The sequence below is a fragment of the Lysinibacillus sp. NPDC097287 genome, from assembly GCF_044761695.1.
GTDB lineage: Bacteria > Bacillota > Bacilli > Bacillales_A > Planococcaceae > Lysinibacillus.
Genome location: NZ_JBIWCX010000005.1, coordinates 173,015 through 230,685, shown reverse-complemented (window position 1 = coordinate 230,685; position 57,671 = coordinate 173,015). Strand labels below are relative to the sequence as shown.

The window sequence follows — 57,671 nt, the reverse complement described above, 5'->3', positions numbered from 1 at the left end:
AATGGTATGGGTCAATATTGTGGGTATGTTATTAATGGCGAAGCCCGCAATGATTGCGTTAAAAGACTATGAAGCACAACGAAAAGAAGGGAAGGACCCAACATTCCATCCTGAAAAACTAGGCATTAAAGGTGCAGAATTTTGGATAGAGTACAATAAAGAGAATAATAATAAGTAATAAATATGAAGCCGATGCTATTTAAAGCATCGGCTTTTATAGATTCGGAAAGCTAGGAATTAGGGTGTGGGTTTACTAAACTCTAATAATTTCTCTTTTTCATAAATCATATACAACTTCTTCATGTCGTGTAATTATAGTAGCGTCTAGAGTATCAAAAAGTAATAGTTACTAGATTGCCAATGAATACAATACAGACATTTTACCATTGTATTGGGATGGATCATTTTCTGCAAAAGCCAATTACTAAACATTGTTTGTTATAAGATATATAAAACATCAGAAAGGGGTCCGTTTTATTCCATTAGTATATAATAATGGTAATGGTTGTTATTTAATTGAAGAATGAAATGGGTGGTAATGATGTGTTTGAAAGTGAGTGGATATAAAGGGGGAGCGGAGTGATGTTAATATTATCAACGTTTATTATGCTGATGGCTATCGGTTTGCTTATTAACGGTATTCTTACGTTAATTTATAAAAATAAAGAAAAGGTAGATAAAGGATTTACATTTGCATATGCTAAATTAAGTTATAGAAGAAAGTTGATTCGAACATTATGGTCTCTACTTATAATGATTCCTGTACTTCTAATGCTGAATTTATCTGTTGGTTTGCATTCTTATGAGAAACAATCAATTTTCCTATTTTTAGTGTTTCTTTTCCTTATACAACTGGCTTATAACTATTATAAGTGGAAAAAGAATGAGGATTATTAAAGAAATGTCTTTAACCTAAGGGGGAAGTTTATTGAAGAATAGCTTATTAGCATTATCGATATTTTCTTTAGCGGTAAGTATTGTTGTTAGTAGTTGGCTTATATCTAATAGTTTAACAAATGAACCAAAGGAGTTAGTGGTCTATCCTGAGCTTCTTACACAAGAGCAAGCAGCAGATTATCTTGGACTAACAATTAGTGAACTTATAAAGTTAGGGCCAATTTCAGCTGGGGCATGGACAACAAGTAATATTCCTTACATTAAAATAGGTAACAAGTATTATTATTCGAAGGAAGCAATCAATAATTGGCTAAAGGAAGAGCAGGCAATAACTGTTCCATAATTTATCTGGTAGTCACATTCAATTAGGTGTGGCTTTTTTGTATGAAATGTTATAAAAACAGGTGGATAATTATAATGGGAATACGAGGGGAATTGAATGGTGGAAACCAATATGTACAATTGTTGCGTAAAGCTTGTTATCGAGTGATGTAAATGTCTTAGATAAACTTATTTATGATGATCTTATCTTTGTAAATCATTTTGGACAACTATTAACCAAAGAGGCTGACATTGAAGCGCTCGTTTTGGCGTGAAAAATTTCACGGACAGTCAAATCTTAGAGCAAAAAGTAATACTTTTAGATCGTTCAGCTGTAACCATAACTAAAGCTTCATTTAAAGAGGACAGTAGGTGTTGAGGTAATTGAAGATGAAATGGTCTATACACGTATTTGGCAAATAGATGTAGCTTGTCCAATATTTATATGGTATCTATCAAAGAAGAAACAGACGGTCAAGAAGGTGAGCAAAAGGTTAAGGAAATTGTATTTGCTAAAAAATCAGGACTGAAAGAATTTTTGCAAAAAGAAGGGTATAGTAAGGAATCGCAAAATTTATATGTAAAAATTAGTGAAGAATCAATAATAGTTGCCGAAATTGAAAAAGTGAAAATCTAATCATTTTGAAGGAGTCACGTTAGACAGGCGCGTGGCTTTTTGTGTTATAAGGATAGAAACTGTAAGTAAAATCGGAGGGAATTGAAATAAAGTGATGTCTTGGCGTCACTAGATTTTTAAATTTTGAAGGATATCAAAGAGATGTAGACATAGAAAAAATATGGGTCTCATCTCATAAGAAGAGACCCATTAAAAGTTAACAAATATTTTTTCGAATAGCGTCAATCTTTCTACAATCTATAATGAGTGGACTATTAGATGTTCCTGCTTCAAGGAAGAATGCACAGCAATTTTTCGGATCAAAGTTTAAAAAACTAAGAGCAGTAAATACGCCACCACTCGATAAGAATGCATCGATTAAAGTACCCGGTTCTAGTTTCTTTAATTGATTACAAATGCAACCTTGACAGTTGTTGCCTTCTTTATGATTACAATTCTTTTCCTTATGACAGCAAGGTTTTTGCTCTTCACGATGGCATTTCTCTACTTTGTGGAAACATATTTCGATTGGGTAGTATTCATCGTCTTTTTTAGACCACTGGGCATCACCATCACTGCATTTATAGGCTTCAGTACATTTATCATAATCCCAATTCATATGTTTTAAATATTGTTTATCTTCCATTTCCAACTTCCCTTCTAGATAGTTAATCTAAAGCCAGCGCTAGCCTTACTCTAATAAACTATGATTTGTAAGTGGAATGTGATTGGCAATTTGTCCAGTAAATAATTTAAAAAACATACTTTCTTGAAAAATTATTTTTGTATGAATACCCAAAATACAATGGGGACATATGATAAATGAAATATTACAGAATGGTGAAATAGACTTTTGCCTTAAGAACAAAGCGGTATTACTATAATTAGCCCTTTGAAAAAAGGAATAGCGCTCAGTTGGAAATTGATTTCATAAAGAGTAAACGGATATTTCTATGAAGTAAAGTCCTTGGATATTGTGGGATTGTTAACTAAATTGTACGATAAGTGCTCAATAGCACAACAAAAAAGCTGGAGCGTTTGTAAACGCTCCAGCTTAGATAAATGTTCGCTAATGTAAAAAAATGGGCATATAGCTAAAGAACTCCATGCTTTTGAGAGCCAAAAACAAGAGGGGATAGCTTGCAACGTGTAGGGGTTTTTTTAATTGCTATCCCATGTTCATTATATGCAAGAGTATAGTTGGAGGTGATGATAGGTACTTGAGTTACGAGCCACGAGTACTTACAGTGAACGTCATTAAAAGCTTACAATGGCTGGGAGAAAAGGGATAACAAGCACAACGACTACATATCATTATATAAGGGCTATTAGCAGCACATATGTATCCCATGAGCTTTGGACGAAACCAGTCAACAAAGAGGCTTAAGAACGTACATCTTGCCGTTCTTTTTATTCAAGAAAGGGGCTAAAGCTATATGATAGAAGGATATCATTTTTTAAGAGTTGCTTCGAGTGAGAATGTGAAATTCTCCGTTATAATACCTGCTCATAATGAAGAAAATTACATTGGAAAATGCCTAGATTCAATTCGAAAGGCAGCACAACCTTTTAAAAATCAGGTGGAAGTCATTGTCGTACTAAATCGTTGTACGGATAGGACAGAGGAAATTGCACAATCATACAATTGCGTAACATTAAACAATAATGATAAGAATCTATCAAAAATTAGGAATGCAGGAGCTGAGATTGCTAGAGGCGAAATCATCATAACAATAGATGCTGATACTCGAATGACAGAACATTTTCTATCTACTGTGGAACAGCAACTTGCTTCGAATAAATACATTGGTGGCGGTGTGAATGGGCAATTTGAAAGAATGTCACTAGGTATACTAGTTTCTACGTTATTGTTGATAGTTCCCTTGCTTTTTAAGTACGGGTTTATTTCTGTAGGGATTTTTTGGTGCTATAAAAAAGACTTCTTGGCAATTAAAGGTTTTAATGAAAATATGCTCATGGCAGAGGATGCTGATTTTGCAAAACGTTTGAAAGAATGGGGCAAGAAAAACGGAAAAAAATACGGTTTAATCAAAAATGGCATGATCACCTCATGTAGAAGGTTTGATCAGCATGGTGACTGGGCTTTACTAAAACGTCCGCAACTGATTTTAGCCTATGTAAAAGGAACTGACAAAAAATCTGCAGATGAAACCTATTATGAAAATCAAGGTAGGTAATTGAACGATTCAGCAACCTGAAATCAGCGAATGATAAGATGCATTGAAGAGAACCTAAAAGCAAAAATACAGAATGTCACATTCAATCGAATGTGGCTTTTATTATGTATAAATAGCAGTGTGCTAAGAAATTTAGAGAACATTAATGTTAATAAATGAAGAAAGTATAGTAAAATTAAATAATAAACATATTTTGGATAAAAAAGAATTTTGAGGAGTGATTTTATGATCATAGGATTGCATCATGTTCAGATAACGATTCCAAAGGGAGCAGAAGAGGAAAGTAAAAACTTTTATTGCAATGTTTTAGGTCTGCCAGAAATTGAAAAACCGGAATCCCTTAAAGGGCGAGGCGGTTTTTGGATGCAAGTTGGTAATAGAGAAGTTCATATAGGAACAGAAGATGACTTTGATAGGTTAAAAACCAAAGCACATATTGCTTACGAGGTAGAAGATATATCATATTGGAAAAGAATTTTAGAACAAAATAATATAAAGCTATTGGATTCGGTTCCAATCCCAAACTTTAAACGTTTTGAATTTAGGGATCCATTTGGAAATAGGGTAGAGATGATTCAAAAGATTTAATGTTTCAGTTCTAATTTTCTCTGTAACCGAAGGCTTTAATCGAATAAGATAAGGAACTTCTAGTCACATTGGAGTTCCTTTTTTATATACAAGGGAGACGATAAAATGAAAAAACGCGCATTTTTAGGACTGATTTTTCTAATAATAATGTTAATGGGATGTACTTCTAATGAATCACTAGAGCCAGAGTATGAGGGGAGAAGCTTACATATTGCTGTTATAGGAGAGATACCCAAGGTAAGAGAAGATAATATTAATTTTGAAGATGTTAATTTTGATAATTGGACTATTAACAATTATGATTCGATTTTTATTTCTGAAGCAAAGCTTTCTGAAGCTGCAAAACAAGAAAATGTATAAAAGTATAAAGAAAGTAAAGTTCCAATATTCTTTTTAGGTACGAAGGCAAGTCATATACCATTTATTGAACTAGCAAATCCAATTAGTTATGAAGAGCATGTAGAAAGAATAAATGAAGTAGAAAACCCAGTTTCAGGAATTTTATATTTAGGGGAAGAGAGAGGCTATCAGACATGGAGCGTTAGTTATCCAGTGAAAGGTAGCAAATTACAATCAACTAATAAAGATAGCGTTTACTCGACGGTCTTTAAAATAATTGGCAATGAACTGTAAGCGTATTTTTGTTTGATATGTTCTAATACAAAGAAAAAACACCCTAGAAGGATGTTTTATTAATATAACGGTTGTTGACTATGGCAAGGTGGGAATCCATTAACATCATGGATCATGTGAAAGTCATACTGTTTCAAGGCAAATTGGCTTTGATACAAATACTCTAGTACAAGAAGTTTTCCACCAGATATACCGCACAAAATTCCAGAAGTACCTTGACCGTTTGATAAAGAAATCCCAACAGGTTGACCGATTAAATAACCAACTTTATGTTGCCAGGGCATTATAGTCACTCCTTTTTCGTACATTATATGTTCAAGGAGAAGTTAGGTGCCTGTACGGTGCAAGATGAAGAAGAATCAACAAAACACACAGTATCATATAGTTTAAAAGAAGTTATTACGCCAATTAATAACATTGTAGAACAGTTTAGCTTCTCTTCCCATTTTGTTGGAAGAGTTCATTTTCGGTAACAAACAGTTCTGAAACATGTCATCACAATACTTTGATCTACCGTATTTTGAATAGCATTCGTCATGTAGTTTGCAACAAGAATCAACTGGGTTAGTTGGTCGACCAGGACCAGAACATCCCGGACCACAGTACCGATAACCAGGATAACAAAAACCACCTCGTCTTCTATGTCTGTTCATCATTTCACCACTTTTCTAAGATGTTCTCGATACTATAAAATATGTGATTTTCTTTTTGAAGAAAAGGATAATAAACCAAAATGTTAAAGAAAAGCCGCAGCGTTTGTAGACGTTGCGGCTTCGAAGGTTACCTATCATGTGTTTACACAGAAAATGTGGAGTAACAAAAAAGGGGTTTTCCAATGATTTCTAAAATGGATGGCGGAACAGTTTAAATAATCTCATCGTAAAATTCAACTCACATTATGACACGTATAAATTACGCCAAATTGGATAATTTATAAATTGGAGGTGTTAATTATGACAAAAGAAAAGCGAAAAAAAACTGAATTAGATCGCGAAGAATTTGGATCAGATTTAAGCCCGGACGATTTAGATATGCGTAAAGACAATGATCAAACGAAAGAACAAATTAATAACTCAACTGAAGAAAATAAGCACAACGAAAATAATCGCTAAAAACAGTGAAGTATAAATTTCCTAAACCACAATCTTCGGATTGTGGTTTTTTACTGGACAAAAAAGGAAGACTTGTTCTATCAATCAGAGACATTTCTTTTAAATAATTGTTTGGAAGAGATTGTATGTAGTTGTAAATATATTAAGTAATTGAATAATACGAGAAAAAGGGTCACTTCTAATCAAAGTGACCCAAACCAACAAACTAGGAGGTATGAGGATAAATTAGCTTTTCGCTACTATTACAATAGGTATTAGCTTACGAAAGAGGTTTCGGAGAATATTTGATTGGGGAAAACTTTAACCATGATGAAGAGTTTTATCCATTAATAGGTAATATGAATAGAAGTTAAAGCGTAATTTTTCATACTTAGATATTGGGCATGTTAATTAAATTAATACATGAAAGTAGCACCGACAATAACTAGAAGAATGAATAGAACAACAATTAGAACGAATGTTGAACCGTTGCCATAGTTATTTCCTCCACAGTAACTGTTATAATTGCACATGTTTCCAGAGTATCCCATAAAAACACCTCCCTTCTTCATTATTCTATTCATCAAAGGGGAGATGGGGCGGGACAAAAGGAATATAAAACAGGTCTTTGTGGCTAAATGTCCAAAGTATATACGATGCAACTAAAAGATAAAATATAGTTACTGAACAGTATGAAGAAAGGGGAGATTAACTTGGAAAGAAATAAAACAGTAGTGAAAAATGGGATCGGTTTTGGAGCGGTATTAGCAATTACAATTTCATGGAGCGTGAATCATTCAATATTGTGGGCGATCATTCATGGATGTTTAAGTTGGCTTTATGTTATTTATTTCGCTTTAACAAGGTAAACTATTCGAATTAAAGTGCTTCAAAGTTTTCGTTATACTATACATCTAGTTTAGGTTAATTTTTATTTCACATGTAAAATTGAAATTTCTTCATATCGCTTCCATTACTATTTTTATGATATTTACTTTATTTTAGATTGATTTTGTTTATTTATACACATAAAAAATGGCTTTTAATAAAAAGTATTTTTTTGATTAACAAACAAATAATAAAGAGCAAATACTTTATGTGTGGGAAGTGGAAATTTGAAAAAGTACTTTCTTTTTTTAGTACCTGTATGTGTTTTGGTTATCTCCATGTTTTATGTAAACGAACGTTCATTCGCAGATAAAGGGAGGAAATATTACGAAGAAGCAGGCCAGATTTTGTGGGAAATTAAAACGAATGAGAAAATAATTGCTATAACTTTTGATGATGGTCCCCACAAAAAACACACACCAGAGGTTTTAGATTTATTGGAGAAATATAATGCTAAAGCAACATTTTTTGTAGTCGGTGAACATGCAGATAAGAATCCAGAAATTGCTTTAAGAATGTACGAAGAAGGTCATGAATTAGCCATTCACACCTATACACATCCCCTGAGAACAAGTGTGCCAAATTTAATGAAAGAAATAAAACAAACACATGAAACCATTTATGGTATTACGGGGTTTTCGCCAACTTTATTCCGACCTGTTGAAGGTCAGTACACTGATGCGATGATAGATGCAATTGTAAAAGAAGGTTATAAAGTAGTGATGTGGTCTTGGCATTTAGATACGATGGATTGGAAAAGTCCTGGTGCTTCTAAAATTGTAGATACTGTGCTAAAGAATGTTAAAGAAGGGAGTGTAGTCCTGTTTCATGACGGAGGTGGAAATCGTCAACAAACCATAAAAGCCTTGGAAAAAATACTCCCAGAACTTGAAAAGCAAGGATATAAATTTCTTACTATCTCTGAACTCCTAGAGGTTCAAAAAGCTAATAATAAAAAATCAGAAAAATAATTGAAATCAATGGTAAAAAAAGCTGTAGCATCATCATGTGCTACAGCTTTAATACTGTCATTTTACGGTTTGTCAGTAACAGTATTATACCACATCACAACCTTAGGAAGGCAACCTCACATGAGCAACAAGGGCAAAAGAGGAAGGGCAATTTATTACAGTGGTTTGAGATGACATTACCGAAAGAAACGGTAGGTGCAAGTAATATGGTATTTGCGGAAGGGTATAGATGAATGCAACTGCTTGAAAGGATAGAGAAATCGAGGTATTACACTGACTTATAAATGGTGATAGGATGAGAGTGATTGGGAAGTACATAAAATAATATAAATCACAAGAAATTGATACCTCTTATAATTTTAGTGTGGAGTGAGACAAATAAATGAACATATGCAGCTTATGATTGATTGGATTGAAGACAATTTTAAAAATGAATTTCATTAGATGAACTATCTAATTATATGGGATATTCCCCATACTATTGTTCTTTTAAATTTCACGAAATAACAGGTATAAGTGTTAGGCAATATATTCTTCGCAAGAAGCATATAGTAGAAATTTTAAAACAGTTTTTGGTATAAACTCAAGAATGTTTCAACCTAACAAGTTATTAGTTAAACTCACAATTAATAAAGGCGGGGAATGCTGTAGAATGAATGTTGCTAGAAAAATTGAGGTTGAACAGTTACAAAGAGTGAAGAGTGAGCTATTTGACAAAGACGTACTAAATATGTTGAATGGTCAGGTTATGTATGAAGAGTTTAAAGAGAATAAACTCATGGGAGATTCTGATTATTCGCCATTCAATGAAGCGATGTGTGTAAACGCGACTACTAATCAAGTTTTTGATAAAGAGTTTATAAAAAAAAGAGCATTTGGACATCATGAGTCAGTAGAAAATTATATCAAAAAGGTTATTGATCCATTAGAAAATCTTTTTAATAAAGAGTATAGATGTATCGTTTTATGGTTTGGTGAAGATATGTTTTGTCAAATGAATCTGCTTACCATAATGTCATATCTAGAACAGTCCGGATATGAAGGAAAAGTGTTCTTAAATAGCTTCAGAGAGGACGAATTTAAAGTAAGTCAAACTGAACTTACACTAGGTAACTATTCTTCTATATACAAAGAAGTATTGATAAATCATGAAAAACCAGCAATTGAATTACTACCAGTAATGTATCAGGCAATTGACATATATTTAGATATGCTAAAAGAAAATAATGCAGTAGTAAAATACATTTCCCAAAATAAAGATTTACCAATGGCGGAATTAATGAATAGGTTATTTGATCTTTTCCCAACAGTAGGCTATGGAGATTTACAATATATAGAGCTTATTAATAAAGTTAGATGAAAGTCAGTCTGCCTGAAATTGAACTACCCCCAAATTGTTAGTAAGTGTCTAACAATTTGGCACAGTCCCGCAGCATGTCCTATCAATCTATGGTGATAGGCTAGATGTTTCAATTCAGTATTTCTGGATGATTGAAAATAGTAAGGCAGTTAATATAGCAAAGGTATGGGATTCGACAGCAGACTATAAAAAACGGTTTAACTGACGGTTAAATTTTTATTGAGAGATCAGAGCTGATAGTACGTAATGATTTGATATTTATCTGTGAATTGATGACGAACTATTCACATAACTATCGTGATAGATTGTCTAACGAAGAGCTAAATCGCATCTGCGATGTAAAGAGGTATGGATAGTGGTGCAGTTGTTGAACATCGCTTATGTATCAATTTTGAAATGGCTTTAGATTTTTAACTTTGATTGAAGCTACTTCACCGCAATCTTTGCAAAAAGTAATGATTAACGGAGAGGAAGAAAATATTTTTCAATGGGGTCTTATATTAGCATAGCCCTCAAGTTTTCCTTTTGTAAAAGAGTTTCCAGCACAAGCTTTCCAGGTTAATTTTTGCTTTTCCATAATCATCACCTCAGAGGTGTTTTAAGACTTTATCAGAAGAGGATGCAGACGCAATTGTTCTATCAGTGGATGTAAGCGACTGCATTTGAGAGTGATGAGAGTATTCATACAGAGAGATAATTTCCGTCATTTTCTACGAGGGCGCTGTCTATTCACTTGATGTTTAAGTTTTTCTAATTCAGTGGTTAAATAGCGGATCTGTTTCTGCATGTTTTTATTATCTTTCATACTATTTTCTTTTTCATTTTGTTCTTGTTGTTCTGCCTCTAATGCAAGTATTGCGGAAATAGCGGATATTGTATCACCGATTATGGAAAATACTTCACCAACGACGGCTAACTCAGCGGCCTGGATTGATAATTCGTTTTGATCACCTTGACCCACCCTTTTATTATTTTTATTCAAACTAAATCACCTCAGTAAGCAATGTCATATCCAATTTATTTTTGTTGTAAGTATTTTTTGACTAAACCTAATTCTTCAAAATACTAAATGCTTGTGTGAATTTTTAAGAAAAAATCAAAGGAGACTCTATCGATTGAACATGAGTATATAAAAAAAATGAATTCGTAAAAATCTAATGATACTGACAATCAAATTATTCTTCACAAGTACGCTAACAAATGAGTGTAATTCCTCTTGTAGAACTGCTACTTCCCCAAAGTTAAGGTATATCAAGTGATTTAAATGTTCTGCCAGCTGAAAGTGCACTACGGGCAGGATGAACTTGAATAGTAACATTAAGATCAAGTTCTACTGAATAAACTTCATTTTTCATCGTAACGTTACCTTAAGCAATCTGAGCGTATTGTGTACAAATTTCTTGAAAGCTTAGCAAAAGGTCACCTGTTTTTTTGCAGTTTCGTATTCATAATTACTCATTTCATGATTTTTTTCATTCCTTCTAATTCGGAAATTAAATGATCTATCTGCTTTTGTATGCTTTCTGAATGTTTAGATTGGTCATTCAAGCTCTGAGGGCTTTGATTGTTTACATCTTCTAATGCATCAAATGCGAGCTCTAATGCAAGTTCAAGTAAATCTTCTCCCAGTGTAAAGATGGATGCACCAATATTTTTAATTTTAGAAGTAGAACTTTCGTGTGATTCAGATGGTCGATTTAATTTGTTATTATCATTATTCATGCTCTTCTCCTCCTTAATTCGATAAAAAGCAAAATTGTATTAATAGCATCATATGCAGTAGATGTCGAAAAAGAGAATAAAAGGAATGTTTTCTAAAATAAATCTTTTTAACAATAGAAAGTTAAGAACGCGAAAATGCGAAGATACAGAGCAATAATCAAGATGAAGTAAACATTTGAACAAAAATGTGCAGTAAGTGAGTTTTGAATTAAATATGTATATGCGGAAAGAAACTTTAAAAAGGGTAAGTCGGTGGAAAGTGACCCTAAAAAAATAGAGGGAAGGTGCAAGCTACTATAATTTATTGACTATCATAGCTAGCGCCGACAATAATTAGAAGAATGAACAGTACAACGATTAGAGCAAATGCTGAACCAATGTTACGATCGCGACGGTCATAATATCCATAGTTTTACATGGAAAACGTATTTTGAGATAATAAAAAAATAAGATTTGAACGAATCCATTTGTTTTCCAATATATAGAAAATGTGAATGAAAGGATAACAAATAAAAATGCAGTAACAATGGGTGAATAAGGAGTGAATTACGAGACATTCTATATCATCCAATTTATGTTAATGAAGTTGCTCTTTCAGGTTAACATAAGTCGGGTATTGAACCCATTTTATTACTGAATACTTTGAGGATTTATCGAAAGAAAATGTGTAGATGTAGTAAAACAACATTATTTAAGGGCTATAGCAAAACTATAGCCCACTTATTTTAACGCATATTATCAAGAATTGATGATCGACTGTCCTGCATTTTCTTCAAAAAGTTTGTCATTGAATCAAATGCTTCATTACGTTTATTACTCAAACTTTGGAGGCGAAGCATGTCCATTTGTTGTGAGTTGCTCAGTGTATCACTTTGGCTTTGTAATTCTTGAGTTTGTGCTCTTAGTTCATCTTTTATAGCATCATCATTTGTAGCTGAAATATCTGCATTTAATTTGCTTAGCTGTTCATTTAAGATTGCTATTTGTTCATTTTTCTTTTGAACATCAGCTATTTGCGATTGAAATTGACTTTCTAATTGATTTGTTCTTTGTTGTTGAACCATTTGTAATGCTGTTTCAATGTCCATTGAACCAAGATCAACGCCACCTACGCCTCCTATCCCTTGAACTGAAGAGGCAGATGCTTGTCCTGCTCCAGCTAATAATAGACCAACTGCTAATGTACTGCCGATTAATACTTTTTTCACAATAAAACCTCCTAGAAATATTTGTTTAAGGAATTAGCAAAATACCATTTAAAAACTCCTCAAATCAAAGATTAAACAACGAAGGTTAAATTTAGGTTAAAAAATCAAAAAAATTTTCAATTAATATTTTTGGCAAGCAGCTGTTAATACCTCATCAAATAATATTAATGAAAGAGAACAAACAAAATGATCTAAAGTGCGAAGGGGAAGGAATTGCTAGGTTCGTTATGGCATTTAGAAGATTTCTATAAAGAAGCGAGAGAAATCAATAGCTTGCTGAACGGATTGAAGAAGTGGGTCACTTCCTATCTTAAGTGACCCAAACCAATGAACTAAGAGGTACATGCAATGATAGCTAGCAAAAGAGGATATGGTAACTATTTGATTTTGGGAACATTTATGACAATAAAGAGGGCTGTAGCCTAATCCGTTAATAGACAATCTGAATAGAAGCTAAACCCTAATTTTTTCTACTTGAAAAATAAGACTTTTAACAGCCTTTATGCATGAAAGTAGCACCGATAATAATTAGAAGAATGAAAAGAACTACGAGTAGAGCAAATCCTGCACCACCGCGATTGCCATAGCCTTCTTCTCCGCCGTAGTTATTACAATTACCACCATTTCCTGAGTATCCCATGAAAACACCCCCTTTTTCTTTATTCTATTCATCAATAGGAAGGAGGATAGGGCAAAAGTATATGAACAGGTTTATGTTGTTGTAATGTCCAAAGAATTTATGGTACATCCCAGATATAAATACCAAGAGTGCAACAGAATCAAGGAGGTATCAATAGTTTTTAGAAGGAAAAATATTTTTAACTATTGTTGAGCAGATTCCGGCACAAATGAAAGGAACAAAGATTCAGCTGAAGAAAGGGCAGGCTGAAGTGCGCAAACTTGTACAAAGTGATAAACCTGAAAAAAACTTAAATTACTTGATACAATATTAAATTGGTGTTGTTTTTCTTTTGGCTTTAACAAGAAAAAAGTATAATGAAGTGTTTTTTTTCTTATAAAGGAAGTGTTGTTCTGTAACCGCCGTTACTGCTGGATGAACTATGCTTGCTTTTGAGCGTGGAAATATAATGATTCAATAATAGTTAGATGCTAAGATTAAATTGTTATACGAAAGGAGAGGGAACGAATGGGGATATTTTTATTAATTATGGGATTATTCATTGTAGTGGGGGTTATAAGTACTTTACAAAAGGAATCACGCCATAATGATAGCTCATCAAGAAACCATTCTAACAGCGCGAGTACTAATACAACTGATATAATGACAACAGGTGCAATATTTTCTTTACAAGATACAGTTAATCACGATTGTTCGGACAATACTTCTAGTCATAGTGATTCGTCTGGTGGTTCATCGTGCGATTAAAAGTTTAAGCCGTTTCCATCTGGAGACGGTTTTTTGTTTTGAAAAAAAATGAAGGGATAGCTTGCAACACGTGAGGTTGTATTTGCGTAATTTACTATCCCGGATTTTATTATATGCATGAATGGGGTGAAGCTATTGGACGTAGTAGTGACGATACCAAAGAGTGAAAATAAAAATGAGAAAAAGAGAAGCAGCTATTTTCGAACAAACTGGCTTCGAGCAGTTCTTTCAAGTGGTTAGAAGATCAAAATGACAGAACTTAGATGTATCGAAGAAAAGGAGACTGCTGCATGTGAAGCGGTTGTCTTATTTTTATAGACGATTTACGACAGTAACAATAAGGGCAAATCAGATGTTTTCAAGGATTTAGGTAAAGGTGATGAGAAGGATTTAGGTATCAAAAACTTGTACTTTCGAGGTTGATTTGCTCTACTACCTACAAGCTGTCAGTGGTTGAAAATGAAAGGTGATAGAAGTAATAGGGGCTCCTATATCTTAAAAAATTGAGAATGACAATGAAGTTACAGACACTATCACTTTCTTTATGGGGGCTAACTATTATGCAAACGTTGTTGCCGACTACCGTTGGATTTACTTGTTTGTTTATTGGCGTAAATAAACAAACAAGGTAGGTGTCGCAGTAAGTAAAGTGTGAACTAAATATGTATACGAGGAAAGAAACTATAAAAAGAGTCACTCGGAGAAAAGTGACCCTGAACCAAAAAAAATAGAGGGGAGGTGCCAGGCTATTATTATTTATTGACCATCATAGCTAGCAATAGATGTTTTTGTTAATACGATTTATGCATGAAAGTAGCACCAATAATAATTAGAAGAATGAATAGAACAACGAGTAGAGCGAACGCTGAACCACCGCGATTGCAACTACGATTGCAATTGTCATAGTTATTGCCATATCCTTCGCCGTAATTATTATAACAGTTCATATTTCCTGAGTATCCCACGAAAACACCACCTTTCCATAATCTATAATATGTATGGTTGTAGAAAGGAGAGGTGTTATTCATCTAATTCATAGTTTCTTTTGTTTAGAAATTTTAAAAAATATTAAACTACTTTTGCATAGTGAATTTAAATAGAAAAAGATTTAAATAGAAAAAGATTTAAATAGAAAAAGTTTAAAAACAGGTATAAGCCAAGAACATAAAGGTAGGTGCTGCACATGTACGAATGGTTGTAGGATTATCGTAAACTAGAGGAACAAATAGCTTACCGTGAATTTAACCTTAGAATAACCAAACGTGAATTAAGACGATGAGAAAATAAAGTGTGGACATAAAACAATCGTTTTAGCTAATGCCACAGGGAAAAAATCAGACACTGGTGGTTATGAAGTAGACTTTCTTGTTAGATGTTGTGAGTGTGAAACAGAGTTCTTTCGCACAAGCGAGTACAAAAAGGAATTAATAAATATTTCAAAGCACTAGAAAGGTTTTGTTCATAAAAAAAGATGGGTTATCCCATCTAAAATACTACTTATCTAACTTGTCAGATATACTTCTAAGAATTTGCAACTTTTCTTGCTGTATTTTAAGGAATTTAAGTAGAAACCAAATTACAAATACACATGGAACTATGTAGAAGAAAAGTAAGGTTAAGATAGGTAAAAGAGCTAAAAACATTTCCATTAATGTAATACTCCTTCCTTTTTTTGATAAGTATAACCCATTAATAAGAGAAAAGTAATTATGAATTTTAAAATCTTTTGACGGTCAACATGGAGTTTTAGCGACCTTTAACCGAACCAAATGTTATTTATTTACATAGTTTTACTATCCCATACCCAATCTACAAACGCATATACAACTACAAACTTTAAGGAATATAAAAGATTTTCAAGCCAGGATATATGCCCATTTTTGAAATAATCCCAAACAAATGTAAATAAGAACATTCCTACGAAGAAAAAAATATATATGTGCTTTCTAATGAATAAAATTATGATTACCTCAACGTGTAATTTATGTAAACTATAGCATTATCACACAAAAAGTTGTTAATAACTCGAATGAAAGTACTTTACTGAACAATATAGGGAAAAGGGCCACTTCTAATCCGAAGTGACCCAAAGTAATAGACAAAGAGGGGTAGGGTAAATTAACTTTCCACTACTATCAAGATGGGGTGATAGCTAGCGAAAGAGGGTTTGGAGCCTATTTGATTTAGGAAATGTCTATGACAATGGTGAAGGATTTAATCCATTAATAGACAATCTGAACAGATGCTAAAGCTAAATTTTTCCATTCTTAAAAATTAGAAATATTAATAACCTTTATGCATGAAAGTAGCGCCGACAATAATTAGGAGAATGAATAAAACAACGATTAGAGCGAATGCTGAACCACTGCGATTGCGGTTGCAGTTGCCATAGTCTTCGCCGTAATTATTATAACAACCCATATTTCCAGAGTATCCCATGAGAACACCTCCTTTCTACAATCTATAATATGTATAGTTGTGGAAAGGAGAGGTGTTATTCATCTAATCAATAGTTTTTTGTTTAGAGATTTTAAGAATAATTAATCTACTTTTGTATGGTGAATTGCCTTAGAAAAAGATTTAAATATAAAAAAGTTGAAAAACAGGTATACGCCAAGAGTATAAAGATAGGTGTTGCATATGTACGAATGGTTGAAGGAATATCAAAAATTAGAATTCGAAATTAATCGACTCGATAATAATCTAGAGAGAAAAAAGAGTTAAGTATTGGATATCTTGGAACCTGAAGAAATTTAACTGTGCATGCTCGAAATTGCTTGAAAGAATAGCAAGAAAATCACTTCAATTAGCACTAGTCAAATTCACTTTCAAATTAAACCAAAACAATTTAATAGTAGCCTTTACGGAAAATACCGGAGGCACTGACAGACAGGTAAAGCACCTGTTTTGTTGGTGCCTCTTTTTCTATCCCATAAAAAAGTGAAGCGTGCATTTGTATGTCATGCATGAGAATGTAGCAAAAGTGGCAACAATAGTGAATGAGCTAGGATTCCGTAATGGTGATCGTAAAGTTAGTGGAATGGATGAGCTGCATGAAATGGCCGAGAAGTTATTCAAGCAAAATCGAAAAATGGTAAAGGGGCGAGTGTAAGTGGAAAATATGAAAAATTATGCGGATCTAGTCCGTTTAATTGATGTTGTGAAGGCTGAGATAGAGATGTTGGAGAAGGATCATAAGTTTTGGTTTGGAAAGAGTGAGCACTTGTCGGTTGGGTCAGAGGGGAGTCGTCGTTATGGATTGGATGTTTCAACTGAGCGCAGCGATCGACTGGATAAGCGTATTAACCAGTTACAGGAGAAACTTGCGTATTATGTGGTGATTGAAGAAGAGATTCGTGTGAATATTGAAAAGCTTGAAGGACTGCCTTATAAGATTGCCAAGTTACGGTTCATTGATGGCCATTCATATAATGAGATTGCTGATATTCTTGGCTATTCATATAGTGATATTCGAAGTGAGGTATGCCAAAACAATACAACTGGGACCAACGAGGGTACAAAGCATGTAGACAATCTGTGATATGGTAATACTATGCAAGACCTGAATAATTCCATCCTCTTTGAAAAGGCACTCAGTTTATTCACAGGGTGTCTTTTGTTGTGTCAATAACATGTTGGTTACAATAATTCCTAACTAAAATGTGATTAGTGTGGCTTTTTATTATGCAAATTAGAAGAGATATATTAATGTTTTAATATAAAAGTTCCTATTATTGGATGAGTTTATTATGTGAATTAGTAGAGGTGAGTACTACATGGGGATAGCAGAAGTATTAACAATTATATTCGTAGTATTAAAGCTAACAGGAGTGGTTGCGTGGTCGTGGTGGTTAGTATTATTACCATCGATTATCTCCTTTAGTATTTACGCTTTGTTAATTGTTATAAAGGTAGTAATGGTTATTATTGCCGTGGTAGCGGTAAAAAAACGTGAGTAGGTGTTATTGAGTCACATCTAATCGGGTATGATTTTATAGTTAAGGATTAACTTTTTCAACAAAAGGCTACTCAAATACGAGTGGTCTTTTGTAATGCTAGAGACTTTAAATAAATTTCTAAAGCATATGTTACTATAATAGTTAAAATATGTTAATTATAGGTAATTAAGGGGGATATTATTATGTATTTAGAGTACACATTTACAGACTTTCCTAAATGGAAAACGGAACGATTCATTATACGTAAAGCTGTAGAACAAGATTGTCGTGATATTTTTGAGCTTTATTCAGATGAAAGAGTGGTTAAATATATGCCTTTCACGCCATTTACTTCTTTAGAAGATGCAATCAATGAGTTGAATTGGTATGACAAAATTTTCAAAGACCAGACTGGTTTAAGATGGGTAATTGAAGAAGCGGAGTCCAAAAAAGTCATTGGAACATGTGGGTTTTTAAATTATGAAAGAGCTCATAATCGTATAGAAATCGGATATGATTTAAATCCAAGATATTGGGGGAAGGGCGTTATGAAAGAGGCATTAAATTGTATCATTCACTTTGCCTTTGTGACGATGAACATCAATAAAATCGAAGCGAAAGTCGAACCAGAAAACAAATCATCAATTAAATTATTAGAAAAATTAAATTTTTATAAAGAGGGTATTTTAAGACAACATGAATTTGAGAATGGGAAATATGTTGATCTTGCTATCTTCTCGAAATTAAAAAGTGAATATGAGTAAAGCTTTAAAAACATAGGCTGTTTTCTAAATGATTGTTGTTCTTCAACAGAGGTTAGTTCGATAAATAAAATATTATGAAGATCCTTATTTAAAGCTGAGATGATATTGAATTTAAAGGAGGAAACGTATGGAGAAGATCGCAAATAAATACAGGGATATATATAATAATCCAGTAGACACAAAATATGTTCGTGTATATAAAGATTTGGATGATTATGTGAATAAGAAAATGGCAACATACAATGAGTATTTTGCAAAAAGTAACGATACGGATATATTTTTATACCTAGCTTTAATAGATAATCCATATTTATTAGGATTGTCTATAGCTTTTCAAAATAATGATTACGAGTTATTGAATAATTCAATTTATCATTACAGCAAGCATAGGTTATTAGATATTACATCCGGTGGGTATGATCATTGTTGGTATTTTTGGAATTGTTTAGATGGTATGGCTTGTAATTATATAGAAATTATTGAAAAATGTTACCCGGTAGAATTGGGATTATGCAATAATGGTTACCCTTTTTATGTTGTTGCAAGTAATTTGTTAATGTCGTTATGGTATAAAAATCAGCAATGGATGGAAATTGCATATCCTGCAGGAGAAAAATTTTTAAGTCAAAAGAAAGGTTTGTGGGAAAAAGCAATCGTTGCCTATCTATTGGCTTTATCGAATAATGATATGGATAAAGCCACTGAAGAATTGAGTAACGTATGTAAATATTCGACAAGGCTTGACCGACCTAAATTATATAAATGTCTCTGCACAGAAGCACATGGGTTATACCAGATAGCAAGATACATATTGTCAGAAGATGATTTCAATCGAATTGGCATACCTGATAATAATAATTTTTGTAAGGGGCTGATCTCGTGGCAGAGGGAACATGAATATCCGGAAAAGGGGAAGTCTATCTTAAATTATCCGGATAAACTTGATGTGATGAATCATATTTTAGAACTACCGTTACCAGAATGCATTTTATTAAATAGTAGTAAAAAGAAAACAGTAGATGTAGAACAAATGAAAAAGAACTTGATTGCGGAGTTTGTGACTGTTAAATATTAGAATTGAGAAGAATATAGTGAGGTTTGTTGCCGTTTTACTAAAAACCCCTCAAAAAAGCACTCAGACGAATCGAGGCTCACGATATTCATGCAACGTCTGCGTTAATTGCGTTAAAAAATGTTCTTCAATATGGCTGTAAGGCATCTAAGCACTCGATTGAAAATGCTTAGATGCCTTTTTCGTCTCATTTTAAATGAGGGAAAATACATGTTTTGTGACATCAATTTTAAAAAACTAGTATACCAAGAAAAACTAAGTTCCTTCAATTCTTTTTAAAACTTCGCTAGAGCGAGGAAGTTTTCACCGATTAAAAAAATTAATAAAAGGAAAGCGAGTCATCACAAAATATTTTTCTCCATGGCTCGCTTCTTTATTTAAAAAAGACCCGGATCCACTACTATTAAAGTAATCACAGTTAGCAAAATAATGTCAGGCTGATAATGTTTACCGAGATATACGTTTTTGAGGCTAAGAAATATTATATTTATTGCATTTATAGTAAAAGGTCGAACGGCTAATGCCTAGTAGCTTGGCTGCCTTAGATTTATTGCCGTTTGCGGATTTGATGGCCTGTACAATAACACGGCGCTCTGTTTCACCAATATGGTCCTTATGCAGTGAAGAATCACCTCGATCAAGTGGCCGAATAATTGGGCTAATCATAATATGCTCTTGGGTGATTATTGTGTGAGGTGACAAGTAGATAGCACGCTCTAAAATATTTTCTAGCTCCCGAATATTGCCGACAAAATCATAGTGCAATAATACCTGTAGTGCATGCTGGTCGATGCTATAGGATGGTAACTGATGCTTAATCGAAATTTTGTGTAGTAATGCCTCGACAAGAAGGGGTATATCTTCTTTTCGTTCGCGTAGTGGTGGAATGTGTAATGGAATCACGTGAATACGATAGTACAGGTCCTCGCGAAAACTGCCTTCTTGAATGAGCGTCGGCAAGTGCTTATTTGTTGCTGCAATAATTCGTACATCCGCCTTTTTCACTTTTGTATCGCCAAGGCGTTCATATTCTCGCTCTTGCAATACACGTAATAGCTTGACCTGAGTGGATAAGGGCATATCACCAATTTCATCTAGAAATAATGTTCCGCCTTCCGCAAGTTCGAACTTTCCAGGCTTGCCACCACGCTTTGCTCCCGTGAAGGCCCCGTCCGAATAGCCAAAAAGCTCGGATTCAATGAGCTGTTCAGGAATAGCTGCACAGTTAATTTTAATAAATGCACCACTTCGTCCAGACGCTTGATGAATGCCGTTTGCGAATAATTCCTTACCTGTACCACTTTCCCCCGTAATTAAAATAGTCGACAAAGATTTGGCCACATGAAAGGCTTGTTGCTTGAGTTGAATAAGCTGCAGGTCATTTGTAACAATTAAATTGAAATAATCATCATGCTTAACTGCCTTCACAAGCTCACCACGATAAAAGGATAGCTCATCTTCTAATTGATCGATTTGTCCAAGTAATTCTTTCCAAACATGTAGTTGCTGAAATACAAATTTATAAAGCATACCAACAAGCTGTCCTTCTTGTTGAATCGCGATACCTGAGACAATTCCTCGGTGTTTTTTTAATGTCAGTACCATGCCATTAAAGGCGTTTGGAAATGGTGGTAGCATAGGGAAAATACCATGAATAGATTCATCAAGTACCTGCTTTTCGTTTCGTTCAATCAGCTGTAAAAGTGAATCATTAATGCGTGTAATTTGTCCGTGGCCATTTGTTATGACCACGCCATCATACGATGCGTCTAAAGCGTTTTGTAGCACAAGCTCCATCTTCTTTGTCGTCTCTAATTCGGATGCGATTTTTTCTAATTTTGTTAAGTCCTTTAGCACGATAATAACACCAGTTGTTACATTCAACACATTCATTGGAAGAATGGATGCTAGACAAGAAAAATGATAGATGAGCATCTTTTGCTCCACCATTTCTTTGGTATGTAGCACATGTTGAATTAAAGGAAGAAAATCGGGGAAATAGGTTGTTAATAATTCGTTCACTTCTAATTTTTCAGTATGAAAAGTTTCCTTGCATGATTTATTGATAAAGGTAATCTGCATATGCTCATTTACGGTAATCACCGCGTCATGTAAGTAATTTAAAATATTGCGTTGCTGTTGTGTATGGGAATCTAACTCATGAATAAAGCCTGTAATGATTTCGTTTTTAGAAATAACACCAGTTACTTGCTTTTGTTCATTAATGACGACAACATTACTTAGCTTTTGTGTACGCAAGGCATGACGTCCGCCATAGAGCAGGTCGTTTTCGTTAATCGTAAAAACATCTTCAATAATTGCTTCTTTAATTACTTGTTGGAGGGAATTTGTCTGCAATAACAGGCGATATAAGGAATATTTGGTGACAATACCGATGAACTGCTCATGTTGAAAAACAATTGCAAGATCTTGTTTTTTTTCTTCAAAAAGTTGTATCACTTCCTTGATGGTTGCTGTTGGAGTAACGCGAATAAATGACGTTGACATAAACTCGTGAATAAACAAAAAATCGCCTCCTCAAAAAGGTGTATAAACTGTTTGGACAAGTGTCTTAAAATTAAAACAACTTTACTAGAAATTGTACGTTAAGTAGAAAATTATTACAAATAATAGATTGTTTTTGTTTTTCTTGTAGATGCTAGAATTCCTTATTTAAACCTAAGGAGGGAATCTATAATTCATAAAAACTTTTAAATTGATGCAGAGTAAAGACCGTAAATTATAATTATTTTTCATTTTGGCACGCAAATTGCTTATATAAAAAGGTGAGAAGGAGGGGAAAGATTATGCGTGAGGACTTTCAAGTTTTTCAAGAACACAAACAACGAATAGTAAAGGGTGGTCAAACAAAACGACATGAGGCTAATGAGGCACAGGGTAAATTATTTGTACGGCATCGTTTAGCAAAGCTTTTTGATGAGGGCACGATTATTGAGGATAATATTTTTGCTGAAGCTTTAGATCCATCACTACCATGTGATGCGACGATAACTGGTATCGGTAAGATTGATGGAAGACCTGTCTGTTTTATTGCCGCAGATTCGACCGTGAAAGCAGGTTCATGGGGCGCAAAATCCGTTGAAAAAAACATTCGTTTACAGGAAAAGGCAATGGCTTTAAAGTATCCGATTTTGTACTTAATTGACTCAGCTGGGGGACGTATTACCGACCAGCTGGACGTATTTCCAGGGCGACGTCATGGAGGACGTATTTTCTATAATCAAATTCAATTATCAGGTGTTGTGCCGCAAATTACGATTTTATTTGGTCCATCCCCAGCTGGAGCTGCGTATGTACCAGCGTTTTCAGATTTAGTCATTATGATTGAAGGGCAATCGAGTGCATATTTAGGTTCACCACGAATGGCTGAAATGGCCATTGGTGAAAAAGTTTCCATGGAGGATATGGGTGGTGCCGCCATGCACTGTTCGATAAGTGGCTTAGGGGATGTACTTGTGCAATCTGAGCAAGAGGCCATTGAGTCGTGTAAAGCATATTTGCAGTTGATGCCGACGAATTGGGAGGAGAAGACACCGACAGCTGAGGCTAGGCCACCAATAGAAGGAAGAAGTATTGAAGAAATTATTCCATTAAGTCAAAATACAGCCTTTGATATGTATGAACTCATTGATCAGTTAATAGATGAGGGTTCATGGTTTGAATATAAAAAGCTATTTGCAAAGGAGCTAATTACCGGATTAGCGCGTATGAAAGGCAGTGTTGTCGGGATTATTGCGAATCAGCCAAAAGTGAAAGGTGGAACATTATTTATCGATTCGCCAGACAAAGCAGCTCGCTTTATTATGATTTGCAATGCTTATAATATTCCACTTTTATATGTTGCTGATGTACCGGGGTATATGATTGGCTCGAAAGTTGAACAGGGTGGCATCATTCGTCACGGTGCGAAAATGATTTCGGCATTATCCGAGGCAACGGTACCGATTATTTCGCTGATTGCGCGAAAATGCTACGGTGCAGGTTTATATGCGATGGCAGGTCCAGCGTTTGGTGCAGATGTTGTCCTAGCATTGCCGAGCGCGCAAATTGCCATTATGGGACCAGAGGCTGCTGTTAATGCCGTTTATGCAGGCAAAATTGCCGAGCTTCCAGAGGAGGAAAGAACAGAATTTATTAGCCAAAAGCGTCAGCAATATAGGGAGAATATTGATATTTATAAATTAGCATCACAAATGATTATTGATGATGTAATTGGTTTTGATGAGGTACGCGAGCAGGTAACAGCGCGCTTTGCGTATTATGAGACAAAGCATACGTACACATTGCCAAAACGTAATGCCGTGAAACCTGTATAGGAGGTGGGGTAATGATATATGAAAAAATAGCTTGGCAAGAAGATGACGCGATTGTAACGATTACACTCAATGATCCAAAGTCACATAATGCGCTATCCACGCAATTAACAGAAGAGCTTGTACATGCATTTGAGACAGCAAATGAACTTTCACATATTGCGGCGATTATTATTACCGGCGCTGGCAAGAGCTTTTGTGCAGGTGGCGATTTAGCAGAGTTTCAGTCTTTTTTAGAAATGGATGTGCCAACGTTGTATGAGGATGGCTTACAAAGTACAAGGCTCTTTCAACTACGAGATGTGATGAAGAAGCCTATTATTGGAGCTATTAATGGAGCAGCACTTGGTGGTGGCACTGGTATTGCGGCGCTTTGTCATATCGCTATTGGTAGTGAACACGCTAAGCTTGGCCTAACAGAACTTAAGCTAGGGCTTGTGCCATATGTAATTTTACCGCTAGTACGCCGAGCTGTTGGTGAACGTCAAATGATGGAGTTAATGCTAAGTGCTCGCGTCTTATCTGCCGAGGAGGCACTTCGCTACGGGTTATTGCACGAAGTCGTTCCAGCAGAAGAGCTACAGCAACGGGCTCTAGATTGGGCGAAAAAGTTAGCTAGCTATAGTCCACTTGCTGTGAAAATGGCATTAACAGCATTTGAAAAAACAGCACAAATGGACGTAGGTGATGCGATGACTTATTTAGCGACTATGCGTCTAGTTAGTTTCAAGAGTGCTGATTTAAAAGAAGGTGCTCAGGCATTTTTACAGAAGCGGCAACCAAGTTGGACAGGAAAATAAAAGAAGTAAACGATGAAGAAAAAGCTAGAAAGCATCGTCTTATCTAGAATCGAATAAAAGAGGGTGAAGCAATGAAAAAAATACGAATCGGTGCAGCACAAGGCTTCTATGGTGATACAATCGAGCCTGCTGTTTTAACAGCAAAATATGGTGACGTACAATATCTATGTTTTGATTGTTTAGCCGAGCTGACTATGGCTATTTTAGCAAAGGACTATGCTAAAAATCCATCGCATGGGTATACAAAAGATTTGACAAATTCGATAACGCAACTTTTACCGTTCGTGAAGGAAAAAGGAATCAAGCTTTTAACAAATGCAGGGGGCATTAATCCAATTGCTGCAAAAGATGAGGTTATGCGGATTGCCAAGGAACTCGGAATGGACGGCTTAAAGGTTGCTGTTGTGACGGGAGATAATGTACTTGAGAATTTGCCGAATTGGTATGAGCAAGGTATGGATTTATCCCATGCAGATACGAAGGAGCCTTTCGAATTAGAAGATAAAAACTGGCTCTTTGCAAATGCCTATTTAGGTGTTTGGCCAATTGTAGAGGCCTTACAGGAAGGGGCGCAAATTGTTATTACCGGTCGCACAACTGACCCTGCTCAGTTTTTAGCACCACTTATTTATGAATTTGGTTGGACGAAGGACGAATGGGATAAGCTAGCGTCTGGCATTATGATGGGACATCTACTTGAATGCTCAGCGCAATCGACGGGAGGCAATTACAGTGGTGATTGGGGAGCTGTTCCTAGAATGGAATCTATCGGTTATCCAATTGCAGAAGTCGAGGAATCTGGTGAGTTTATTATTACGAAGATTAAAGAAGCAGGTGGGCTAGTATCATTTGATACTGTTCGTGAGCAGTTACTGTATGAAATTCATGATCCATCAGCTTATTTAACACCGGATGTAATAGTTGATTTATCAAAGGTCACGTTAACGGAAGTCGCCCCGAATAAAGTGCGTGTTACCGGTATTAAAGGAAAATCAGCACCATCAACCTTAAAGGTGGTGCTAGGCTATGAGAATGGCTTTTTAGGTCAAGCTTTAGTGGGATATAGCTGGCCAGATGCCTATAAAAAAGCACAAAAGGCGCAAGAAATCATTATGCAAAAAGTTGAAATGCAAGGCAACCCATTTGAAAAGCTACAGTTTGATTTTGTTGGCTATAATTCTTTGCACGGACCATTAGCAACACCCCCATCAGAAGATATAAACGAAATCTATTTACGTATTGCAGTAAAGGCAAAATCAAGGTCATTAGCGCAAGCAATTCAAAAATATTTGCCACCTTTAGCGCTAAATGGACCACCGTCATTGGCAGGTTTCTTTAATACACCGCCGCGCCAATTGTTAGGTATGTGGTCAACGTTAGTGGATCGTCAACTAGTAGAGCAACATGTGCAAGTTAAATTGGAGGTGGTTTCATGCCAATACAGTTAAAATCAATTGCCAATGCTCGCTGTGGTGATAAGGGAAATAAGGTCAATATTGCTGTGTTTGCGAAGGATGCAAAAGATTACGATCTACTTCTAAATCAAGTAACATCGGAGCGAGTGGCAACTCATTTTAAAGACCTAATTTTCGGAGAAGTACAGCGGTATGAAGTGCCGACAATTTATGCATTAAATTTTGTATTAAGTGAAGCATTAGACGGGGGAGGATCTGCATCGCTTCGTGTTGATAATTTAGGGAAGTGTTTTGCGAGTAACTTAATGCGTATGGAAATAGAGCGAAATAATGATGGAGTATTTATAGCTGAACATTAAGCGTTGCAGCAAGAGGTAATGGCATTTTTGGAAAGAAGAAAATTCAAATGATTTGGAAAATAAGGAGGAGAAAATAATGGAAATATTATCACCGATGGGCGGAAGTGTATGGAAAATAGAAGTTAGTGAAGGCGATACAGTTTCTGTAGGGGACGTACTAATTATTTTAGAGTCTATGAAAATGGAAATTCCAATTGAAGCAACAGAATCTGGAATCGTCGAAGATATCAAAGTGGCAGAAGGTGACTTCGTGCAAGAAAATGAGGTTGTTATTCTCCTTGGAAGTTAGCAGGAAATTTGGATAGCAATCAAAGTATTAAATGGGATGTTGAGAAAATTTCTTTAAGTAATGGAGAATTGGAGGTTTTAGCATGGCGTATGAACCTTATTTTACCGAAGAACATGAACAGTTTCGTAAAACTATCCGTAAATTTGTAGAAAAAGAGGTTAAACCTTTTGTTGAAGAATGGGAATCTGCGGGTGAATTTCCAATAGAAATAGTAAAACGAATGGGTGATCTCGGTTTTCTTGGACTACGTTATTCTGAGGAAGTTGGGGGACAAGGTGGAGATTATTTTACTAGTATTGTATTTGCAGAAGAACTTGCCAAATGCGGCTGTGGGGGCTTCCCAATGGCAATTGCAGTGCAAACTGACATGGCGACACCTCCAATAGATCAATTTGGGAATGCCGATCAAAAAGAAAGATTTCTAATACCTGCGATAAAAGGTGATAAGCTTGCTGCTATTGGGATCACTGAGCCAAATCATGGTTCTGACGTTGCTTCTATAGAGACACGGGCACGTAAAGAAGGTAACGAATGGATAATAAATGGCTCTAAAATGTTTATAACGAATGGTACACGTGCTGATTTTATTACGCTCGTTACAAGAACGTCGGATGAACCGGGTTATAAAGGAATTAGCTTATTTTTAGTTGATCTTGACAGTCCAGGTGTGTCTATTAGTAAAAAGCTGGACAAAGTGGGGATGCGCTCATCCGATACGGCCGAACTGATTTTTGACAATGTTAGGGTACCTGATGCTAATTTACTTGGAGAAGAAGGTAAGGGTTTCTCTTATATTATGTGGGAGTTACAAGGGGAACGAATGATTTCTGCTGCAGGATCAATTGGTATGGCGGAATATGCTTATAATCTTGCATATGATTATGCAAAAACGAGACGTCAGTTTAACCAACCAATCGCTAATTTTCAAGTGATTGCTCATCTTCTTGTAGAAATGAAAACGGAAATAGAAATATGCAAGGAATTGACATATGCAACGGCATATCGTTTTGCAAATGGTGAAGTTCCGAGTAAAGAAATTTCAATGACAAAACTTGCGGCCGCACAAATGGCTCATTGGGTAGCGGATAGGGCTTTGCAAATATTCGGGGGGAATGGATATATGTCAGAATATCCTATTCAACGCATTTGGCGTGACACTAGACTTCATCGTATTGGTGCTGGAGCAGATGAGATTATGAAAGAAATCATATCGAAACAAATAGGCCTGTAAGCCAGAGAAAAGGGAGTGATAATATGGCTCACTGGATGTTTAATGAAGAACATAACATGTTTCGTAATTCAATAAGAAAATTTGTAGAAAAAGAAATTGTTCCATTTGTCGAAGAGTGGGAAGCGGCAGGAGAAGTTCCGAGAAGCATATTTGAAAGAATGGGGCAATTAGGGTATTTAGGAACTAAATTTCCAGTAGAGTACGGGGGTGCAGGGGCTGACCTTATAATGGAAGCGATTCTTAATGAAGAGCTAACTAAGTGCGGGTCAAGTGGAATAGGCGCTTCTATTGTTGCTCATATCGGGATTGCATTAACCCCTATTTGGCGATTTGGTAATGATGAGCAGAAGATAAAATATTTAAAACCTGGAATTGAAGGGAAGAAAATTGCCGCATTAGGTATAACTGAGCCGAATTCGGGAAGTGATGTGTCTTCAATCACTACAAGAGCAGAAGATAAAGGTGATTATTATCTTTTAAATGGTTCTAAAACTTTTATTACAAATGGAGTTAACGCTGACTTTGTAATTGTTGCTGCAAAAACTGCTGATGGTCCAGGGCATCGTAATATGAGTCTATTAATAGTAGAAAAAAATTGGGAAGGATTTTCTGTAGGAAAGAAACTCGAAAAATTGGGTTGGCACGGATCTGATACGGGTGAATTGTTTTTTGAAAATGTAAAAGTACCTAAAGAGAATTTGATCGGTACCGTGAATGAAGGGTTTAAATATGTGATGGTGAATTTCCAATGGGAAAGATTAATAATGGCTCTTACTAGTATCACGCTAGCCGAAAAAGCACTGGAAGAGACTATTCGATATAGTAAAGAACGATTGCAATTCGGCGGACCACTAACCCAGTTCCAAGTACTTCGACATAAGATGGTAGATATGGCCGTTGAAATTGAAAAAGCAAGACATATTACGTATCGAGCGATTTATCAATATGATAAAGGCCACGATGTAACAACAGAAGCAACAATGGCAAAAGCATATTCGGCAGAAATGGTAAGTAGAGTATGTGACCAAGCCCTCCAAATTCATGGCGGAAATGGTTATATGATGGATTATCCTATTCAACGCTATTGGCGTGATGCACGCATTCAATCTATTGGCGGAGGAACAACACAAATCATGAATGAAATATTAACAAAAAAACTTCATATTACTTCGAATTAAAAAAGTATAGGGAATGAACATGCTGGAAGAGGTTTTAGTTGTGTAGAGGAAAGTTGAAAGCAAAAACTACGTAAACAATTTGAAGCATTATTTATAGGGGTAAATCTGATGTAATAAATAGAAAGGGGAAGTATATATTTTATGATAAATGGCATCGGTTCTTGGCTAGTTAAGCATAGTGAGTGCAAAGCAGAGAAAACTGCAATTATCTATAATGACAAACGATTTACTTATCGAGAATTGAATGACAGAGTGAATCGATTGGCAAATTCCCTGGTGAATCTCGGCATAAGAAAGGGTGATCGGGTTAATGCATTGCTCTTTAACAGAAATGAATTAATGGAAGCGATGTTTGCTTGTGCAAAAATAGGTGCGATTTTTGTACCGATTAATTACCGATTAAGTGTCGATGAAGTCGAATATGTTGTTCATGATTCAGGTGGGATTATTTTCATTTATGATGATCAACTTGAAACTATAGTGGATGGGCTGAAATCAAGGACATCGCAAATACATTATTTTATTCGCGTTGGAGAAAATCAAACTGAAAAGGACTTAGATTACGAAAAACTTCTCATTCAAGCAAATAACGATGAGACAGAGTATGTAATAGGTCTAAAAGATGCACACATGATGATGTATACATCAGGAACGACTGGAAGACCAAAAGGAGCAGTTTTAACACATGGTAATACACAATGGAATGCAATAAATTGCCTTGATAGCTTACCGATTGACGAAGATATGATTACTTTAGGAGTAGCACCATTGTTTCACATCGGCGGGATGAATATATTTACTACACCTACATTGTATAAAGGTGGGACGGTAGTGTTGCAGGACAAATTTGATCCGCAATCTACGTTAGAGATCATTGAACAAGAAAAAATAACATCCTTGTTTCTAGTCCCTGCAATGTGGCTTGCCATTACACAATATCCGAATTTAGATCAATATAATTTAAGCTCTTTAAAATTTAATATATCGGGTGGGGCTCCTTGTCCACTCACAATTATAGAATTTTTCCAGAAGCGAGGCATCCCATTCTTTGAAGGATTCGGGTTAACAGAAACGGCCCCTATAGTCTGCGTACTTGATAGTGATAATAGTATGAGGAAAAATGGTTCAGTAGGAAAAACTCCGATGCATACGGATATTAAAATTGTAGATTTATTTGATAAAGAAGTACCGGTTGGGCAAGTCGGAGAGTTAATTGTGAAGGGACCTAATATCTTTATCGAATATTGGAATAAGCCGAAAGCAACAAAAGATGCAATTAGAAATGGCTGGTTTTACACTGGGGATCTTGCTAAACAGGATGAAGAGGGCTTTCTCTATATCGTAGATCGTATGAAAGATATGATAATTACTGGAGGAGAAAACGTCTACCCTATTGAGGTAGAGCAAGTATTATTCCGTCATCCAAATATAAAAGAGGTAGCCATTGTAGGTTATCCAGATGAAAAATGGGGAGAGTCTGTGAAAGCGGTTATTGCTTTGAAGAACAAGGATGAACATATAAGTCTTCTAGAAGTACGAGGATTTTGCGAAGGAAAGCTGGCCCCATTTAAAATTCCAAAGCAAATCGAATTGGTTGCGGAACTACCTAGAAATGCAACAGGAAAAGTATTGAAAACATCTTTACGAGAACTAATAACTGAAAATTCGAAAATTTGAGGAGTTGATGAAATGTTTAATAAAAAATTTGAACACTTTGAAGTAAATGAGAAATGGAGTTCCAGAGGTCGTACGATTACGGAATCGGATATCGTAATGTTTTCTGCATTTAGCGGAGATTGGTACCCACTTCATACTGATAAGGAATATGCGGAAAAGAACACTCCTTTTAAACAAAGGATTGCGCATGGAATGCTTGTTTTATCAGTTGCAACTGGGCTTCAAGTAATGGATCCAGATATTATAGTCGCTTTTTATGGGATAGAAAAACTTCGTTTTATTCATCCAACATTTATAGATGATACGATTCATGTAGAACTAGAAGTAACTGATTTACTAGACAAAGAAAATGGTACAGGTGTTGTAACATGTAAACAAAAAATTGTTAAACAAACTGGTGAGCCTGTAACGACTGGGATAATAAAGGTGTTGGTAAATAAAGAGAAGTAGATAGATTGTTAGTTGGCTCATCACTAAAAGTTGGTGATGAGCCTGAATCCTGACTAATATGGATTTTAATATAAATGATGAAGTATGGAATATATGGGCTGGTAAGAGTGTGATAAAACATGAAGCATTTTTGAATGGTGAGACAACGATAAATTCTGTTGAAAAACACTTATGATGGACAATTTTTGATTTATAAAAATACGAGGAGGGTTCGGAATATGTCTTTTATCGATAAGCTCATCTACACACTTCTAAGTCTTGTAATTATAACTTTTATTGGGACGATAACTGGTTCATGGCGATTCATTCTTTACCCCTACTTAATCGTAATTGGCATTGCTATTTTATTTGGAATTTTGAAAAATGTAAAACAAAATCCTTGGAAAATTTGGATTCCAGCGTCAGTTGTAATTGCATATAGCATCTTATATGTATGGTTGGATATTATGACAATCGACACACCTACAGGAGGAAGTAAATATATATTTGGACTAACTCCAAGCATGGCTTTATATATACTTGGTATTTGGCCGTTAGCAAATATAATTTGTTTATTATATGCATGGACCTTCTCAAAAGAGGAAACGTTAAACAATTAAAATTACATGTGGGTTGGCGAATCTGACAATAAGGGGTGGGATAAGTGAACAACACAATTATTATTATTGCAGTTATATATTTAGTAATTTGTATTTTGATTGGGGTTTGGGCTACTGGAAAGACCAAAACAACTAGTGATTTTTTAATTGCTGGTAAAAACCTTGGAATGTTCGTCATGGCTATTGCTGCATTTTCTTCTATTCAGAGTGGTTTTGGAATGTTAGGTGGGACAGGGTTAACATTCTCTGGAGGAATGGGATTTCTGGCGGGAGTCGGAATTGCTGCTCCTTTAGGCTTTGCATTAACTTGGTTCTTAGTTGGAAAAAGAATGTGGAAAATAGGAGAGCTAGGAGAAATATATACGCTTGGTGATGTAGTGGAAAGAAGGTATAACAGTAAAGCTGTAAGAGGATGGATTGGATTAGCAGTTACCCTTGGTGTAATTGGCTATCTTGGAACACAAGTTCAGGCGATGGGCATTATTATGCATACGATATTTGGTGTCACTCCAATGGTTGGAGCTTTGATTGGACTTGCCATTCTAGGATTCTACTGTGTAGGTGGAGGCATTCTAGCTGGTGTATATACGGATCTATTTCAAGGGGTCATTATGGTTGTTGTTTCCGTCTTGGTTTTCTTCATAGCACTAAATGTAGGTGGCGGTGTTCAGAGTATTACTGAGAATCTACAAAACTTTGATCCATTATTGGCTTCTCCATTTGGAACGTTTTCAATGGTTTCTATTGCTTGCTGGATCTTTTTATTTAGTTTAGGGGCCGCTGGTCAACCCCATTTTATAACAAAATTTTTAATGGTAAGAGATCAGAAGCAATTAAAATGGGGAGCATTCACAGCGGGGTTTGCCTATACACTTAGTACTCTATTAGTTATAGGTATTGGGCTATCTGCTCGATCTCTTTATATTAAAGGGGATTTCCCAGAATTATCTTCACCAGATGAGGCATTAACAGTATTTATTACGCATTTTACTTCTCCAGTTGTAGGTGGTTTAGTGATTGCAGGATTACTTGCAGCTATTATGTCTACCGGTTCAAGTTTTGTAACTTTAGGTGCTTCGGGTTTAACAAGAGATATACCAAAAGCATTTAATATTAAAGTGAAAAATGAATTGCTATGGAATAGAATAGCGGTGGTTGGTTTACTAGTAATTTCAACTCTATTCTCTTTTTATATGGATACATTGGTAGCGTTATTAGGGGTATTTGGCTGGGGAACTTTCGCATCTGCCATTTTCCCAACTGTAGTATTGGGACTAATTTGGAAAAGGGCAACAAAATATGGAGCTGTCTCAAGTATAATCATTGGATTGGTATTAAATTTTGCACTAGAGATTTGCGCGAAATATGGGTTTATCTTACTCCCACCTGGTGTAATCATTGGTGCAGTTGCATTCGCCGTTTCAATTATTGTATTTATCACCGTTTCTCTCATGACTCAAAAGTCAAATGAGGAGTTAGATAAAGAATTGCTCGATGCTATGGAAGGCTAATTGAATAGGAGGGATTTCAAAATGAACGTTGGCTATTTAGTTAACAGAGTTGAAAGCAGGATTCGAACAATATCTCCTGAAAAAATCGCATTAAAATTAGAGTCCAATGAAACTTGGACATATGGTGATTTAAATAGAATTTCGAATCAATATGCTCATTCACTACAACGAATGGGCATTGTAAAAGGTGATAGAGTAGGGATCCTTTTATATAACTGCCTCGAGTATTTTGCTCTTTATTTTGCAATCGCAAAGCTAGGTGCAATCGCAGTTAGAATAAATTTTAGATTATCTAGTGAAGAATTTGAATATATTTTGAATGATTCTGGAACTAAAATCCTTTGTTTGCATTCAAGTATTCAAGGCAAAATAGAACCTATTAAAAGTTCAATTAAAGTAAGAGAGTATGTATGCCTTGAAAATGAGAATATTACTTCCGCAAATTGGACAAATAGTTGGGATGTATTAGAAAAAGGTAGTCCATCAGAAGTTCTAGGAATAGACATTGATAAATCTGATCCGGTCATGTTGATGTATACATCTGGTACTACGGGTCGACCTAAAGGTGCTCTTTGGTCGCATGAAAATACGTTATGGTTTGCAAATATGCAAATACTCAAATGGGGAATTAATGAACAATCTATCACAATGTCAACGGGACCTCTTTATCATGTTGGTGCGATGGAAGATATTTCGTTATCCGTTTTAGTGATGGGCGGAACAGTGATACTAACAAGTAGTGGGGGATTTGATATTGAGAGAGTATTGTCTACTGCCGAACAAGAAAAAGTGACAGATATTTTACTTTTTCCCTTTATGGTATATGACATGCTAAATGTAAATGGTTTTTCCACATATGATTTTACAAGCTTGAAGCGGATTTTTTCAGGGGGAGACCCTGTTGTACCTTGGGCAATTGAACAATTACATGACTTATTTCCACATATTGATTTTGTGCAAATTTATGGGCTTACAGAGGGGACCCCTATAGCAGCATCGTTAGATCCACAAGATGTGAAATTGAAAGGACATTCAGTAGGGAAGCCAATGCCGTTTACAGAAATTAAAATTGTAGATGACCAAGGAAATGTTTTAAGTCATGGAAATGTAGGAGAAGTTTGCATTAAGAGTCCATCAGTATCAATGGGATACTGGAGGAAACCGGAAGAGACAGCGAGTACATTTGTAAATGGGTGGTGTCATACTGGAGACTTAGGATATTTGGATAAGGATGGATACTTAACGATATCTGGCCGAAAAAAAGATATGATTCGCAGCGGTGGTGAAAATATTTATGCGGTAGAGGTTGAAGACGTAATAATCCGGCATACGGCTATACATGATGTAGCTGTAATTGGTATTCCAGATCCAAAATATATCGAGGCAGTATGCGCAATAATCGTTTTACAACAAGGTGAGGTAGTAACTGAAAAAGAAATTTTAGAATTTATAGATGAAAAAATCGCAGGTTACAAAAAACCAAAGCAAATTATTATTGTAGATGAACTCCCTAGAACTCCTTCAGGGAAAATTCAAAAGTTTATATTGAGAGAACAGTTTAGTAGAATTTTTAGCATAGGGAATATTTACTTTTCGTGAGGTTGTATTTTGCATAAATATTTCATTGTTTTGTTTGTAAAGGAGAAAGAAAAAGGAGGTTAAAAAGTTGTATCAAATAAATCAATTACTAGATTATCATGCTAGTCATACACCAAATAAAGAGTATTTATTTACGAGCAGCGAGACTTTGACCTATCAAGATTTGCATGAACGTGTGAACGCTTTATCGTACTCACTTTATTCCCTAGGTATTACTAAAGGAGATAGGGTGGCTCTGTATCTTCGAAATAAACCGGAGTTTTTATATGCTTGGTTTGCCTTAAATCGAATTGGTGCAATTATGGTCCCTATCAATACTTCATTACAGAAAAAGGAAGTTTCTTTTATCCTGAATGATAGTGAAGTTGTAGGTTTAATTGGTGAGGATGATGCTATAAATGAAGTATTAAGTCCAGCGGTATTAGAATGTCAGTCGATATTATTTACTATTACTACAGGTGCATCTCAAAATGGCTGGATTTCGATGAAGAGTTTATTGGAGAAAACGGGTAATTTGGATTGTGAAATACCTGACGAAAATGAGCTGTCTTCAATTTTATATACATCAGGCACTACAGGTAATCCGAAAGGGGTTATGTGCCCACATAGATACTACTCTCATTTGGCGAAGTCCGGAGTTGAGGCAGTGAAGTTTAATGAAACAGATCGCCTGTTAACCTACTTACCTCTCTTTCACATGAATGCTCAAATACTTACTGTAACCGCGTCCCTCGTTTCAGGTTCGAGCATTGTTCTTTTAGATAAATTTCAACCGAACTTATTTTGGCAAGAGATAGCCAAATTTAAAGCAACTGTTTTCTTTTATTTAGGATCTATTTTACCACTATTATTAAAATTAACAGTCTCTGAAGAGGAAAAGCATAATACACTACGTTTGGCGGTAGGAGCACAGGCGAACCCTAAAAAGATAGAAGAATATGAAACTAGATGGAGTTTGGAAATGATTGAGTTGTTCGGCATGACAGAAGGCGCTGGAACAATTAACCGAGTTGGAAATCGCAAAATTGGATCCTGTGGAAAAACGTTTGAAAACCATAAAGTCATGATTGTGGATGAATTAGGTAATCCTCAAATGCCACTTAAGTCAGGAGAAATCATTTTCACGGGTCCATCACTGACACTCGGGTACTGGAATAATATAGAGGAAACTCAAAAGGCTTATCGAAATGGTTGGATGTATTCAGGTGATATAGGATATATGGATTCGGATGGATATTTGTATTTTCTAGACAGAAAAAAAGATATCATCCGACGTAATGGGGAAAATATATCTTCGGCTGAAATAGAACAGGTATTATTATCACATCCTGAGATTTGGGAAGTAGCTGCAATTCCTATTCCTGATGACGATCGTGGTGAAGAAATTAAAGTTTTTATCGTCACTAACCCAGGAGTACAAATAAAACCGGAAAGAATCATTCAGTGGTGTGAGTCTACGATGGCTAAATATAAAATCCCGCGGTACATCGAATTTCGAGATAGTTTACCTAAAACCGCAACACAAAAGATTCAAAAGTCGATTTTGAAAAAAGAATATAGTGACGTAAGTATAAATACGTGGGACCGACGAAAAAAATCACTGAATGAAGTGGGGGAATAGTATTGATGAAACCTGTCTTATATGAGAAAAAAGGTGTTAAAGCATATATTACGTTTAACCGACCTGAAGCGATGAATTCAATGACACCAGAGGGTTTTCAATTACTTGCAGAATACTTCAAAGAGGCTCAAGCAGACGATAATATAAGAGTCATAATTTTAACAGGTGCGGGTGACAAGGCTTTTTGCTCTGGTGCGGATTTGAAAAAGACTATTCCGCTTATATCTGATGGGCAACTCGATTTCGAGCTGTTAAACGATGCTGTTTTAAAAAACGTGCCAATCTGGAAACCAATCATTGCAGCCGTAAATGGTTATTGTTTAGCTGGGGGGACTGAAATTTTACAGGCGACAGATATTCGTATTGCAAGTGAAGATGCAATATTTGGGTTACCAGAGCCAAAATGGTCGATTATGGCTGCTGCGGGCTCTCTTGTGCGCTTAGCTAGACAAATACCATATTGCCAAGCTATGGAAATATTATTGACTGGGGAACAACTTACAGCAGAGAAAGCTGAAAAAATTGGTCTCATCAACAAAGTAGTCCCAAAAGAAGAGTTAATGAAAGAAGTAGAAAGATATGCTGACATTATTTGTCAGAATGGCCCACTAGCAATTCAAAACACAAAAAAAGCAGTAATTGAGCTACTAAATTTCCCCATAGAAGAAGCCTTTCATAAAGAAATTTCGTATGCTAAAGCGGTTTTTGAAAGTTCGGATGCAAAAGAAGGTGTTGCGGCATTTGCAGAAAAAAGGGAGCCACAATTTAGAGGATCATAAGCTAAAAATCTATTTAGTATAAGACGGTGTATATAACTATATGGCGTGATAGTGAAATGTATTGCACGATGGAAACAGATTGTTCAGATGATTTTTACGTAATTGGGAAGCAGCTTATCGTAAAAAACAAGGAGGCGATCGGATGAAAGAACAAATTTCGATTATCAATCGAGTAGCAATTGGTGATGTAATACGACGAACAGCGAGTAAGTTTGGAAACAAAGAGGCAGTTGTTGACGGTGACAAACGCTATACTTATAGAGATGTGTATACACACACAAATCAAGTCGCAAATTATTTGTCAGTAAATCTCGGTTTTGAAAAAGGAGATAAAGTTGCAACGCTTTGCTTAAATTCATATGAGTATATAATTGCGATGTATGGCATTCAAAAAGCCGGCTTGGTATGGGTTCCCATAAACCCAGGCTTAACAACCTCTGACATTGATTATATTTTAAAAGAGGCCAATGTACGTCTTGTAATTGGTGATGCTATGTTACTAAAGAAGCATGCATCCATTATGAGCCCCTATGCACAACTTGTGACACCACGCTCAGATGAAGCAAATTGTTTTACAAAGGCCTATAGCTCAGCCTCTTCGGACGAGCCTAATGTTCATATTGAAGACCGTGACATTGCTCAAATTATGTTTACAAGTGGTACAACAGGTAATCCCAAAGGTGTTTGTATTTCACACATAGCTGTGCATATGGCTAGTATGGCGAATGCAATAGAAATGAAGGTAGAAGCGGATGATGCGTTAATAGCGGTTATGCCTTATTTTCACTGTGCACAACATGTATTTTTACAAACGTTTTTCCTAGTAGGTGGAAAAATAATCGTATCGCAAAAGTTCGACCCAATCGTCTTTTTTGAAACGATTCAATCTGAGAAGATTACGTTTATTTTTGCATTACCAATTATGTATCGTGCGCTTATTTTCCATCCAAATCGTTCGAAATATGATTTATCTTCCTTAAATAAATGCTTATATGCGATGGCGCCGATGGATCAAACGACGTTACGTACGGGAATTGAGCAATTGAATGCTGATTTCTACCTAGCTACTGGACAAACAGAAATGTACCCCGCAACAGTTGTTTTTAAGCCACAATATCAGCTCACAAAGGTAGGGAGTTATTGGGGTGAGCCGAGTGTAATTAATGATGCTGTGATTATGGATGAAGAGGGACGTATACTAGGAAAGCATGTTGTAGGTGAAATTGTTCATCGTGGTCCAAATGTCATGAGCAGCTATTTGAATAATCCTCAGGCTACAGCAGAGGTGCAAAAATTTGGCTGGCATCATACAGGAGATTTAGGTTATATGGATGATGATGGACTTATCGTTTTCGTTGATCGTAAGAAGGATATGATTAAAACAGGCGGTGAAAATGTAGCTTCTATTCAAATCGAGCAAGTACTGTTGAATTGTGAGCACGTGGAAAATGCAGTTGTTGTTGGTCTCCCGCATCCTGTATGGATTGAAGCAGTCACATCCTTTGTAAAGGTGAAAGACGGCGTAACGAAGGAAATGATTCATGCATACTGTAAAGCGAATTTAGCTGGTTTCCAAGTTCCTAAGGAAATTATTTTAGTGGAAGAGTTCCCCATGACTTCTACAGGGAAAATTCAAAAGCAAAAGTTACGTGCAACGTATGACACAATTTATTCGACAGTGAAATAATATGAAGGCTTAGTAGGAGCAATAAAAACACCTTTTCTCCATCTGTTGGACTAACCTAATTTAATAGGGCAGCATAAAACACCTTTCGCATAGGTCTATGATGTAACCTTGAATGAGGGACTGACAACATATAAACCAAAATATTCAACTGCACCACTTCCGAAACGAGTAGAGATAGCAAAGTTTGATGAGCGTAAGAAGGTGGGGGCTGTCTTTGTAGTACCTACAAATCTATTAGCAGCCATCTATGATGGATCTAGAGTGATATAATCCCCTTCGTGACATCAACTTGGAATATCTAGTTTATCAAGAAAAACTAAGTTCCTTCAATTCTTTTTAAACCTTCGCTAGAGTGCGGAGGTTTTTTTCGGTTAAAAAAATTAATAAAAGGAAAGAAGCCACTCAAATGAGTGACTTTTTCCAATCATTAGAAATATTATTTAGATTCGATATATACATCTTGTAATGTTAGATATTGACCATTACTAACTGTAATATAACCATCTGATCGCGGAGTATTATTTGATACAATCGTAGTTAAATCGTGACGACTATTAGATGAAACTTCTAGATATCCTATTCCTGCTGTACTTTCTAATACATACTTGTATTCACCTGCTGGAATATCTGTACCTACTTTATATTGTCCGTTTTTATATACACCATCATTAGGAATTAACGAGGGAGCATCTGCTATGAGGTAAATTTTTCCGCCATCAACCTTAAAGAGCTCACCATCCTGTACTGTCACATATATGTGAGCACGGGGTGATAGTGTTGCTTTAAATAAGATACTATCAAGAGTTCCTGAGCTATCTTTAGATACGTCAACATTAACCATAAAAGCATCTGCTACAACTAAATATTCTCCAGCATCTAAATCAGTGCCGACTTTATATGTCCCACTTTTAATAGCAATACTTTTTCCTTGATTCGCTACTTCTTTTTCATTATCGCTAGTTGTTGCAGAAGCTGGTGTTTGAGTTCTTAATTTTGATACTAGATTGGTTGTATCATTGCCACATCCAGCTAATCCTAAGCTTAATATTAATGCAACACTAAAAATTAATTTCTTCAAGTCTATTCCCTACCCCCTCTATTTCCGCATATTACCAATATATCAAATATACCCGTCCTTGTCAGTTTGTATGTTAAATTACGTTTTACGAAACATAATTAGCAACCAAAGCAACATAAAAGCAACCAAAAATCTGAATACATTTGAATAATGGTGAAATCCAAATATTATACTAATGCAAAAAACCTTGCTATAATGGGCTTTGTGAATACATATGAAAAGGGGTAAATATATGAACGCTTACGATGAATATATGAGACAGGTAGTTAAACCGATGCGTGAAGAGTTAGTGGAGGCTGGATTTAGCGAGCTAACAACTGTGGATGCAGTAAATGAATTTATGGCGGAGGCAAAGGGTACATCACTAGTTGTCATCAACTCAGTATGTGGCTGTGCGGCAGGTCTAGCACGTCCAGCAGCGCGTGAAGCGGTAGCGACTGTGAAACCAGATCATCTTGTAACGGTATTTGCAGGACAAGATCCGGAAGTAACTGCAGCAATGCGAGGTTTCTTTAGCGAGGTTCCACCAAGCTCTCCATCAATGGCAATTTTAAAAGACGGTGAGTTAGCGTATTTCATTCCTCGTGAGCAAATTGAAGGATTCCCAGTGGAACAAATTACTGCGCATTTAACAGGCGTTTTAGAGCAAACATGCGAGAAATAACAACTATTATCACTACAGCGGGCAGACCAGACGACTTGTCGATGGCGCTCGCTGATTTTGCGTGTAAGCAATTAAATGCGCCATTTGAGCCTAGAAAAAAGCGTTCGGTACGAAAAATTTCGGAGAGCTTGCATGCAAATGTTATTGTTGCAGGGAAAAATCGCTTTGAATATTATGCATTTGGAGCGAGTGAGCCATTTTTCTTTCATCCAAATTCGGCAGCATTTCGATTAAAGCGCGTAGCAAGAGGGGAAGCGGAGCCGTTTTTAGAGGCAACGCAACTTCAAAAGGGTGACTCCATATTAGATTGTACACTTGGGCTCGCGGCGGATGCGATGCTCGCGGCGTTTACAGTTGGTGAGCAGGGGAAAGTCGTTGGGCTTGAAGCGAATCCAAATGTGGCGTTTATTGTGGCGCAGGGTATGCAAACTTATGATACGACGGAGCTACCATTAACAGCTTGTATGCGACAAATTGAGGTCGTACAGGCAGAAGCGATTGCGTATTTAAAATCGATACCAGATAATGCATTTGATGTTGTGTATATGGACCCGATGTTCGAGGAAGTCATTGAAGAGGCGACTAATTTTGAGGCGTTACGATCAGCCGGTGCTCATGTGGCGTTAACCGATGAGTGGGTGCAAGAAGCAAAACGTGTGGCGAAAAAGCGTGTTGTGTTGAAGGCACATTTCCGTTCTGAATGGTTTGAAATGTACGGCTTTACACGGCTGACACGCGTAACATCGAAGTTCCATTATGGCGTCTATGAAAAAATATAAACGTTTTGAAATAAAGAAGCTGTCCGACAAGGGATTTTTACTCCTTGGACAGCTTTTCTTTATGTAACCGCTTTTCATATATAGATAGAGTTGAGGTAATTTAATGTGATGCAATTCGACAACATTATATCGAAATAAATGGAAATTATGAAAAACTATTGTTTTTAAAGGCTATGCTTGATACTATATATTGCATTACAATAAAAATATTATTATATTCAAACTATTTGCTATAGTCTAAACATCATGAAGGAGCATCAATTATGCAAAATAAAATACCTTTTTCTACTTATGCAGTCATTGGCACGATGCTATTTGGTCTGTTTTTTGGCGCTGGGAATTTAATCTTCCCAATTCAACTTGGACAATTGGCAGGGACAAACTTTTGGTTTGCGTTGCTTGGCTTTTTAATAACAGCTATCGGTTTGCCATTTCTTGGAATTTTAGCAATTGGCCTATCTGGTAGTAATGGTCTGCGCGATTTAGCGAGCCGCGTTCACCCAGTATATGGCGTTGTCTTCTCGTTAGCACTTTATTTAACAATTGGTCCGTTTTTTGCGATTCCGCGTACGGCTACAGTGCCTTTTACTGTAGGCTTTGAACCATATATTCAACAAGAAAATCTAACGATGTTTCTAGCACTATTTAGCTTTGTTTTCTTCGCAATCGTTTATTATTTCTCATTAAACCCAGCGAAAATTATGGATTATATCGGTAAATATTTAACACCAGCATTTTTAATATTTTTATTTGTTTTAATTATCATTAGTATTTTTTCTCCTATGGGAGATTTCCAAAAACCTATGGGCGCATATGTGGATACTTCGTTCATGACCGGATTTAAAGAGGGGTACAACACGATGGATGCCCTGGCCTCATTAGCATTTGGGATAGTTGTTATTAATGCAATTAAGAGGTCTGGCATAACAGACCGCAAGGAAATTGCAAAAGCTACTTGGAAATCGGGTATTTTTGCAATGGCGTTAATGATGCTTATTTACGGGTTAATTACGTATATGGGTGCATCAAGTATTGAAGCAATTGGCACGTATGATAATGGCGGATTAATTTTTGCGGCGGTTGCCAAACATTACTTCGGGTCATTCGGTGGAATTCTACTAGCTATTATTATTGTACTTGCTTGTTTAAAAACGAGTATTGGTTTAATCACATCTTGTAGTGAGTTTTTCCATGAAGTTTTCCCGAAAGTAAGTTATAAACGGTTTGTCTTTATTCTTTGTCTTGTTTCTTTTACAATCGCAAACTTTGGATTAACTAATATTATTAAATTTGCGATTCCAGTATTAATGTTCCTTTATCCACTTGCGATTGTCTTAATTTTACTAGCGTTAAGCTCATCATTGTTTAAAAATAAGCAAAGTGTGTATGCGACAGCGATGTTCTTTACGTTCTTCATTAGTATTATCGATGGTTACAAAGCGCTAGTGGATAGTGTGCCAGCAGCAGAGTTCGGTCTGTTTGAGGCAGTTGAGAAGTTTTACTCGAATATACTACCTTTGTATGACATTGGTTTAGGTTGGGTACTACCAGCAATCATTGGTACATTAATCGGCTACGCAATACCTACAAGAAAAACAATAAAGTAATCTTTGAAGGTTCATCACCCAAAAGTGGGGATGAAATTTGGTAAAAGTGCATAACAATAAAAGAATGCTAGTTGATTGAAGCGGAGGGTGATCGACTCCTGCGGGAAATACAAGCTTACCGAGACCCTGGACGGAGCGTAGCGGAGGAAGCGGCTCGGTGCTTGCCCGCGGAAAGCGAGCATCCCGTAGCGGAAATCAACTTCTCGCTTTTATAGTAAAGGTGAAAAATGATTAATCAACATGCCTATAAATCAATTATTTTACTTTTAACCAGAACTATGGTATATTTTTTAGGTGCTATTTTAGGTAGCTGATTTCTGTAATCTGGCATTCTGCTTTTTGTTTTTTAGGATACTTATTCACACTGGCGCATGCTTTGGGGCTGCAAGGACGCAAAAGAAGGTTGGGTTTGCGTTGCTTAAGTTAGAAGGCACACAGTGGAATTTTACCGCGGTGATGAAACAATAGTGTTTCAAGATTTTATTCCCCAGATGATTGGGTTGAGACTTTATAAATTACAAAAATGTTACCTATTAAATACTAAAGGGGTGGCTTCGCTAAAGCGAGGTCACCCCTTGTCTAATTTTATAGCAAAAATCTCACATTTACTATTTCAATATAATTGGATAGAATTACCGTTTACACCATGAGTAAATTAAGTAATAATGGGTGAAGTAAGTTAATAACCCAATAAATTCAATTTAATTAAGGAATTGTTTTTTTATGCAATGCTTTGCTTAGAGTTTGGGTTTTCAAACTTAATGACATGCTAGGCTTTCCATTCATAAAAGATATGGAATCGTGCTAGACAGAGCCTGAATTTTGTATATAGGAGTGTGGGAATTACGATGAAAAACGTAAATGCTATTCCAATTAGTGTATCGGAGCAACTTAAGAATGTAGCAACAAAAAATGGTGAAGGTTTAGATGTGCTCGCACAGTATTATTTTCAAGAAAGATGGCTTTACCGATTATCTATCTCATCTTATCAAGAAAGATTTTTACTAAAAGGAGACCATTTATTATCCTCATTGACAAATGGATTAGTAAAACCGTCTACAGTTATTACTTTATCAGCAAAGCAAATCACAAGTGACATCAATAAGTTACAACATGTTTTTGAAGAAATTTGTGCTATAGAAGTACCAGAAGATGGCGTTAACTTTAAAGTTGATGAATTAAAGATTTCTGCTGAACAAGAACAGGTTAGTATAGTTGTTCCCGTCATATTAGATCAAATAAAAAAATACATAGAAATTATAGTTAGCTATAGAGATAATCATATCTTAGCACCTAAAACAGTAATAGTGCCAAATCTACTTGAAATGGAAACACCAAAGGTATTAGCGAGCTCGGTAGAGGCTATTATTGCAGAAAAGTTCGAAGAGATTATTAGTCTAGAAGACATAGAAAATAGAATTAAAGATTTTCACGAAATATATTTGCTATTAGAGACTCGAAATATTGAAGGAAGAGTATTACAGGAAGCCGTGTTGGAAGTTTTTGATCTACGTAGAACACGTATAGAAAAGGATCAACCAGTACTTTCGAAACAATTCTATTTAGATCCGCAAAGAAATAAACAATGGAATACTTTTATAGGCGATAAGTCAGTAACTTTTGAAGAAGTTATTAAGCGCTTACAGAAAGCATTGCTACCAATTTACCAAGTGATTTTGACAGAGGATGAATTCTTTGGAAATTGGGATTACCAACTTAGAGATTGGAAATAATAGAAAAGTAAAAGCCCGCGATTCATTGTGAAATCGCGGGTCTTTTGAATAATAGAATTAGTCCGTGAAACATAAAGATGATAAATAACCTAACATTAATAAAAAACCAATACCAAATGCTGTTGACATGCCTTGTTCCTCCTTTTAAAAAAAACACCACATTTATACATAAATATTGTACAATGAATTATAGAAATTTGAAACCTTTTAATTGGTTTGCACGTATATATTAATAGAAGTATTACTAATTTGTACATAAAAGAGAAGGTGATCATTCATGAAAAAATGGATTCAAAAAAGTATAGTCATTACGGTTGCGTTTTTAACATTTGGATTAATAACCCCAACACATGAAATATGGGACGCATTCGACCAAAATCAATCGAATCGTTCTAGCATTGGTCCTTTTAGTGCAAACACAGCAAGTGCTGCAGAACCAGAGGTAATTGAAGAAACCGAAATACAGCAAGAAGTAATTGACTATAGTTCCTTACTTGTTGATGCAGCCAAAGAGCAATCCTACATAAAGTTCGGTACGAAAATAGGTCCAAAAATTAGCAATGAGTTTGACACAATCATCTTTCCGAAAATGGAAGAGGCTATTGCTATGACAGTAGCTGGATTAGACAACGACTCACTTGCATCATTAACAATCACAGAAAAGCCAAGTGGTAACTACGGTGAAAAAATCTTTAACATTACTAACAGCGAAACTGGTGATGATCTAATTCGCTTCCATGTGCGCACAGAAAAACGCCCGCAGGAAGGCTATTATTACAATTTCCACTACCACAGCGCTGAAGACAACTTCATGACGCACTACAACCTTGGCGATATTTATTGGGAGAAAAACACTCCGCCAAAATGGTTGTCATAATCATAAAATCCATTCACTAGACACGGTGAATGGATTTTTTTGTGGCGTAGGAAAGGGGTAGACGGATAGAAATGGGAAAGTGACGGATAGAACTTCGAAAGTGACCGATAGAAGAAGTTACGATAACAAACATCAAGCTACTCCTTTGAAAATGAATGTTCCGAAACTTTAAACTTATTCAAAGGTATAATATTGTAAGAAGGGAGGGGGTAACAATATGTCAAAAGTAAAATCGTATTGGCCAGTGTGTTTGGTTATCTTTAGTTACATCTTACTTCTTATATGCTATCTGCAAGATATAATCAGCGGACATCTTTTTATTGGCACATTATTTTTAGAGCTCATAGCCGTTTCCATTTGGTTGTCAGTACAGGGTTATCGAAAACGAGTGTCGCGTAAAAGCTTACTTGCCGTGGGCGTACTTTGGTTTATTATAGGGTATGAACAACCAGTAGTAAATTTTAGTACTCATACATTTAACGTGAAAACTTATAATAAGCCAAAAGAAATTGTTGAAGGCTCTAATTTGTATATGATGATTGAGAATACGGTGGGTGTCCCACTTTTAGAGAATGAAGGTCATGTGAGAAACATTTTTGTACAAGAAAGTAACTCTGTGGTAAATATTTATCCTATAGACAATAAAGATCGCTATCGCAGCAAAAACATTGCACTCCAAGATGCATTTGGCTTGCATGAAACTGCATTTGAAACTATGTATCGTAAAGCGAAAGAATATTTTGGGGAAGAGGAGCTGCATGTGCAATCCTTTTTTGAACGGGATGATATTGACGGTGATAGTGTGGGCCTTGTTCTTGGGCTAAGTGAACTGTTTGCTAGAAACGAAATGCAAAATACGATATCAATCGGTGTGACAGGTACACTAGAAGGAAATGGTGATGTACGTGGAATTGAGGGAGTAAAGGAGAAAGTGCAAATTGCAACACAAAGCAGTTTACATTATTTAATTGTGCCACGGGAAAATTTCGAAGAAGCAGAGGCTGAAAATCAATCATTGCAATTGAAACTACAGATTTTCGCTGTAGGTACGATTGATGAGGCGAAACAAGTTATTCAAGAGTTGAATCAACCTTAATGGGGTTTATTTATCTGATTAAAATCTATTAAAATAATTGTTAAACATATACATAGAATTGGCGAAACTTTTTTCTCCTTTGAATTATTGTTGAGTATAGAACTGTTTTCATCTGCGTTGATATGCATATCTGAAAACCGCAACTAATACGTTTTAATGAGTACCGTTAAGCGCACTGTGATCATAAATGTGAAAAACGAGGAGCTATGACGAATGATTAAAAATTGGTATTGTTTTGGTGTTGCCATTGTTCTTTGGCTAATTTGTATGTGGCTAACAATGCCCTTTCCTGACGCTTTAAACATTGAACGAGGTGTATCAGTACTAAATGTTTTAATCAAAACAAAAGATGGCTATCAAATTGAAGGTTTACTAACGATTTTACTTTTAAGCATATGCCTATATTTTTTAATATATGGAGTCAAAAAGCATCAGATATTTTGGAGTTTAGCTTTAATTGTCAGCTTTGTCTTTGTACCATCTCTTATCGTGAATGCCTATCAAAATACATTAGCAACTGGTATTAATGCAGTTTCTTATGATATAGATAAAAGTGATTGTAGGTTTAAGCTGGAGGATGATTACACACTTAAAGGAACATGCCGTTTACCACTTCAAAATTTGAGCACAGAAGAAGTAACACTCAACCTAGAATTCTATGAAACATACTGGTATGAGGATGATGTACGGAGTGTATCATTAATGAATGCCGGCTTGCCCTACGAAGTTAAGTTAAAGGGCAAACAGAAAAAGTGGGTGAGAGTTGAGACACTAATTGATGTGTCACAACTTGAAAATCACATTGAGAAAGGTACAGTATCTGGCGTCCATATAATTATTAATGGAGGAGGTAAAATAAGAAGATTTTAGTGATTTGTAAAGGAGAAAAACGAGATTTTATATTCGATTGGAGAGACATTAGATTACATTTAGAAAGGGAGTAATGATTTGTCGGCTAATAAAAAAGTGACGACACCAATCATTATGACAACTACTTTGGTGATCCTAACGATATTGTTATTTTCCGTGAGAGGAATTTTTAATAATGTTGGTTTATGGATGCATATCATACTGCTCGTATTAATTGATATTGGATTTATAGTATCAATGATTTTGGGGATTAGGACTAAAAGAGGAAGTATAGTGCTGTTTAGTGTTCTATCAAATGGGTTATTTGTTATTCTCCTTACAATTATTATTTATCTCTTAGCATTAGCCAATGGAATTTCGGAACCATAACGGGGGAGATAGCTGCTGTGAAAAATATGATGTTAAATAGAATAAATATCGTTTTTTAACTGGTATAGGGTTGCTTTGGGCCTGATTAGTTATCCCTTTTGACATACAACATGAAAAATTAGTGGTGTTACTTGGCTAGGTATGGCAGCAATGTTTTTAATGATATATTTTAAGTTGAAATCTATGACGGGAAAATAACTACATAAAAGCCTTCTCTGCAAAAGATGAGAGAAGACTTCAGACTGTAGACAAACACTATGTTGTTTGCATAACACTGAATTATTGTAAACCGGCAAGCCCCGCCACTTCGCTTTTCGTGGGCGAGCGCCGAGCCTTCTCTCAAAAAGATGAGAGAAGGCTTTCCGTTTATTTTTGTGTAATACGGTCAAAAAACTCTATTGTCTTGTGTATATCAGTTACATGCTGATTACATTGCTGACTATCCGCGCAAATATAATTACTATGGCTGGTGAATGTACCAACGATTTTGCCTTTTACAGATGTTGTAAATAGGGCAACATCAGCATGGCGATTACAAATTGCACAAATACCCTTAACCGTGCCGTTATTAATAGTGCCTTTAATGCCTTTAAGCTTGTCGTCCTGTTCAATGATCACATATTTGCGGTGTGTCCCTAAATCATCCCAAGCCAAAAAACAAATATGCTGGAAATCTAATTCTTCAAGAGCAGGTAGCTTAAATTTCTTTTCTTTTTTGAACAGACTTTTGATGTTACTCGCTGTGACCGTTTTGAACGGAATTACATATGGTTTTAGGCTTACCAAATAGGCTTCACCTTGCGCACGGTCTGTTACTGAAAAGAGCTGTTCAATAAGTTGTGTTTCATCGGTTGTCATCGTTATGTTCGCAGTAATTTCTGTATCTACTATGCCACGAACTGCCTGGATAATATTATTATCATTAGATGTAGCCAGTGCATTTAGAATTTTGTTCAGTTGCTGCTCGATTAAATGATAATTTGCGACCGTTAAAAACGGTTGAATTGTTTGTTTTTCCATGTGAATTCACTCCAATTTAATAGGCTTTTTTTATGTTTATAGCCTAAAGAGATCATCCATTTCGTTACTAGAGTTTGCTAACTTAATTGAGAGATCCCTTTGACCTTTAGAGTTAGCGTTCTAGAACAAGCATTAAAATATAATGCGCTCATTTAGATTCCTCCTTGTAAAAAAAACTAACATTATCATAGCATTACTAGGCGCTGAATTCAAAATACAATTGACAAAGGGAAAGGCTGATATGCGCATGGGAAAATCGAAAAAACGTCATTTTCTAACTACATTTATTATATTATTTTGATTGAATATTGTTACAGATTATTATCAATCTCAAAAAATCGAAGTGCTAGCTATCGCAGGTATGGCAATATGGTGTGTAGCGGTTTAAGCTTTCATTGAATGGCATGAGATAGTAAGGACTATAAAAAAGTGGACAAGAAATGACTTAATATATATAAAAACGTATCAAATTAATTTATCAAAAAAAGACCTGTTATAGAGGGATCAGTTGTTTTATATTCAATGCTTTCGTAGGCTACTTCATTTTATAGTTGATTGGAGTGGGGGGTCTCAAGTGAACATCCCGTAGTAGAAATCAACCTAACACTTTATTGGTGGGGGTTAAAATTGGTTATTTAGCCCACCTGTTGCAACAAAAAAGTAGACGATTGTGCCCGCCCAAACTCGGTACAATCGTCTACTTTTGTTTACTCATTTCATAACAACTGCTTCACCGTCAACGACAATCTCATCTAATTGATTTTTGACAATTGTGCGAAGACGAATGATTTTTTTTCGGTCTTTTTTCTCTAAGACTTCGACTTCAGCAGTTACGGTATCGCCAATTTTGACAGGCGCTTTAAAATCCACTTTTTGTGACAAATAGATCGTATCCGTTCCAGGGAGTTTCGTTCCTAACACTGCTGATATGAATCCAGCTGTTAGGATTCCATGTACAATACGTTCCTTAAAAATGGTTTGATTTGCATACTCAGAATTCACATGAACTGGGTTAAAGTCACCTGTGATTCCTGCAAATTGATAGACATCTGATTCGGAAATAGTTTTTGTAAAACTAGCCTTATCACCTATATGGATTTCTTCGTAGCTCGGCACTTTCTTAAAACCTCCAAATTCATCCTGTAGAAAGGGGTTAACTCATGGGGAGTTTAAGCCTTAGACGGATTTAAAATTCCTTTATGAGTTGCTTTCATTTGTTCAGTTAATTCTTCGATTTTTTTGAAATTTTCAGTACGTTCTTTTTGTTGACTATCCAATGCTTTTTTGATAGTCACTTCTAATTGATTTTGTGATTCGATGAATAAATCCAACATTGCATGGCTCGGATTCCATGAAAGTAATTGGACTCTTTCTGTGACATCTTGAATGTTGTTCAACCACTCGGAAACTTGCTCACCTTGGTTGATTCTACTTTGCTCCACATTACTTTGTACTTTTTCGTTCCAGTCTTTTGTAACTTTTTTCGACTCTTCTTCCATTGTGTTCAATGTCTTCACTGAAAAGTCGAGCAGTTCCTTTTGGTAAGAAAATGCTTGAAGTGCTTTTTGTTGCAGATCCTCTTGGAAATTTTGCACAGTTTTAAGGTTGTTTAACCAACCATCCCAAATCATATCCACCTGGTTTGCAAATTGTTTTTCTTGTACCTTTGTCATAAATAATTCCTCCTTTAACATCGTTCCATAAACTCATGAAATTTATAATGAATGCAATTGTTTGCATAACATCCTATCGTTTGTCATCATCATCATTCTTCGTCTGAGAAGAAGATCTATAAGGGGAGAAAAAGGGATTATACAAATTGAAAAACTGATCCAACATTTTCTGATAATGGCTCAGTGATCCTGCCCACATTTCCAAATATTGTTCACCGGCTTCTGTAATTGAGTAAATTCGCTTTGCAGGTCCGCCTGAAGTAACATCCCACTCAGAGGTTACTAATGCATCTTTTTCGAGTTGTCGTAACAGACGATAAAAATTCCCCTGATCAACCGATTCAACCCCAAACTGCATTATCTTTTCCATTAATTCATAGCCATGGCTATTCCAATCCCGTAAATGTAACAACATGATCGGAATAAGGAAATTTTTTGGTGTACCCATACTTGTTGCTTTGCTTTTTTTTGCTTCTTCTGGTTTATGCTCCATCGTTAGCCACCTACCTAATGTAAAAATACTTATACATGTAAATTACACCTATGTGCTCGATTTGTCAACTTTAGGTAATTAAGGTAAATAATTTTAAAATAATGAATTTTTTTCTTGAATATACTTTGGTATACAATTGCTATATTAAACGATTAATAAAAGAAAAATAGTAAAGTTCAAATGATTTAGACGCCCAAAGAACTGATTTTAAAGAGAGTTATCATAGTTTTATAATTACTGTCATAAGTATAGATGGAGAAACATAAACATGTACTTTGGTCTAGATGATGAATTCTAAAATGTTTCTTAATGTGATTTTATAGTTAGTACGCCAATTTATTAGAGGCATAAAGAATCAAATTTTGAATTTTTTGTAAAATATCGATGTAAATATTATACAAACAGGAAATTTATGTTACAATTTCATCGGTAGTTCGATTAAGGAGGTGATACTCATTGACTCAAAAAATACCATTTGAACCTTTTACGATGTGGAAGGATATGTATGAACATACTGAAAAGGCTTGGCACGATGTTATCCAGGATACGCTTGGAAAAGAATCTTTCTCTGAAGGGTTAGGGCAAATCCAATCTAGTTATTTGCAATATCATGAAACAATCAATAACTTAACAGAAGCTTATTTCAAACAAGCAAATATTCCAACACGAGATGAAGTCGCAAATGTTGCTTCACTTGTCATCAACCTAGAAGATAAAATCGATAATATTGATGATCAACTTTATGAAAATAGTGAAACTGTGACTAAAGAAATCAACCAATTAAAACGCACTGTTGGTAACTTGGAGAAGAAATTCGACAAGATATTAGAAGCTCTAGCAGCACTTGATAAAAAAATACCAACAGGTGAAGCCAGCGTTGCATCTAAAACAGTAACAACACAGCCTGGGGCAAAGGCTACACCACAATCAACACCAGAGGATACAAACACAAAAAAATAATACTTAATTCTCATTTCTTTTAAACATTAACGAATTAGGAGTGATTTCAATTATGGTACATTTGCAACCAAATGTTTTAGAACAAGCTGATTATGTAAAGCCTCTTGAAGGAAAAGTAGCAGTTGTCACAGGTGGATCACGTGGCATTGGTGCAGAAATTGCTAAAGTATTAGCAAGAAATGGAGCACTTGTTGCGATTAACTATCAAAGCAGTTCGGAAAAAGCGGATGAAATTGTTCACGAAATTGAACAAGAAGGTGGCACTGCATTTGCATTTAAGGCAGATGTAATGGTGGCTGATAATGTCCATAATTTTATTGAGGAAGTCATAAAGCGTTATGGCCAAATTGATATTCTCATCAATAATGCTGGAATTACAAGAGATAAAACATTCCGGAAGATGTCGATTGAAGAGTGGGAAGAAGTAATTAATGTTAATTTAAATAGTGTATTTAAGACGACATCTGAAGTAATCAATCATATGCTCGAACAGAAATATGGACGAATTATCAATATCAGTTCGATTATCGGTCAATCTGGCGGTTTCGGCCAAACAAACTATTCGGCTTCAAAGGCTGGACTACTGGGCTTTACGAAATCATTAGCGCTTGAGACTGCAAAAAACGGTATTACTGTAAATGCAATTTGTCCAGGTTTCATTGAGACAGAGATGGTTGCTGCGATGCCAGAAAATGTGAAAGAATCTATCATTGCTAAAGTACCAATGCGACGTTTAGGGCAAACTGATGAGGTTGCTGATACGGTTCTATTCCTCATAAAGTCGAGCTATATTACCGGTCAAGAGATCAATGTAAACGGCGGATTGTATATGTAACAATTGGTAAGGGCTTCCTAGAGAAGCTCTTTTTATGGATGAACGATACTGAAGGAGGGATTGCATGATGAATCTTGGTACGCAAGAACTAGAAGATTGGATCAACCAAATGCAAGGCGATTCTAAAAAAAGTTTTAATCGTTTCAGACGTTTGACAGAAGTTATTACAAGGGAACCTGAACCTCAAGTTGGCCAGACACCTAAAGAGGTAATCTGGACAAAAAACAAAACAAAATTATATCGTTATCAGCCTGCATTAAAGAAAACGAATAAAGTTCCGATTCTTATGATTTATGCTCTGATTAACAAACCATATATATTGGATCTTTATCCAGGCAACAGCTTAATCGAACATTTAACAAATCAGGGGCATGATGTCTATTTGTTGGATTGGGGCACAGCTGGCTATGAAGACCGACATATGAAACTAGACGATTATATATTGGATTATATACCGCGTGCTATAAAAAAGGTGCTTCAGACTTCTGCGGCAAAAGAGATTTCTCTTCTTGGCTATTGCATGGGTGGGACAATGACAGCTATTTTCACTGCGCTTCATCCTCACCTGCCGATTCGAAATCTCATTCTATTAACAAGCCCAATTGATTTTGAAGATGCTGGACATTATTCAAATTGGTTGGATAAACGTTACTTTAATTTAGATCAGCTAGTCGATACACTTGGCAATGTACCATTTGAAATGATCGATTATGGCAATAAACTGCTAAATCCAATTTCCAATGTTTACGGACCATACATCAGCCTTGCAGATCGAGTAGAGAATGAAGATTTCGTATTAAACTGGAAGCTAATGCAAAAATGGCTTAATGATGGAATTCCGTTCCCAGGTGAATCATACAGACAGTGGATTGGTGAATTTTATCAAGAAAATAAGTTGATTAATGATGAGCTTTATATCCGCGGTCACAAAGTTGAGCTTTCTAAAATTAAAGCTAACCTGTTAAACGTTGTCGCAACGCGTGACAATATTGTTCTACCTCAACAAATTGAGCCGCTCAATGACAAAGTTTCTAGTAAAAACAAGACACTACACCGTGTAAATACTGGTCACGTATCAGTTGTGACTGGACGAAAAGCAATTAATGAAATCCATCCGTTCATCGAAAAATGGCTGACAGAAGCTTCTGTTTAACGGTATCCGGTACTTGTGGTCAAGCATAGCGGAAAAGGACATTACTTTAATTGTGCACGAAGAACATAAACAAAGCATAGTCAGAGTGACTGAAGGTAAGCATTACCTAGTCATTTCTGGCTGTTTTTTTGTTTAAATAACCCTTACATAAGGTAACTTTGTTCGTCGCTTTAAAACACCAATGTAAAATAACGAAAGAGGTTTTATTTCTTGTACAAGAGGAATGAAAGAATTATTAAACCAAATTCTCTCTTTTAACATTCAAATTGGGTGTTTAAGAAAATACTGATTCCACTATCTAAAATTTCCGGCTATACTTGTTCAGAAGTGCGGAAAGGAGGAATTAGATGAAAAAAATACTATTTGTATTGATATTTAGTATTTTCGTTGTTGGAGCAGTTGGTATTGTGTATGTAAAAAGTAATCCACCACTCGTTATAAATGGCTATACAAGCTTGGACGAAAATGCAAATGTGAAACTTATTGAAATTGAAAATACAGGGATAAGAGAGTTGCAATTACAAAATGTAGTTGTGAATGATGGAAAACCTGAAAAAGCTGAACTGATGGTGAGCAAGGCGGAACAGCTCAAAACTGATATAGCAAATGATGCAAATATCACGTATCACGGAATTAAACAAATAAAATTGTTTCCAAGCAAGTACATAGATCGAAAAGCTGTTGGTAAACTGCCACAGCATTATGGTTTGAAAATCGAAGCTGCAGATATTCAAACGATTAAAATCCACTACAAGTACTTAAAAATTCCGTTTACATTAACTGCTGAATTAAAAACAGTAGAGTAGAATACATAAGTTGTTGAATGGACAAAAAATGAGAGAAATTTCATAGCAAGTAAAGGGTGGGGCGAAGAGCTTCCACCTTTTTTGTTCTAGAGAAAATTATTTTATAGTCCTTAGCACTAAGCCGAATGTAATATTTTTTTAAATAATAACGCGAAAAACAGTCAGAAAATTCTAAAAACATGATAAGATATTACTGATACTATTAACATTTGTTAGGGGGAAGGAAATGGACCAATTAGTAATGATAATAGCGCTTGTAATTCTTATCTTTTTTGTTCTTTTAATGGTCTTGTTCAAATCTTCGAAAAAGCAAACAGAGCTTCAAGTTCTAGCAACATACGAAGGGGTAAATGAGTTAGGACAAGTCCTTATGAAAGTACTCTTTACCTTTTCAGTAGGAAAACTAACGAATAGCAATAAGAATATGTTAGCACATATAAAGTGGTCAGAAGGTTGGAAGCCTGTCAGTTATAATATCAAAGAAAACGGCGTGTTTAGAAGTGATAGTCTGCTATCATCAGATATACAGGAGTGTTTTCTTACTTTTGCAATAGATGAAGTAAATGCAGTAGACGAACATGGTAATGGGGAGGGGTATGTTGTATTTACGTTAGATTGTCCTTCTGATGCGGCAAAATCAACAGTTGCCATGATCCTCGATATCCATACGAATAGTGTAGCCTATCAATTATCCGATTCAACCAGCTGGGATAATGAGTTTGTAGTAAGTAATTAAATAAGCAATCAGCTAGCTATTCGTATAGGAAGTGTCACGAATAGCTTTTTATTGGTGTTTTGGAAAAGAAGTGGTTCATCGCCATAACTTATAGATGATTTCCGTTCTGGCGGTCGCTTTCCATGAGGCATGCGATGAGCCGCTTCGGTGCAACAGATGTTTTATGTAGCGAAAGCGAAGCGTCAGCTACACGATGATGGTCACAAATGCGTGTGCTACTGTCGTTTCGCTTTCACGCAGATAAATTGTCACAGGACGTGACGGTTTCTCTACTAAGCTTCGCTCCATGGTCTTATTTCGGAAGCTAATCTTCCCAGCCAGAACGAAGAGAAATAGCAATCTAAAATCAATACGTACTTTAATCAAATGTTATCCTCGACTTTTGGTGATAAACCAAAGAAGTTGAAAAAAAGGATTTTAATGGGAACCTATCATCTTTTATTTCGTAAAATATAGAAAAGCGGTGATACTAAAAAACGTGTAAAACACCGAGAAGAAGGTAGAGAATTTGGATTTAATAACAGAAAAGCTACTCATGATTTCATTGTTTATTTTAATTATTCATTCTATTGAAACATTAGCTTATGCAGTACGATTATCTGGTGCCCGTGTAAAACTACTAGCTTCCGCATTGTCACTTTTTAATGTCATGGTGATGGTATCGAGATTAGCGAATATGATGCAACAGCCCTTTACGGGTAGTTTGATTGATACGCCACCTGTGGAAAATACTCTCTGGTTCGTAGAGATGCAATTTCGAATGATTATCAGTGCGGCTTCAATAGGTACACTACTGGGTATATTATTGTTACCGACTTTTGTTGCCATTTTCTCAAGGGCTATTATTTATTTGTCAGAGGAAAGAGGCTCAATTCCAGCTGTATTAAAGAAAGGTTTTAGTTTGGACTATTTGAAGCGGGGCTTTAAACATATACATAAACCAAGTTTTTCTTACTTGAAGGGCATTAGTTGGCGAGATATTCCGCTTAAGCTATTTGTCATCAATGTACTTGTAACAGCTATCTATACAATTGGTGTATTTTCAGCGTTATATGCTGCATTATTGGTACCTGAAAGATGGACAACTGCAGTTATGGCTTCAGGTCTCATCAATGGTTTTGCTACGATTCTTCTGATTATATTTATTGACCCTAAGATTTCAATCCTTGCAGATGATGTCATAAATCAGCGGGGAAGCTATTTAAATCTTAAACGAGTATCTATCATGATGATGGGTTCACGATTATTAGGTACATTACTAGCACAAGTATTATTTATCCCTGGGGCAAAATACATTGCTTGGTTTACTCAGTTTATGATATAAAAAATAATAATTTGGAGGGTTCCCTATGCAACGAATAACTTTTAAACGTCCAACAGAGTATTACGATAAGCAGCTTTTGCCTATCGATGAACAAATTTGTGCTTTATTAAAACAGCGAAAAGATTTGTCAAACAATCATCCTGGTTTTCCACCAGCTGAAGTTATTGCTAATTGGGTTAAAAAATATAATTTGTATGAAAACTATTTAAATGCGTTATTTGGGACAATGAGGATGGAGGAACAATTTAATACTCAGGTAGAGCCAACTGGCTTTAAAAAGCATCTACCAGTTTTAAAATCAGTTGAAATCGGTGAACGTAATTATACAGTAACCTTTATACGTCAATATGAAAATGCTAGTGTTGTCCAGCTGCTAGTCGATTGGGATGCATCAAACGATGAGCCTCTCCTACTA

At 35.7% G+C, this 57,671-nt stretch carries 63 protein-coding genes and 1 pseudogene (2 of these 64 running past the window's edge); 47 read left to right on the top strand and 17 right to left on the bottom strand.

The features are described 5' to 3' along the window. From ACIQ2D_RS10135 to ACIQ2D_RS10120, 4 genes are all read left to right on the top strand, one after another. Nucleotides 1-178: the final stretch of an alanine/glycine:cation symporter family protein gene (locus ACIQ2D_RS10135; RefSeq protein ID WP_402863265.1), read on the top strand. Its footprint begins 1,283 nt before the window's first position; only the last 178 of its 1,461 coding nucleotides appear in the window; its start codon lies beyond the left edge, outside the window; it ends in the stop codon at nt 176-178. A 404-nt stretch (nt 179-582) separates the two neighbouring features. Beyond that, nucleotides 583-897 (top strand): hypothetical protein, encoded by a 315-nt coding sequence (locus tag ACIQ2D_RS10130; RefSeq protein ID WP_402863262.1) that lies wholly within the window; start codon nt 583-585, stop codon nt 895-897. A 31-nt stretch (nt 898-928) separates the two neighbouring features. After that, a complete protein-coding gene (locus ACIQ2D_RS10125) occupies nt 929-1,240 on the top strand; it encodes a helix-turn-helix domain-containing protein (protein ID WP_402863259.1) in 312 nt (103 codons plus the stop codon). A gap of 408 nt (nt 1,241-1,648) precedes the next feature. Beyond that, nucleotides 1,649-1,855 carry a hypothetical protein gene (locus ACIQ2D_RS10120; RefSeq protein WP_402863256.1) on the top strand — a complete coding sequence of 69 codons (207 nt, stop codon included), beginning with the start codon at nt 1,649-1,651 and terminating at the stop codon, nt 1,853-1,855. 196 nt (nt 1,856-2,051) lie between these two features. Here the strand turns inward: ACIQ2D_RS10120 and ACIQ2D_RS10115 are convergent, their stop codons facing one another. Continuing rightward, a complete protein-coding gene (locus ACIQ2D_RS10115) occupies nt 2,052-2,480 on the bottom strand; it encodes a hypothetical protein (protein WP_402863253.1) in 429 nt (142 codons plus the stop codon). A gap of 790 nt (nt 2,481-3,270) precedes the next feature. Between ACIQ2D_RS10115 and ACIQ2D_RS10110 the strand changes: the two genes are divergently transcribed. From ACIQ2D_RS10110 to ACIQ2D_RS10100, 3 genes are all read left to right on the top strand, one after another. Then, on the top strand, nt 3,271-4,032 hold the full coding sequence (locus tag ACIQ2D_RS10110; RefSeq protein WP_402863250.1) for a glycosyltransferase: 762 nt from the start codon (nt 3,271-3,273) through the stop codon (nt 4,030-4,032). A gap of 225 nt (nt 4,033-4,257) precedes the next feature. Beyond that, on the top strand, nt 4,258-4,620 hold the full coding sequence (locus tag ACIQ2D_RS10105) for a VOC family protein (protein WP_402863247.1): 363 nt from the start codon (nt 4,258-4,260) through the stop codon (nt 4,618-4,620). A gap of 105 nt (nt 4,621-4,725) precedes the next feature. Then, a complete protein-coding gene (locus ACIQ2D_RS10100) occupies nt 4,726-4,980 on the top strand; it encodes a hypothetical protein (RefSeq protein WP_402863244.1) in 255 nt (84 codons plus the stop codon). 332 nt (nt 4,981-5,312) lie between these two features. Here the strand turns inward: ACIQ2D_RS10100 and ACIQ2D_RS10095 are convergent, their stop codons facing one another. Next, on the bottom strand, nt 5,313-5,537 hold the full coding sequence (locus tag ACIQ2D_RS10095; RefSeq protein WP_402863241.1) for a hypothetical protein: 225 nt from the start codon (nt 5,535-5,537) through the stop codon (nt 5,313-5,315). A gap of 102 nt (nt 5,538-5,639) precedes the next feature. Next, nucleotides 5,640-5,906: a Parvovirus coat protein VP1-like protein gene (locus tag ACIQ2D_RS10090; protein WP_402863239.1), complete on the bottom strand. Its 267-nt coding sequence runs from the start codon at nt 5,904-5,906 to the stop codon at nt 5,640-5,642. A gap of 300 nt (nt 5,907-6,206) precedes the next feature. Here ACIQ2D_RS10090 and ACIQ2D_RS10085 point away from each other — a divergent pair, with 300 nt between their 5' ends. Next, nucleotides 6,207-6,365, top strand: a complete 159-nt coding sequence (locus ACIQ2D_RS10085; protein ID WP_402863237.1) for a hypothetical protein — start codon at nt 6,207-6,209, stop codon at nt 6,363-6,365. 395 nt (nt 6,366-6,760) lie between these two features. Here ACIQ2D_RS10085 and ACIQ2D_RS10080 read toward each other — a convergent pair whose 3' ends face one another. Continuing rightward, complete coding sequence (locus tag ACIQ2D_RS10080; protein ID WP_402863234.1) at nt 6,761-6,895, bottom strand: YjcZ family sporulation protein; 135 nt, start codon at nt 6,893-6,895, stop codon at nt 6,761-6,763. A gap of 162 nt (nt 6,896-7,057) precedes the next feature. Here ACIQ2D_RS10080 and ACIQ2D_RS10075 point away from each other — a divergent pair, with 162 nt between their 5' ends. The 3 genes and pseudogenes from ACIQ2D_RS10075 (at nt 7,058) to ACIQ2D_RS10065 (ending at nt 9,563) form a co-directional block, all read left to right on the top strand. Continuing rightward, on the top strand, nt 7,058-7,213 hold the full coding sequence (locus ACIQ2D_RS10075) for a hypothetical protein (protein WP_402863231.1): 156 nt from the start codon (nt 7,058-7,060) through the stop codon (nt 7,211-7,213). 246 nt (nt 7,214-7,459) lie between these two features. After that, entirely contained in the window at nt 7,460-8,203 is a 744-nt protein-coding gene (locus tag ACIQ2D_RS10070) for a polysaccharide deacetylase family protein (protein WP_402863228.1), read from the top strand. Nucleotides 8,204-8,581: 378 nt separating this feature from the next. Then, nucleotides 8,582-9,563 (top strand): annotated as a pseudogene (locus ACIQ2D_RS10065) (AraC family transcriptional regulator). A gap of 703 nt (nt 9,564-10,266) precedes the next feature. On the opposite strand, the gene ACIQ2D_RS10060 reads toward ACIQ2D_RS10065, so the two are convergent. From ACIQ2D_RS10060 to ACIQ2D_RS10040, 5 genes are all read right to left on the bottom strand, one after another. Continuing rightward, nucleotides 10,267-10,545, bottom strand: a complete 279-nt coding sequence (locus tag ACIQ2D_RS10060; RefSeq protein ID WP_402863225.1) for a hypothetical protein — start codon at nt 10,543-10,545, stop codon at nt 10,267-10,269. Nucleotides 10,546-11,018: 473 nt separating this feature from the next. After that, the gene (locus tag ACIQ2D_RS10055; RefSeq protein WP_402863222.1) at nt 11,019-11,285 is read right to left on the bottom strand and encodes a translation initiation factor 2; all 267 of its coding nucleotides are present in this window, start codon (nt 11,283-11,285) and stop codon (nt 11,019-11,021) included. Nucleotides 11,286-11,586: 301 nt separating this feature from the next. Continuing rightward, entirely contained in the window at nt 11,587-11,664 is a 78-nt protein-coding gene (locus ACIQ2D_RS10050) for a YjcZ family sporulation protein (protein WP_483869746.1), read from the bottom strand. Between the two features lie 346 nt (nt 11,665-12,010). Beyond that, nucleotides 12,011-12,493 (bottom strand): hypothetical protein, encoded by a 483-nt coding sequence (locus tag ACIQ2D_RS10045; protein ID WP_402863219.1) that lies wholly within the window; start codon nt 12,491-12,493, stop codon nt 12,011-12,013. A gap of 490 nt (nt 12,494-12,983) precedes the next feature. Further along, nucleotides 12,984-13,133 carry a YjcZ family sporulation protein gene (locus tag ACIQ2D_RS10040; protein ID WP_402863216.1) on the bottom strand — a complete coding sequence of 50 codons (150 nt, stop codon included), beginning with the start codon at nt 13,131-13,133 and terminating at the stop codon, nt 12,984-12,986. Nucleotides 13,134-13,640: 507 nt separating this feature from the next. Here ACIQ2D_RS10040 and ACIQ2D_RS10035 point away from each other — a divergent pair. Further along, nucleotides 13,641-13,880 carry a hypothetical protein gene (locus ACIQ2D_RS10035; protein WP_402863213.1) on the top strand — a complete coding sequence of 80 codons (240 nt, stop codon included), beginning with the start codon at nt 13,641-13,643 and terminating at the stop codon, nt 13,878-13,880. A 791-nt stretch (nt 13,881-14,671) separates the two neighbouring features. Here the strand turns inward: ACIQ2D_RS10035 and ACIQ2D_RS10030 are convergent. Beyond that, a complete protein-coding gene (locus ACIQ2D_RS10030; protein ID WP_402863210.1) occupies nt 14,672-14,845 on the bottom strand; it encodes a YjcZ family sporulation protein in 174 nt (57 codons plus the stop codon). A 1,318-nt stretch (nt 14,846-16,163) separates the two neighbouring features. Continuing rightward, entirely contained in the window at nt 16,164-16,319 is a 156-nt protein-coding gene (locus tag ACIQ2D_RS10025) for a YjcZ family sporulation protein (protein WP_402863207.1), read from the bottom strand. A gap of 544 nt (nt 16,320-16,863) precedes the next feature. On the opposite strand from ACIQ2D_RS10025, the gene ACIQ2D_RS10020 reads away from it, so the two are divergent. The 5 genes from ACIQ2D_RS10020 to ACIQ2D_RS10000 all read left to right on the top strand — a co-directional run bounded on the left by ACIQ2D_RS10020 (nt 16,864) and on the right by ACIQ2D_RS10000 (nt 19,657). Next, nucleotides 16,864-16,992, top strand: coding sequence for a hypothetical protein (locus ACIQ2D_RS10020; RefSeq protein ID WP_402863204.1), 129 nt, complete (start codon nt 16,864-16,866; stop codon nt 16,990-16,992). 9 nt (nt 16,993-17,001) lie between these two features. Continuing rightward, a complete protein-coding gene (locus ACIQ2D_RS10015; RefSeq protein ID WP_402863201.1) occupies nt 17,002-17,421 on the top strand; it encodes an RNA polymerase sigma factor in 420 nt (139 codons plus the stop codon). Nucleotides 17,422-17,656: 235 nt separating this feature from the next. After that, a complete protein-coding gene (locus tag ACIQ2D_RS10010) occupies nt 17,657-17,839 on the top strand; it encodes a transmembrane Fragile-X-F protein (protein WP_402863198.1) in 183 nt (60 codons plus the stop codon). Nucleotides 17,840-18,021: 182 nt separating this feature from the next. Then, nucleotides 18,022-18,582 carry a GNAT family N-acetyltransferase gene (locus ACIQ2D_RS10005; protein WP_402863196.1) on the top strand — a complete coding sequence of 187 codons (561 nt, stop codon included), beginning with the start codon at nt 18,022-18,024 and terminating at the stop codon, nt 18,580-18,582. Nucleotides 18,583-18,709: 127 nt separating this feature from the next. Next, the gene (locus ACIQ2D_RS10000) at nt 18,710-19,657 is read left to right on the top strand and encodes a hypothetical protein (RefSeq protein ID WP_402863193.1); all 948 of its coding nucleotides are present in this window, start codon (nt 18,710-18,712) and stop codon (nt 19,655-19,657) included. A gap of 468 nt (nt 19,658-20,125) precedes the next feature. On the opposite strand, the gene ACIQ2D_RS09995 is transcribed toward ACIQ2D_RS10000, so the two are convergent. Continuing rightward, nucleotides 20,126-22,180, bottom strand: a complete 2,055-nt coding sequence (locus ACIQ2D_RS09995; RefSeq protein ID WP_402863190.1) for a sigma 54-interacting transcriptional regulator — start codon at nt 22,178-22,180, stop codon at nt 20,126-20,128. A gap of 281 nt (nt 22,181-22,461) precedes the next feature. Between ACIQ2D_RS09995 and ACIQ2D_RS09990 the strand changes: the two genes are divergently transcribed. The 16 genes from ACIQ2D_RS09990 to ACIQ2D_RS09915 all read left to right on the top strand — a co-directional run bounded on the left by ACIQ2D_RS09990 (nt 22,462) and on the right by ACIQ2D_RS09915 (nt 39,453). Next, nucleotides 22,462-23,991 carry an acyl-CoA carboxylase subunit beta gene (locus ACIQ2D_RS09990; RefSeq protein WP_402863187.1) on the top strand — a complete coding sequence of 510 codons (1,530 nt, stop codon included), beginning with the start codon at nt 22,462-22,464 and terminating at the stop codon, nt 23,989-23,991. 11 nt (nt 23,992-24,002) lie between these two features. Beyond that, nucleotides 24,003-24,788 carry an enoyl-CoA hydratase/isomerase family protein gene (locus ACIQ2D_RS09985; protein WP_402863184.1) on the top strand — a complete coding sequence of 262 codons (786 nt, stop codon included), beginning with the start codon at nt 24,003-24,005 and terminating at the stop codon, nt 24,786-24,788. A 71-nt stretch (nt 24,789-24,859) separates the two neighbouring features. After that, on the top strand, nt 24,860-26,236 hold the full coding sequence (locus tag ACIQ2D_RS09980) for an acyclic terpene utilization AtuA family protein (protein ID WP_402863181.1): 1,377 nt from the start codon (nt 24,860-24,862) through the stop codon (nt 26,234-26,236). Continuing rightward, complete coding sequence (locus ACIQ2D_RS09975) at nt 26,221-26,562, top strand: AtuA-related protein (RefSeq protein WP_402863178.1); 342 nt, start codon at nt 26,221-26,223, stop codon at nt 26,560-26,562. The genes ACIQ2D_RS09980 and ACIQ2D_RS09975 overlap by 16 nt, the downstream gene beginning before the upstream one ends. A 73-nt stretch (nt 26,563-26,635) precedes the next feature. Further along, nucleotides 26,636-26,851 (top strand): acyl-CoA carboxylase biotin carboxyl carrier protein subunit, encoded by a 216-nt coding sequence (locus ACIQ2D_RS09970; protein ID WP_402863327.1) that lies wholly within the window; start codon nt 26,636-26,638, stop codon nt 26,849-26,851. Nucleotides 26,852-26,933: 82 nt separating this feature from the next. After that, nucleotides 26,934-28,082: an acyl-CoA dehydrogenase family protein gene (locus ACIQ2D_RS09965; protein WP_402863175.1), complete on the top strand. Its 1,149-nt coding sequence runs from the start codon at nt 26,934-26,936 to the stop codon at nt 28,080-28,082. 23 nt (nt 28,083-28,105) lie between these two features. Beyond that, a complete protein-coding gene (locus ACIQ2D_RS09960; RefSeq protein ID WP_402863172.1) occupies nt 28,106-29,260 on the top strand; it encodes an acyl-CoA dehydrogenase family protein in 1,155 nt (384 codons plus the stop codon). 141 nt (nt 29,261-29,401) lie between these two features. Then, nucleotides 29,402-30,937 (top strand): acyl-CoA synthetase, encoded by a 1,536-nt coding sequence (locus ACIQ2D_RS09955; RefSeq protein WP_402863169.1) that lies wholly within the window; start codon nt 29,402-29,404, stop codon nt 30,935-30,937. A 12-nt stretch (nt 30,938-30,949) separates the two neighbouring features. Continuing rightward, nucleotides 30,950-31,387, top strand: coding sequence for a MaoC/PaaZ C-terminal domain-containing protein (locus ACIQ2D_RS09950; RefSeq protein WP_402863166.1), 438 nt, complete (start codon nt 30,950-30,952; stop codon nt 31,385-31,387). 218 nt (nt 31,388-31,605) lie between these two features. Then, the gene (locus ACIQ2D_RS09945; RefSeq protein ID WP_402863163.1) at nt 31,606-31,986 is read left to right on the top strand and encodes a hypothetical protein; all 381 of its coding nucleotides are present in this window, start codon (nt 31,606-31,608) and stop codon (nt 31,984-31,986) included. Between the two features lie 44 nt (nt 31,987-32,030). Beyond that, nucleotides 32,031-33,497 carry a sodium:solute symporter family transporter gene (locus ACIQ2D_RS09940; protein ID WP_402863160.1) on the top strand — a complete coding sequence of 489 codons (1,467 nt, stop codon included), beginning with the start codon at nt 32,031-32,033 and terminating at the stop codon, nt 33,495-33,497. Nucleotides 33,498-33,518: 21 nt separating this feature from the next. Further along, the gene (locus tag ACIQ2D_RS09935) at nt 33,519-35,096 is read left to right on the top strand and encodes a class I adenylate-forming enzyme family protein (RefSeq protein WP_402863158.1); all 1,578 of its coding nucleotides are present in this window, start codon (nt 33,519-33,521) and stop codon (nt 35,094-35,096) included. A 67-nt stretch (nt 35,097-35,163) separates the two neighbouring features. Next, nucleotides 35,164-36,717, top strand: coding sequence for a class I adenylate-forming enzyme family protein (locus tag ACIQ2D_RS09930; RefSeq protein WP_402863155.1), 1,554 nt, complete (start codon nt 35,164-35,166; stop codon nt 36,715-36,717). 5 nt (nt 36,718-36,722) lie between these two features. Next, nucleotides 36,723-37,496, top strand: coding sequence for an enoyl-CoA hydratase/isomerase family protein (locus ACIQ2D_RS09925; protein WP_402863324.1), 774 nt, complete (start codon nt 36,723-36,725; stop codon nt 37,494-37,496). A 142-nt stretch (nt 37,497-37,638) separates the two neighbouring features. Continuing rightward, nucleotides 37,639-39,183, top strand: a complete 1,545-nt coding sequence (locus ACIQ2D_RS09920) for a class I adenylate-forming enzyme family protein (protein ID WP_402863152.1) — start codon at nt 37,639-37,641, stop codon at nt 39,181-39,183. A gap of 108 nt (nt 39,184-39,291) precedes the next feature. Then, nucleotides 39,292-39,453: a hypothetical protein gene (locus tag ACIQ2D_RS09915; protein WP_402863149.1), complete on the top strand. Its 162-nt coding sequence runs from the start codon at nt 39,292-39,294 to the stop codon at nt 39,451-39,453. Nucleotides 39,454-39,619: 166 nt separating this feature from the next. Here the strand turns inward: ACIQ2D_RS09915 and ACIQ2D_RS09910 are convergent, their stop codons facing one another. After that, the gene (locus ACIQ2D_RS09910) at nt 39,620-40,261 is read right to left on the bottom strand and encodes an Rv1352/Rv1906c domain-containing protein (RefSeq protein ID WP_402863146.1); all 642 of its coding nucleotides are present in this window, start codon (nt 40,259-40,261) and stop codon (nt 39,620-39,622) included. A gap of 232 nt (nt 40,262-40,493) precedes the next feature. On the opposite strand from ACIQ2D_RS09910, the gene ACIQ2D_RS09905 reads away from it, so the two are divergent. The 7 genes from ACIQ2D_RS09905 (at nt 40,494) to ACIQ2D_RS09875 (ending at nt 47,887) form a co-directional block, all read left to right on the top strand. Beyond that, nucleotides 40,494-40,925: a BrxA/BrxB family bacilliredoxin gene (locus tag ACIQ2D_RS09905; RefSeq protein WP_402863143.1), complete on the top strand. Its 432-nt coding sequence runs from the start codon at nt 40,494-40,496 to the stop codon at nt 40,923-40,925. Further along, the gene (locus ACIQ2D_RS09900) at nt 40,913-41,704 is read left to right on the top strand and encodes a class I SAM-dependent methyltransferase (RefSeq protein ID WP_402863140.1); all 792 of its coding nucleotides are present in this window, start codon (nt 40,913-40,915) and stop codon (nt 41,702-41,704) included. The genes ACIQ2D_RS09905 and ACIQ2D_RS09900 overlap by 13 nt, the downstream gene beginning before the upstream one ends. Nucleotides 41,705-41,967: 263 nt before the next feature. Continuing rightward, the gene (gene brnQ, locus ACIQ2D_RS09895) at nt 41,968-43,311 is read left to right on the top strand and encodes a branched-chain amino acid transport system II carrier protein (RefSeq protein ID WP_402863137.1); all 1,344 of its coding nucleotides are present in this window, start codon (nt 41,968-41,970) and stop codon (nt 43,309-43,311) included. 848 nt (nt 43,312-44,159) lie between these two features. Continuing rightward, a complete protein-coding gene (locus ACIQ2D_RS09890; RefSeq protein WP_402863134.1) occupies nt 44,160-45,044 on the top strand; it encodes a nucleotidyl transferase AbiEii/AbiGii toxin family protein in 885 nt (294 codons plus the stop codon). A gap of 277 nt (nt 45,045-45,321) precedes the next feature. After that, nucleotides 45,322-45,921: a YpjP family protein gene (locus tag ACIQ2D_RS09885; protein WP_402863131.1), complete on the top strand. Its 600-nt coding sequence runs from the start codon at nt 45,322-45,324 to the stop codon at nt 45,919-45,921. 217 nt (nt 45,922-46,138) lie between these two features. Continuing rightward, nucleotides 46,139-47,017 (top strand): S16 family serine protease, encoded by an 879-nt coding sequence (locus ACIQ2D_RS09880; RefSeq protein WP_402863128.1) that lies wholly within the window; start codon nt 46,139-46,141, stop codon nt 47,015-47,017. A 213-nt stretch (nt 47,018-47,230) separates the two neighbouring features. Continuing rightward, nucleotides 47,231-47,887: a hypothetical protein gene (locus ACIQ2D_RS09875; RefSeq protein ID WP_402863125.1), complete on the top strand. Its 657-nt coding sequence runs from the start codon at nt 47,231-47,233 to the stop codon at nt 47,885-47,887. 735 nt (nt 47,888-48,622) lie between these two features. Here the strand turns inward: ACIQ2D_RS09875 and ACIQ2D_RS09870 are convergent. The 4 genes from ACIQ2D_RS09870 to phaQ all read right to left on the bottom strand — a co-directional run bounded on the left by ACIQ2D_RS09870 (nt 48,623) and on the right by phaQ (nt 51,442). Further along, nucleotides 48,623-49,276, bottom strand: coding sequence for a FusB/FusC family EF-G-binding protein (locus tag ACIQ2D_RS09870; RefSeq protein WP_402863122.1), 654 nt, complete (start codon nt 49,274-49,276; stop codon nt 48,623-48,625). Nucleotides 49,277-49,987: 711 nt separating this feature from the next. After that, on the bottom strand, nt 49,988-50,392 hold the full coding sequence (locus ACIQ2D_RS09865; protein ID WP_402863119.1) for a MaoC family dehydratase: 405 nt from the start codon (nt 50,390-50,392) through the stop codon (nt 49,988-49,990). 53 nt (nt 50,393-50,445) lie between these two features. Then, nucleotides 50,446-50,949 carry a hypothetical protein gene (locus ACIQ2D_RS09860; protein ID WP_402863116.1) on the bottom strand — a complete coding sequence of 168 codons (504 nt, stop codon included), beginning with the start codon at nt 50,947-50,949 and terminating at the stop codon, nt 50,446-50,448. 73 nt (nt 50,950-51,022) lie between these two features. Then, nucleotides 51,023-51,442 carry a poly-beta-hydroxybutyrate-responsive repressor gene (gene phaQ, locus ACIQ2D_RS09855; protein ID WP_402863113.1) on the bottom strand — a complete coding sequence of 140 codons (420 nt, stop codon included), beginning with the start codon at nt 51,440-51,442 and terminating at the stop codon, nt 51,023-51,025. 456 nt (nt 51,443-51,898) lie between these two features. Between phaQ and ACIQ2D_RS09850 the strand changes: the two genes are divergently transcribed. The 7 genes from ACIQ2D_RS09850 to ACIQ2D_RS09820 form a co-directional block, all read left to right on the top strand. Next, a complete protein-coding gene (locus tag ACIQ2D_RS09850) occupies nt 51,899-52,402 on the top strand; it encodes a polyhydroxyalkanoate biosynthesis repressor PhaR (RefSeq protein ID WP_402863111.1) in 504 nt (167 codons plus the stop codon). Nucleotides 52,403-52,454: 52 nt separating this feature from the next. Then, the gene (fabG, locus tag ACIQ2D_RS09845) at nt 52,455-53,237 is read left to right on the top strand and encodes a 3-oxoacyl-[acyl-carrier-protein] reductase (RefSeq protein ID WP_402863108.1); all 783 of its coding nucleotides are present in this window, start codon (nt 52,455-52,457) and stop codon (nt 53,235-53,237) included. Nucleotides 53,238-53,301: 64 nt separating this feature from the next. After that, complete coding sequence (gene phaC / locus ACIQ2D_RS09840) at nt 53,302-54,390, top strand: class III poly(R)-hydroxyalkanoic acid synthase subunit PhaC (RefSeq protein ID WP_402863105.1); 1,089 nt, start codon at nt 53,302-53,304, stop codon at nt 54,388-54,390. Nucleotides 54,391-54,737: 347 nt separating this feature from the next. Next, nucleotides 54,738-55,196 (top strand): hypothetical protein, encoded by a 459-nt coding sequence (locus ACIQ2D_RS09835; RefSeq protein WP_402863102.1) that lies wholly within the window; start codon nt 54,738-54,740, stop codon nt 55,194-55,196. 226 nt (nt 55,197-55,422) lie between these two features. After that, nucleotides 55,423-55,932, top strand: a complete 510-nt coding sequence (locus tag ACIQ2D_RS09830; protein ID WP_402863099.1) for a hypothetical protein — start codon at nt 55,423-55,425, stop codon at nt 55,930-55,932. 535 nt (nt 55,933-56,467) lie between these two features. Then, nucleotides 56,468-57,256: a lipid II flippase Amj family protein gene (locus ACIQ2D_RS09825; RefSeq protein WP_402863321.1), complete on the top strand. Its 789-nt coding sequence runs from the start codon at nt 56,468-56,470 to the stop codon at nt 57,254-57,256. A 25-nt stretch (nt 57,257-57,281) separates the two neighbouring features. Continuing rightward, nucleotides 57,282-57,671, top strand: the 5' portion of a protein-coding gene (locus ACIQ2D_RS09820; protein WP_402863096.1) for a hypothetical protein. Its footprint extends 222 nt past the window's final position; only the first 390 of its 612 coding nucleotides appear in the window; the start codon lies at nt 57,282-57,284; the stop codon falls past the right edge of the window.

Bases quoted from the DNA above. Each gene is read 5' to 3' on its own strand.
- ACIQ2D_RS10130 (WP_402863262.1), top strand. From the start codon at position 583: ATGTTAATATTATCAACGTTTATTATGCTGATGGCTATCGGTTTGCTT.
- ACIQ2D_RS10115 (WP_402863253.1), bottom strand. From the start codon at position 2,480: ATGGAAGATAAACAATATTTAAAACATATGAATTGGGATTATGATAAA.
- ACIQ2D_RS10110 (WP_402863250.1), top strand. From the start codon at position 3,271: ATGATAGAAGGATATCATTTTTTAAGAGTTGCTTCGAGTGAGAATGTG.
- ACIQ2D_RS10105 (WP_402863247.1), top strand. From the start codon at position 4,258: ATGATCATAGGATTGCATCATGTTCAGATAACGATTCCAAAGGGAGCA.
- ACIQ2D_RS10100 (WP_402863244.1), top strand. From the start codon at position 4,726: ATGAAAAAACGCGCATTTTTAGGACTGATTTTTCTAATAATAATGTTA.
- ACIQ2D_RS10095 (WP_402863241.1), bottom strand. From the start codon at position 5,537: ATGCCCTGGCAACATAAAGTTGGTTATTTAATCGGTCAACCTGTTGGG.
- ACIQ2D_RS10090 (WP_402863239.1), bottom strand. From the start codon at position 5,906: ATGAACAGACATAGAAGACGAGGTGGTTTTTGTTATCCTGGTTATCGG.
- ACIQ2D_RS10085 (WP_402863237.1), top strand. From the start codon at position 6,207: ATGACAAAAGAAAAGCGAAAAAAAACTGAATTAGATCGCGAAGAATTT.
- ACIQ2D_RS10080 (WP_402863234.1), bottom strand. From the start codon at position 6,895: ATGGGATACTCTGGAAACATGTGCAATTATAACAGTTACTGTGGAGGA.
- ACIQ2D_RS10055 (WP_402863222.1), bottom strand. From the start codon at position 11,285: ATGAATAATGATAATAACAAATTAAATCGACCATCTGAATCACACGAA.
- ACIQ2D_RS10040 (WP_402863216.1), bottom strand. From the start codon at position 13,133: ATGGGATACTCAGGAAATGGTGGTAATTGTAATAACTACGGCGGAGAA.
- ACIQ2D_RS10035 (WP_402863213.1), top strand. From the start codon at position 13,641: ATGGGGATATTTTTATTAATTATGGGATTATTCATTGTAGTGGGGGTT.
- ACIQ2D_RS10025 (WP_402863207.1), bottom strand. From the start codon at position 16,319: ATGGGATACTCTGGAAATATGGGTTGTTATAATAATTACGGCGAAGAC.
- ACIQ2D_RS10015 (WP_402863201.1), top strand. From the start codon at position 17,002: ATGAAAAATTATGCGGATCTAGTCCGTTTAATTGATGTTGTGAAGGCT.
- ACIQ2D_RS10010 (WP_402863198.1), top strand. From the start codon at position 17,657: ATGGGGATAGCAGAAGTATTAACAATTATATTCGTAGTATTAAAGCTA.
- ACIQ2D_RS10005 (WP_402863196.1), top strand. From the start codon at position 18,022: ATGTATTTAGAGTACACATTTACAGACTTTCCTAAATGGAAAACGGAA.
- ACIQ2D_RS10000 (WP_402863193.1), top strand. From the start codon at position 18,710: ATGGAGAAGATCGCAAATAAATACAGGGATATATATAATAATCCAGTA.
- ACIQ2D_RS09990 (WP_402863187.1), top strand. From the start codon at position 22,462: ATGCGTGAGGACTTTCAAGTTTTTCAAGAACACAAACAACGAATAGTA.
- ACIQ2D_RS09985 (WP_402863184.1), top strand. From the start codon at position 24,003: ATGATATATGAAAAAATAGCTTGGCAAGAAGATGACGCGATTGTAACG.
- ACIQ2D_RS09980 (WP_402863181.1), top strand. From the start codon at position 24,860: ATGAAAAAAATACGAATCGGTGCAGCACAAGGCTTCTATGGTGATACA.
- ACIQ2D_RS09975 (WP_402863178.1), top strand. From the start codon at position 26,221: ATGCCAATACAGTTAAAATCAATTGCCAATGCTCGCTGTGGTGATAAG.
- ACIQ2D_RS09965 (WP_402863175.1), top strand. From the start codon at position 26,934: ATGGCGTATGAACCTTATTTTACCGAAGAACATGAACAGTTTCGTAAA.
- ACIQ2D_RS09960 (WP_402863172.1), top strand. From the start codon at position 28,106: ATGGCTCACTGGATGTTTAATGAAGAACATAACATGTTTCGTAATTCA.
- ACIQ2D_RS09955 (WP_402863169.1), top strand. From the start codon at position 29,402: ATGATAAATGGCATCGGTTCTTGGCTAGTTAAGCATAGTGAGTGCAAA.
- ACIQ2D_RS09950 (WP_402863166.1), top strand. From the start codon at position 30,950: ATGTTTAATAAAAAATTTGAACACTTTGAAGTAAATGAGAAATGGAGT.
- ACIQ2D_RS09945 (WP_402863163.1), top strand. From the start codon at position 31,606: ATGTCTTTTATCGATAAGCTCATCTACACACTTCTAAGTCTTGTAATT.
- ACIQ2D_RS09935 (WP_402863158.1), top strand. From the start codon at position 33,519: ATGAACGTTGGCTATTTAGTTAACAGAGTTGAAAGCAGGATTCGAACA.
- ACIQ2D_RS09925 (WP_402863324.1), top strand. From the start codon at position 36,723: ATGAAACCTGTCTTATATGAGAAAAAAGGTGTTAAAGCATATATTACG.
- ACIQ2D_RS09920 (WP_402863152.1), top strand. From the start codon at position 37,639: ATGAAAGAACAAATTTCGATTATCAATCGAGTAGCAATTGGTGATGTA.
- ACIQ2D_RS09905 (WP_402863143.1), top strand. From the start codon at position 40,494: ATGAACGCTTACGATGAATATATGAGACAGGTAGTTAAACCGATGCGT.
- ACIQ2D_RS09900 (WP_402863140.1), top strand. From the start codon at position 40,913: ATGCGAGAAATAACAACTATTATCACTACAGCGGGCAGACCAGACGAC.
- brnQ (WP_402863137.1), top strand. From the start codon at position 41,968: ATGCAAAATAAAATACCTTTTTCTACTTATGCAGTCATTGGCACGATG.
- ACIQ2D_RS09890 (WP_402863134.1), top strand. From the start codon at position 44,160: ATGAAAAACGTAAATGCTATTCCAATTAGTGTATCGGAGCAACTTAAG.
- ACIQ2D_RS09885 (WP_402863131.1), top strand. From the start codon at position 45,322: ATGAAAAAATGGATTCAAAAAAGTATAGTCATTACGGTTGCGTTTTTA.
- ACIQ2D_RS09880 (WP_402863128.1), top strand. From the start codon at position 46,139: ATGTCAAAAGTAAAATCGTATTGGCCAGTGTGTTTGGTTATCTTTAGT.
- ACIQ2D_RS09875 (WP_402863125.1), top strand. From the start codon at position 47,231: ATGATTAAAAATTGGTATTGTTTTGGTGTTGCCATTGTTCTTTGGCTA.
- ACIQ2D_RS09870 (WP_402863122.1), bottom strand. From the start codon at position 49,276: ATGGAAAAACAAACAATTCAACCGTTTTTAACGGTCGCAAATTATCAT.
- ACIQ2D_RS09860 (WP_402863116.1), bottom strand. From the start codon at position 50,949: ATGACAAAGGTACAAGAAAAACAATTTGCAAACCAGGTGGATATGATT.
- phaQ (WP_402863113.1), bottom strand. From the start codon at position 51,442: ATGGAGCATAAACCAGAAGAAGCAAAAAAAAGCAAAGCAACAAGTATG.
- fabG (WP_402863108.1), top strand. From the start codon at position 52,455: ATGGTACATTTGCAACCAAATGTTTTAGAACAAGCTGATTATGTAAAG.
- phaC (WP_402863105.1), top strand. From the start codon at position 53,302: ATGATGAATCTTGGTACGCAAGAACTAGAAGATTGGATCAACCAAATG.
- ACIQ2D_RS09835 (WP_402863102.1), top strand. From the start codon at position 54,738: ATGAAAAAAATACTATTTGTATTGATATTTAGTATTTTCGTTGTTGGA.
- ACIQ2D_RS09830 (WP_402863099.1), top strand. From the start codon at position 55,423: ATGGACCAATTAGTAATGATAATAGCGCTTGTAATTCTTATCTTTTTT.
- ACIQ2D_RS09825 (WP_402863321.1), top strand. From the start codon at position 56,468: ATGATTTCATTGTTTATTTTAATTATTCATTCTATTGAAACATTAGCT.